This window comes from Pseudomonas sp. GW822-FHT02G04, from assembly GCF_058802085.1.
On the sequence record NZ_JBXANU010000032.1, the window covers coordinates 1 to 56,782 of the forward strand.

Annotated in this window: 58 protein-coding genes (1 of these 58 cut by a window edge); 11 read left to right on the forward strand and 47 right to left on the reverse strand. The window is 59.7% G+C overall.

Annotation, left to right across the window (positions count from 1 at the left end; all coding sequences use genetic code 11):
* Nucleotides 1–172 precede the first annotated feature (172 nt).
* The 6 genes from araH to AC1RO5_RS27195 form a co-directional block, all read right to left on the reverse strand.
* Nucleotides 173–1,141 (reverse strand): L-arabinose ABC transporter permease AraH, encoded by a 969-nt coding sequence (gene araH / locus AC1RO5_RS27170; protein WP_018926203.1) that lies wholly within the window; start codon nt 1,139–1,141, stop codon nt 173–175.
* 9 nt (nt 1,142–1,150) lie between these two features.
* Entirely contained in the window at nt 1,151–2,695 is a 1,545-nt protein-coding gene (gene araG / locus AC1RO5_RS27175; RefSeq protein WP_493178684.1) for an L-arabinose ABC transporter ATP-binding protein AraG, read from the reverse strand.
* Nucleotides 2,696–2,760: 65 nt separating this feature from the next.
* Nucleotides 2,761–3,765: a substrate-binding domain-containing protein gene (locus AC1RO5_RS27180; protein WP_493178686.1), complete on the reverse strand. Its 1,005-nt coding sequence runs from the start codon at nt 3,763–3,765 to the stop codon at nt 2,761–2,763.
* A 130-nt stretch (nt 3,766–3,895) separates the two neighbouring features.
* On the reverse strand, nt 3,896–4,714 hold the full coding sequence (locus tag AC1RO5_RS27185) for an SDR family oxidoreductase (protein ID WP_493178687.1): 819 nt from the start codon (nt 4,712–4,714) through the stop codon (nt 3,896–3,898).
* Between the two features lie 273 nt (nt 4,715–4,987).
* The gene (locus AC1RO5_RS27190) at nt 4,988–5,863 is read right to left on the reverse strand and encodes an SMP-30/gluconolactonase/LRE family protein (protein WP_493178688.1); all 876 of its coding nucleotides are present in this window, start codon (nt 5,861–5,863) and stop codon (nt 4,988–4,990) included.
* 132 nt (nt 5,864–5,995) lie between these two features.
* Nucleotides 5,996–6,712 carry a FadR/GntR family transcriptional regulator gene (locus AC1RO5_RS27195; protein ID WP_493178689.1) on the reverse strand — a complete coding sequence of 239 codons (717 nt, stop codon included), beginning with the start codon at nt 6,710–6,712 and terminating at the stop codon, nt 5,996–5,998.
* Between the two features lie 234 nt (nt 6,713–6,946).
* Between AC1RO5_RS27195 and AC1RO5_RS27200 the strand changes: the two genes are divergently transcribed.
* A complete protein-coding gene (locus AC1RO5_RS27200; RefSeq protein WP_493178763.1) occupies nt 6,947–7,819 on the forward strand; it encodes an esterase/lipase family protein in 873 nt (290 codons plus the stop codon).
* Between the two features lie 59 nt (nt 7,820–7,878).
* Here the strand turns inward: AC1RO5_RS27200 and AC1RO5_RS27205 are convergent, their stop codons facing one another.
* From AC1RO5_RS27205 to AC1RO5_RS27285, 17 genes are all read right to left on the reverse strand, one after another.
* Nucleotides 7,879–8,439: a DUF1285 domain-containing protein gene (locus AC1RO5_RS27205; protein ID WP_493178691.1), complete on the reverse strand. Its 561-nt coding sequence runs from the start codon at nt 8,437–8,439 to the stop codon at nt 7,879–7,881.
* A 16-nt stretch (nt 8,440–8,455) separates the two neighbouring features.
* Nucleotides 8,456–9,061 carry a DUF4823 domain-containing protein gene (locus tag AC1RO5_RS27210; RefSeq protein ID WP_493178693.1) on the reverse strand — a complete coding sequence of 202 codons (606 nt, stop codon included), beginning with the start codon at nt 9,059–9,061 and terminating at the stop codon, nt 8,456–8,458.
* A 251-nt stretch (nt 9,062–9,312) separates the two neighbouring features.
* The gene (locus tag AC1RO5_RS27215) at nt 9,313–10,281 is read right to left on the reverse strand and encodes a GTP 3',8-cyclase MoaA (protein WP_018926212.1); all 969 of its coding nucleotides are present in this window, start codon (nt 10,279–10,281) and stop codon (nt 9,313–9,315) included.
* A 146-nt stretch (nt 10,282–10,427) separates the two neighbouring features.
* Complete coding sequence (locus AC1RO5_RS27220; protein WP_007942012.1) at nt 10,428–11,066, reverse strand: TetR/AcrR family transcriptional regulator; 639 nt, start codon at nt 11,064–11,066, stop codon at nt 10,428–10,430.
* A gap of 383 nt (nt 11,067–11,449) precedes the next feature.
* Nucleotides 11,450–12,241, reverse strand: a complete 792-nt coding sequence (locus tag AC1RO5_RS27225) for a TatD family hydrolase (protein ID WP_493178695.1) — start codon at nt 12,239–12,241, stop codon at nt 11,450–11,452.
* Nucleotides 12,242–12,255: 14 nt separating this feature from the next.
* Nucleotides 12,256–12,612 (reverse strand): PilZ domain-containing protein, encoded by a 357-nt coding sequence (locus tag AC1RO5_RS27230; protein ID WP_493178696.1) that lies wholly within the window; start codon nt 12,610–12,612, stop codon nt 12,256–12,258.
* A gap of 196 nt (nt 12,613–12,808) precedes the next feature.
* Nucleotides 12,809–13,795 carry a DNA polymerase III subunit delta' gene (locus AC1RO5_RS27235; protein ID WP_493178697.1) on the reverse strand — a complete coding sequence of 329 codons (987 nt, stop codon included), beginning with the start codon at nt 13,793–13,795 and terminating at the stop codon, nt 12,809–12,811.
* Nucleotides 13,788–14,420, reverse strand: a complete 633-nt coding sequence (gene tmk, locus AC1RO5_RS27240) for a dTMP kinase (RefSeq protein WP_007942008.1) — start codon at nt 14,418–14,420, stop codon at nt 13,788–13,790. Before tmk ends, AC1RO5_RS27235 begins: the two co-directional genes overlap by 8 nt.
* Nucleotides 14,421–14,439: 19 nt before the next feature.
* On the reverse strand, nt 14,440–15,615 hold the full coding sequence (gene mltG, locus AC1RO5_RS27245; protein ID WP_493178699.1) for an endolytic transglycosylase MltG: 1,176 nt from the start codon (nt 15,613–15,615) through the stop codon (nt 14,440–14,442).
* Between the two features lie 3 nt (nt 15,616–15,618).
* Entirely contained in the window at nt 15,619–16,434 is an 816-nt protein-coding gene (pabC, locus tag AC1RO5_RS27250) for an aminodeoxychorismate lyase (RefSeq protein WP_493178701.1), read from the reverse strand.
* Nucleotides 16,434–17,678 (reverse strand): beta-ketoacyl-ACP synthase II, encoded by a 1,245-nt coding sequence (gene fabF / locus AC1RO5_RS27255; RefSeq protein ID WP_007942005.1) that lies wholly within the window; start codon nt 17,676–17,678, stop codon nt 16,434–16,436. The genes pabC and fabF overlap by 1 nt, the downstream gene beginning before the upstream one ends.
* Before the next feature lie 109 nt (nt 17,679–17,787).
* A complete protein-coding gene (gene acpP / locus AC1RO5_RS27260; protein ID WP_003175607.1) occupies nt 17,788–18,024 on the reverse strand; it encodes an acyl carrier protein in 237 nt (78 codons plus the stop codon).
* 192 nt (nt 18,025–18,216) lie between these two features.
* Nucleotides 18,217–18,960: a 3-oxoacyl-ACP reductase FabG gene (gene fabG / locus AC1RO5_RS27265; protein ID WP_007942004.1), complete on the reverse strand. Its 744-nt coding sequence runs from the start codon at nt 18,958–18,960 to the stop codon at nt 18,217–18,219.
* 16 nt (nt 18,961–18,976) lie between these two features.
* Entirely contained in the window at nt 18,977–19,915 is a 939-nt protein-coding gene (gene fabD / locus AC1RO5_RS27270) for an ACP S-malonyltransferase (RefSeq protein WP_007942003.1), read from the reverse strand.
* Between the two features lie 125 nt (nt 19,916–20,040).
* Entirely contained in the window at nt 20,041–21,051 is a 1,011-nt protein-coding gene (gene plsX, locus AC1RO5_RS27275) for a phosphate acyltransferase PlsX (RefSeq protein WP_493178702.1), read from the reverse strand.
* Between the two features lie 3 nt (nt 21,052–21,054).
* Nucleotides 21,055–21,237: a 50S ribosomal protein L32 gene (rpmF, locus tag AC1RO5_RS27280; protein ID WP_003179396.1), complete on the reverse strand. Its 183-nt coding sequence runs from the start codon at nt 21,235–21,237 to the stop codon at nt 21,055–21,057.
* Nucleotides 21,238–21,250: 13 nt separating this feature from the next.
* A complete protein-coding gene (locus AC1RO5_RS27285) occupies nt 21,251–21,778 on the reverse strand; it encodes a YceD family protein (protein ID WP_007942001.1) in 528 nt (175 codons plus the stop codon).
* Nucleotides 21,779–21,883: 105 nt separating this feature from the next.
* Here AC1RO5_RS27285 and AC1RO5_RS27290 point away from each other — a divergent pair, with 105 nt between their 5' ends.
* Nucleotides 21,884–22,462: a Maf family protein gene (locus AC1RO5_RS27290; RefSeq protein ID WP_493178703.1), complete on the forward strand. Its 579-nt coding sequence runs from the start codon at nt 21,884–21,886 to the stop codon at nt 22,460–22,462.
* A gap of 61 nt (nt 22,463–22,523) precedes the next feature.
* On the opposite strand, the gene sppA is transcribed toward AC1RO5_RS27290, so the two are convergent.
* The 3 genes from sppA to rluC are packed head-to-tail and all read right to left on the reverse strand — an operon-like array spanning nt 22,524 to nt 25,149.
* Complete coding sequence (gene sppA / locus AC1RO5_RS27295; protein WP_493178705.1) at nt 22,524–23,513, reverse strand: signal peptide peptidase SppA; 990 nt, start codon at nt 23,511–23,513, stop codon at nt 22,524–22,526.
* A gap of 24 nt (nt 23,514–23,537) precedes the next feature.
* Nucleotides 23,538–24,200 carry an HAD-IA family hydrolase gene (locus AC1RO5_RS27300; protein ID WP_493178707.1) on the reverse strand — a complete coding sequence of 221 codons (663 nt, stop codon included), beginning with the start codon at nt 24,198–24,200 and terminating at the stop codon, nt 23,538–23,540.
* Nucleotides 24,187–25,149 (reverse strand): 23S rRNA pseudouridine(955/2504/2580) synthase RluC, encoded by a 963-nt coding sequence (rluC, locus tag AC1RO5_RS27305; protein WP_493178709.1) that lies wholly within the window; start codon nt 25,147–25,149, stop codon nt 24,187–24,189. Before rluC ends, AC1RO5_RS27300 begins: the two co-directional genes overlap by 14 nt.
* A 700-nt stretch (nt 25,150–25,849) precedes the next feature.
* Between rluC and rne the strand changes: the two genes are divergently transcribed.
* Nucleotides 25,850–29,050, forward strand: coding sequence for a ribonuclease E (gene rne, locus AC1RO5_RS27310; RefSeq protein WP_493178710.1), 3,201 nt, complete (start codon nt 25,850–25,852; stop codon nt 29,048–29,050).
* A 260-nt stretch (nt 29,051–29,310) separates the two neighbouring features.
* A complete protein-coding gene (locus tag AC1RO5_RS27315) occupies nt 29,311–30,198 on the forward strand; it encodes a LysR family transcriptional regulator (RefSeq protein ID WP_493178712.1) in 888 nt (295 codons plus the stop codon).
* Nucleotides 30,199–30,212: 14 nt separating this feature from the next.
* Here AC1RO5_RS27315 and AC1RO5_RS27320 read toward each other — a convergent pair whose 3' ends face one another.
* From AC1RO5_RS27320 to AC1RO5_RS27395, 16 genes are all read right to left on the reverse strand, one after another.
* The gene (locus AC1RO5_RS27320; protein ID WP_493178714.1) at nt 30,213–31,109 is read right to left on the reverse strand and encodes a hypothetical protein; all 897 of its coding nucleotides are present in this window, start codon (nt 31,107–31,109) and stop codon (nt 30,213–30,215) included.
* Entirely contained in the window at nt 31,109–32,026 is a 918-nt protein-coding gene (locus AC1RO5_RS27325) for a DMT family transporter (protein WP_493178716.1), read from the reverse strand. Before AC1RO5_RS27325 ends, AC1RO5_RS27320 begins: the two co-directional genes overlap by 1 nt.
* 11 nt (nt 32,027–32,037) lie before the next feature.
* Nucleotides 32,038–33,180 carry an acyltransferase gene (locus AC1RO5_RS27330; protein ID WP_493178717.1) on the reverse strand — a complete coding sequence of 381 codons (1,143 nt, stop codon included), beginning with the start codon at nt 33,178–33,180 and terminating at the stop codon, nt 32,038–32,040.
* 72 nt (nt 33,181–33,252) lie between these two features.
* Entirely contained in the window at nt 33,253–33,399 is a 147-nt protein-coding gene (locus AC1RO5_RS27335) for a hypothetical protein (RefSeq protein ID WP_493178719.1), read from the reverse strand.
* Between the two features lie 195 nt (nt 33,400–33,594).
* Entirely contained in the window at nt 33,595–34,188 is a 594-nt protein-coding gene (locus AC1RO5_RS27340; protein WP_493178720.1) for a nucleotidyltransferase family protein, read from the reverse strand.
* Nucleotides 34,185–35,168 carry an XdhC family protein gene (locus AC1RO5_RS27345; RefSeq protein WP_493178721.1) on the reverse strand — a complete coding sequence of 328 codons (984 nt, stop codon included), beginning with the start codon at nt 35,166–35,168 and terminating at the stop codon, nt 34,185–34,187. The genes AC1RO5_RS27340 and AC1RO5_RS27345 overlap by 4 nt, the downstream gene beginning before the upstream one ends.
* Nucleotides 35,168–37,498 (reverse strand): xanthine dehydrogenase family protein molybdopterin-binding subunit, encoded by a 2,331-nt coding sequence (locus AC1RO5_RS27350; protein WP_493178722.1) that lies wholly within the window; start codon nt 37,496–37,498, stop codon nt 35,168–35,170. Before AC1RO5_RS27350 ends, AC1RO5_RS27345 begins: the two co-directional genes overlap by 1 nt.
* Entirely contained in the window at nt 37,495–37,965 is a 471-nt protein-coding gene (locus tag AC1RO5_RS27355) for a (2Fe-2S)-binding protein (protein ID WP_007941956.1), read from the reverse strand. Before AC1RO5_RS27355 ends, AC1RO5_RS27350 begins: the two co-directional genes overlap by 4 nt.
* 243 nt (nt 37,966–38,208) lie before the next feature.
* Nucleotides 38,209–39,228 carry a UDP-N-acetylmuramate dehydrogenase gene (gene murB, locus AC1RO5_RS27360; RefSeq protein ID WP_493178723.1) on the reverse strand — a complete coding sequence of 340 codons (1,020 nt, stop codon included), beginning with the start codon at nt 39,226–39,228 and terminating at the stop codon, nt 38,209–38,211.
* On the reverse strand, nt 39,225–39,689 hold the full coding sequence (locus AC1RO5_RS27365) for a low molecular weight protein-tyrosine-phosphatase (protein ID WP_493178725.1): 465 nt from the start codon (nt 39,687–39,689) through the stop codon (nt 39,225–39,227). The genes murB and AC1RO5_RS27365 overlap by 4 nt, the downstream gene beginning before the upstream one ends.
* The gene (kdsB, locus tag AC1RO5_RS27370) at nt 39,689–40,453 is read right to left on the reverse strand and encodes a 3-deoxy-manno-octulosonate cytidylyltransferase (RefSeq protein ID WP_253416268.1); all 765 of its coding nucleotides are present in this window, start codon (nt 40,451–40,453) and stop codon (nt 39,689–39,691) included. Before kdsB ends, AC1RO5_RS27365 begins: the two co-directional genes overlap by 1 nt.
* The gene (locus AC1RO5_RS27375) at nt 40,450–40,635 is read right to left on the reverse strand and encodes a Trm112 family protein (protein ID WP_003179363.1); all 186 of its coding nucleotides are present in this window, start codon (nt 40,633–40,635) and stop codon (nt 40,450–40,452) included. Before AC1RO5_RS27375 ends, kdsB begins: the two co-directional genes overlap by 4 nt.
* Before the next feature lie 25 nt (nt 40,636–40,660).
* A complete protein-coding gene (gene lpxK, locus AC1RO5_RS27380) occupies nt 40,661–41,671 on the reverse strand; it encodes a tetraacyldisaccharide 4'-kinase (protein WP_493178727.1) in 1,011 nt (336 codons plus the stop codon).
* Entirely contained in the window at nt 41,671–42,099 is a 429-nt protein-coding gene (locus tag AC1RO5_RS27385; RefSeq protein ID WP_018926235.1) for an ExbD/TolR family protein, read from the reverse strand. Before AC1RO5_RS27385 ends, lpxK begins: the two co-directional genes overlap by 1 nt.
* Nucleotides 42,096–42,731 (reverse strand): MotA/TolQ/ExbB proton channel family protein, encoded by a 636-nt coding sequence (locus tag AC1RO5_RS27390; RefSeq protein ID WP_007941964.1) that lies wholly within the window; start codon nt 42,729–42,731, stop codon nt 42,096–42,098. Before AC1RO5_RS27390 ends, AC1RO5_RS27385 begins: the two co-directional genes overlap by 4 nt.
* Before the next feature lie 97 nt (nt 42,732–42,828).
* Nucleotides 42,829–45,063 carry a DNA internalization-related competence protein ComEC/Rec2 gene (locus AC1RO5_RS27395; protein ID WP_493178728.1) on the reverse strand — a complete coding sequence of 745 codons (2,235 nt, stop codon included), beginning with the start codon at nt 45,061–45,063 and terminating at the stop codon, nt 42,829–42,831.
* A 136-nt stretch (nt 45,064–45,199) separates the two neighbouring features.
* Between AC1RO5_RS27395 and AC1RO5_RS27400 the strand changes: the two genes are divergently transcribed.
* Entirely contained in the window at nt 45,200–45,721 is a 522-nt protein-coding gene (locus tag AC1RO5_RS27400) for a DUF2062 domain-containing protein (RefSeq protein ID WP_493178729.1), read from the forward strand.
* Nucleotides 45,722–46,472: 751 nt separating this feature from the next.
* On the opposite strand, the gene AC1RO5_RS27405 is transcribed toward AC1RO5_RS27400, so the two are convergent.
* The 4 genes from AC1RO5_RS27405 to AC1RO5_RS27420 form a co-directional block, all read right to left on the reverse strand.
* Entirely contained in the window at nt 46,473–47,252 is a 780-nt protein-coding gene (locus AC1RO5_RS27405) for an ABC transporter permease (protein ID WP_007938676.1), read from the reverse strand.
* Nucleotides 47,249–48,181, reverse strand: coding sequence for an ABC transporter ATP-binding protein (locus AC1RO5_RS27410; RefSeq protein WP_493178731.1), 933 nt, complete (start codon nt 48,179–48,181; stop codon nt 47,249–47,251). The genes AC1RO5_RS27405 and AC1RO5_RS27410 overlap by 4 nt, the downstream gene beginning before the upstream one ends.
* A 133-nt stretch (nt 48,182–48,314) precedes the next feature.
* Nucleotides 48,315–48,938, reverse strand: a complete 624-nt coding sequence (locus tag AC1RO5_RS27415; RefSeq protein WP_493178732.1) for a glutathione S-transferase family protein — start codon at nt 48,936–48,938, stop codon at nt 48,315–48,317.
* 43 nt (nt 48,939–48,981) lie between these two features.
* Complete coding sequence (locus AC1RO5_RS27420) at nt 48,982–49,641, reverse strand: transglutaminase-like domain-containing protein (protein ID WP_493178733.1); 660 nt, start codon at nt 49,639–49,641, stop codon at nt 48,982–48,984.
* A gap of 237 nt (nt 49,642–49,878) precedes the next feature.
* On the opposite strand from AC1RO5_RS27420, the gene AC1RO5_RS27425 reads away from it, so the two are divergent.
* Entirely contained in the window at nt 49,879–52,335 is a 2,457-nt protein-coding gene (locus AC1RO5_RS27425) for an acyl-CoA dehydrogenase (RefSeq protein WP_493178735.1), read from the forward strand.
* 88 nt (nt 52,336–52,423) lie between these two features.
* Nucleotides 52,424–52,831 (forward strand): PA2817 family protein, encoded by a 408-nt coding sequence (locus tag AC1RO5_RS27430; RefSeq protein WP_007938686.1) that lies wholly within the window; start codon nt 52,424–52,426, stop codon nt 52,829–52,831.
* 153 nt (nt 52,832–52,984) lie between these two features.
* Here AC1RO5_RS27430 and AC1RO5_RS27435 read toward each other — a convergent pair whose 3' ends face one another.
* Nucleotides 52,985–53,983, reverse strand: coding sequence for a LysR family transcriptional regulator (locus AC1RO5_RS27435; RefSeq protein ID WP_493178736.1), 999 nt, complete (start codon nt 53,981–53,983; stop codon nt 52,985–52,987).
* A 90-nt stretch (nt 53,984–54,073) separates the two neighbouring features.
* On the opposite strand from AC1RO5_RS27435, the gene AC1RO5_RS27440 reads away from it, so the two are divergent.
* The 4 genes from AC1RO5_RS27440 to AC1RO5_RS27455 all read left to right on the forward strand — a co-directional run.
* A complete protein-coding gene (locus AC1RO5_RS27440; RefSeq protein WP_493178737.1) occupies nt 54,074–54,700 on the forward strand; it encodes an alanyl-tRNA editing protein in 627 nt (208 codons plus the stop codon).
* A 92-nt stretch (nt 54,701–54,792) separates the two neighbouring features.
* Nucleotides 54,793–55,563 (forward strand): 2OG-Fe(II) oxygenase, encoded by a 771-nt coding sequence (locus AC1RO5_RS27445; RefSeq protein ID WP_192379515.1) that lies wholly within the window; start codon nt 54,793–54,795, stop codon nt 55,561–55,563.
* A gap of 1 nt (nt 55,564) precedes the next feature.
* Entirely contained in the window at nt 55,565–56,203 is a 639-nt protein-coding gene (locus AC1RO5_RS27450; RefSeq protein ID WP_493178739.1) for a LysE family translocator, read from the forward strand.
* A gap of 571 nt (nt 56,204–56,774) precedes the next feature.
* Nucleotides 56,775–56,782: the start of a type II and III secretion system protein family protein gene (locus AC1RO5_RS27455; RefSeq protein WP_493178741.1), read on the forward strand. Its footprint extends 1,222 nt past the window's final position; the window shows 8 of its 1,230 coding nt (coding positions 1–8); the start codon lies at nt 56,775–56,777; the stop codon falls past the right edge of the window.

Below are 56,782 nucleotides of genomic sequence, written 5' to 3' on the forward strand. Positions count from 1 at the left end.
AGCTGAAGGCTGCCCAAGGCAGCCTTCAGCTCTGAAAAGGTTTTACCGGACACTAGTGATGCTCCGCGTGGGAATGCCTCATTGGACGCTCTGCGTCCGCTTCTGGGAGGCGGAGCGTCCCGGGCTGCGTTCCCCCACGCAGAGCGTAGGAACGATCGGTGAAGGGGGGGCGTCAGCGTTGCTTCAGTCGGTCGATCACAACCGCCAGCAACAGGATCGAACCGCGAATCACGTACTGGTAGAAGGTATCGATGTTCTTCAGATTCATCGCATTCTCGATGATCGCCAGAATCAGCACCCCGGCGATCACATGCCGAATCATCCCGATCCCGCCGCTCAGCGACACCCCGCCCAACACGCAAGCCGAGATCACTGTCAGCTCGAAACCCTGGCCAATCATCGGCTGACCCGAGGTCATGCGCGACGCCAGAATCACCCCGGCCAATGCACCAATCACCCCGTGCACGGCGAAGATGATGATCTTGGTCCGGTCAACGTTGACCCCGGCCAGCAACGCCGCTTCCTGATTGCCGCCGATGGCCATGGTGTTGCGCCCGTAGGTGGTGTAATTCAGCAGCCAGCCGAAAAACAGGAAGCAAACGATGGTGATCAGAATCGGCACCGGCACACCGAATAACTGGCCGTTACCGAAGACGAAGAACGACTCCTGGGAAACGCCCACCGCTTTGCCGTTGGCAAAAATGTAAGCCAGGCCACGAACGATCTGCATGGTCGCCAGCGTGGTGATCAACGCATTGACCCGCAGCTTGGCGATCACGATCCCGTTGATCAGCCCGACAATCAGCCCCATCACCAGCGCCGCACTGACGCCAAGGAACACGCTGTTGGTGTCGCGCATCACCACCGCCGCGACCACGCCGGCACAGGCAATCACCGAGCCCACCGACAAGTCGAAGTGCCCCGACGCCAGGCAATACAACATGGTGCAGGCGGCAATTCCGGTGGTGGAAATCGCCAGGCCCAGACCGCGCATGTTCAGCGGCGACAGGAAGTTGTCGATCAGCAAGGTGCAGAGCACGAAGATCCCGACGGCCGCCAACAGCATTACCCAGTCATCGAGAAAGCGTCGTAGGTCCAGCGGTTTGCGCGGGGTTGGCAGAGCATTGTTTTGGATGGTCATAGTCACCTCTCAGTTCGCCACGTCGGCAGCGCGTTGGCGTGGCAAAGCCAGTTGCAGCAGGTTGGATTCATTGGCTTGTTCGCGAGTCAGTTCGCCGCGCATCGTGCCTTCGCAGAGCACCAGGATGCGGTCGGAAATGCCCATGACTTCCATCAGGTCGCTGGACACCACAATCACCGCGATGCCGCTGGCGGCCAGGTTATGAATGATCTGGTAGATCTCGGCTTTAGCGCCGATGTCGATGCCACGGGTGGGCTCATCGAGCAGCAGGATTTTCATCGGCATCGACAGCCAGCGACCGAGAATCGCCTTCTGCTGATTGCCGCCGGACAGGTACATGATTTTCTGCGCCGCGTTGGGCGTCTTCACCTTCAGCGCCTTGATCTGCTTGTCGGCGTTGCCCTTTTCCCACAGCCCGCGCAGCAGGCACCCGAAGGTGGAATGAGCACCGCGGGCGCTGATGTTGATGTTCTCGGCGACGCTGGCCAGCGGCAGGATGCCCTCCTTCTTGCGGTCCTCGGGGCACAGCAGAATCCCCGCCGCAATGGCATCGCGCGGTGAACGCAACTTCAGTTCATGGCCACGCAATTCCAGGCGTCCGGCCGTGTTGCGGGTAAGTCCGCTGAGCATGCGCAGCAGCTCGGTGCGACCCGCACCAACCAGGCCGAACAGACCCAGAATCTCGCCCTTGTGCACCTCGAAACTCACCGGTTCACGCAAACCCGGCCCCAGTAAACCGTCAACCTTGAGCGCCACCGCGCCACGCGGGCGGCTGCGGTAATCGTAGATATCCTGAATGTCGCGACCGACCATGCACGTCACCAACTGGTCATGGCTCAGCGCGCTCATGTCCTCGAAGGTGCGCACGAAGCGACCGTCCTTGAACACCGTCACCGCATTGCAGATGCGGAACACTTCTTCCATGCGATGGGAAACGTAAAGCACCACTTTGCCTTCGTCCCGTAAGCGACCGATGATCGCCATCAAGCGATCGATCTCCCGCGCCGACAGGCTGCTGGTGGGTTCGTCGAACGCAATCACATGCGCGCCACGGGACAACGCCTTGGCGATTTCCACCAGTTGCCGCTGGCCGAGGGACAAGCGCCCGACTTTCTCTTGCGGATCGATTTCATCGGCCAGGCCTTTGAGGCAGGCCAGTGCCTGTTGCCGCAAAACGCTGCGATTGATCAGGCCGAAATTCGCCGGCAGATGCCCGAGAAACAGGTTCTCGGCCACAGTCATTTCCGGCACCAGGTGCAGCTCCTGATGGATCACCGCAACCCCGCTGCCAATGCTGTCGGCAGTGGATTTGAAGACCCTCGTCTGTTCGCCGATCCGCAGGTCACCGCTGCTCGGCGTGTAAGCACCGCCGAGGATTTTCAGCAACGTGGATTTACCGGCGCCGTTCTCGCCCATCAAGGCATGAACCTGCCCCGGATGCGCGACGAAACTGATGCCGTCCAGCGCCTTCACCCCGGGAAAGGTTTTGCCGATCCCGTTGAAGCGCAGGCTGCCGCCAATGCGCTGTTCATCTGTTTGTACGTGTGCGTGCATAACCCACCTCATCACACCGATCAGGCGGCCCCGTCGCCGGGGCCGCCAATGAAATCAACCGCCCCTCAATTCCACAGGCCGATCTTTTCCAGTTCCTGCTTGAAGTTGTCGCGCGTGATCAGCGTCACGTCGTCCATGGCGGTGTATTTCGGCGGCTCTTTGCCGGTGGTGACCCACTCGTGCATCATGCTGGCGGTGTTGTAGCCCTCGATGTGCGGGCTCGGCAGCATCGAGCCGAAGAAGCCGCTGTTGGCTTTCTTCAATTCGCCGATGGCATCGGTGCCGTTGATGCCGATGCCGATTACGTTAGCCGCAGCAAAACCGGCGCTTTCGGTGGCGCGCACGCCGCCCAGCACGGTGTTGTCGTTCATCCCGCCGATGATCAGGTTTTTCGCCGCACCCGGCAGTTTCACCAGCGCCGAGTTGGTGGCGTCCATGCTGCCCGGTACGTCAAGGGTTTTCAGGGCCGAGAACAGAATGTGGTCTTTCGGCATCCCGGCGTCTTCCAGGGCTTTAACCGAACCGTCAGTGCGTTTCTTGCCGGTGTCGAGTTCGTTGAAGGTGTTGATCACCGCATAGGTTTGTTTCCAGTCCCAGCCGCGTTTCTTCGCTTCGGCAGCCATCGCGGCGCCTTGCTTCTGGCCGACTTCGAAGGCCGCCATGCCGAGGTACGGCACGTCCTCCATGAACTTGCCGCCGGCATCGACGAAACGGTCATCGACAGCGATCACTTTCAAACCATTGAGCTTGGCCTTGGCCATGATCGCAGGGCCCAGGGATACGTCCGGCGGACAGATCACGAAGCCCTTGGCGCCGTTCGCCGCCAGGCTGTCGATGGCCGAGAGGGTTTTCTCGCCATCAGGCACAGCGATCTTGATGACGGTGAAGCCCTTGTCCTTGCCGGCCTTTTCGGCGAATGCCCACTCGGTCTGGAACCAGGGCTCTTCGGCTTGCTTGACCAGAAAACCGATCTTCACTTCCTCGGCCGCCAGCAACGTACTGCTCAGGCTGACCGCGGTGACCGCCAAAGCGGCACAGCACAGGGAACGGATCCCACGACGACGTTTCATAAGCTGACTCCTTGTTATTTTTTTTGAGCGTTAGTTGAAAGCCAATACAGCGGTCGAAGCATGTAGCCAATAGTCATATCGTATGATGATTGAATTTCAGACGTAGTTTTGCGTCTGAAACCCAAGTTATTCAGTCGTGGTACATGACCGAACGACCACCATCGATGGTGATGCACGAAGCGTTGATGAATGGCGCCTCATCGCTGGCCAGGAACACGGCGGTCATCGCCACTTCAATCGGCTGACCGATGCGTCGCGGTGGATGCAGATCGAAGGCGCGCTGACGTTCGGCCTGGGGGTCGGCAAAACCGTTCCAGTAATCGACGTTCAGTTGGGTTTCGATGTAGCCCGGCGCGATAGCGTTGACCCGAATGCCCTTGGGGGCGTATTCGATGCCCAAGGCGCGGGTCAGCCCGAGCAAACCATGCTTGGCCACCGGGTACGGGAAGCAGCCGGGAATGATGTGAGAGGAATGGGTCGAGGCGATGTTGATGATGCTGCCGATGCCCTGCTCGATCATCTGCGGCAACACGGCTTTGCAGCCATACCAGGCGCCGTCCAGGTCGATGGCGAAGCAGCGACGCCAGTCTTCTTCAGTCATTTGCAGCGGATCGCGGAACACGTTGACCCCGGCGCAGTTGACCAGCACGTCGATGCGGCCGTGAAGCTCGATGGCCAACTTGGCCATGGCGTGCAGGTCTTGCTGGCGCGATACGTCGGCCTTGATCGCCACGACATCCGCGCCTTGTTCACGCCAATGCGCCGCGACCTTTTCGACTTTCTCGGCCTGGATATCGCTGATGATCAGCTTGGCCTGCTGGGATGCAAAGGTCGCGACAATCGCTTCGCCGATCCCCTGAGCGGCGCCGGTCAACAGCACGACCTTGTTTTTCAGGCGCTCACCCTTGGGCGGTTCGGGCACCGGTGGCAAGGAAAGGGGCTCAGCCATGGATCAACACTCCTGTTTTAAGACACGACGAAAACCAGACATCTGTCGATGTCCGGTCAAAAGGCTTTTTGGAATAGGCAGGCAGGCGCGACAACGCCCGGGCGCCGGGGCGGCCTGAAGCACTGTCGCCCCAAGGGAGGACGGTGGAATATCGCTGCATCACTTCACCTGTTTTGTTTTTTTAAGTGTGAGTGCGTGTAACTGATGGGGCCGACTATAAACCTGGCCACCAACAAATCTCAATATATAATTTTACATCCCATATTTTGGGATTTAGCCCGCAAACCTCTGACAAGACTTTCCGGGCACATCGACTCGAACCGACAACAACGCGCCATCCAATGGATGGTTGAGCGGGCTCGCCGCACTGGTGATGTACAGGGTTTTGAAGTCTTCGCCACCAAACACGCAACTGGTGGGGCGACTGACAGGCAGTTCGATCACCCGATCGACATGACCGTCCGGGGTCAGCCTGAGCAGGCAACTGCCGTCCCAGCGGGCGTTCCAGATATAGCCCTCGGCATCCATCGCCGAGCCGTCGGGGCCACCCCGTTCGTGGGGGCCAAACCAGACGCAGGCGGTGTCGAGGTTGCCGTCGGTATGGATGAAATGTTGGTACAACGTGCCGTCGAGGCTGTCGGCGAAATACAGGGTCGTGCCGTCATCGCTCCACAGCAACGTGTTGGGGATGCCCAGCCCTCGCAGCAGCGGCGTGACCCGAGCATCGCGGTCGATGCGAAACAGGCCACCGGAGCGGCGCACGATGGGCAAATCTTCGCCCTGCTCACCGATGTTGTTTTGCATGGTGCCCAGCCAGAGCCGGCCCAAGGCATCGCAGCGGGCTTCGTTGGCGCGGTTGCCGGGTTGTGGATCGGCCACGCAGAGCAAAGTCAGCCGAGGTTCCAGGCCGGGAGAGTTCAAGTCCAGCCGATAAACCCCACTGCTCAATGTCACCAGGGCATCGCCGCTTTCGCAGGGGATGAACGCGGACACGTGTTCCGGCATCTGCCAGATTTCCACATTGGCGCCGATCAGTCGCAGCGCCTGTTGGCCGGCGATATCAACCCAATACAGTGCCTGGGTCGGTGCATCCCAGAACGGGCCTTCACCGAGTCGCGCACGGTGTCCTGTAACCGCAGTCCACGTCATGAAACCTCCTTTTGTTTGCACCGTAGACCTGTAGGAGCGTGGCTTGCCCGCGAAGAACGATGACGCGTAATACCTGAAAAATCGCGGTGCATTCTTCGCGGGCAAGCCTCGCTCCTACAGGGTTCTTTATTGTTAGCTAGCCTTCTTGTCGGCCATGACTTGGGGGTAGAAGCGCTTGATAGCCAGGTCGGCGTTATCGATCAGAGTCATGCAGGCCCACACACCCCGCGCGGCATCCCGGGCGGCGATGGCGTCGGCCATGTCTTTGTGAATCGGCAAGGTACGGCGCAGTTCATCCGGGTCAGCGGCAGACACTTCGAAAGACACCGCCAGCAGCGCGCCGAGGGCCGGGACCATTTGTTCGATGAATTGATTGTGGCTGGCGGCGAGGATGCATTCGTGGAAGAACTGGTCGGCGCGGTTGTAATCAACTCCGCTGTCCACCGCTCGTTCCAGCGCGTTGTAGGCCTGAAGCACCGCTTGCACTTGTTCCACTGTTGCGCGCTCGCAGGCCCAACGCACCGCCATCGGTTCGATGGTCCGGCGCAGGTCGAGCAGGTCATCGACGAAGTTTTCCGGCAAACCGTTGCGCGACAACCAGCCGACGACTTGCGGATCGAAGAGGTTCCAGCGCCGTACCGGCAACACCCGCGTGCCGACCTTCGGCCCGACTTCGAGCATGCCTTTGGCGACCAGGGTCTTGATCGCTTCACGGATAACCGTACGGCTGACCCCAAGCTGCTCGCCCAGGTCAGCTTCAACCTTGATGGTTTGACCGGGTTTCACCTGGCCAGCGGCAATCCAGCACCCTAGCCAATCAACCGTCGACGCGTGAAAACTGCTGGACATGGGTACCTCATCGCCCCGGTGACAAAAAGCGAAACGACACAAAAGCCGTTCGCGATGGATACTCACGCTAATCATCATACGATTGGCTGTCAAATGGATTTTCAGAAGCCCAATAAATACAGGCATGACAGTTCGTCAGAATCCCGCCCAAGCACTTTGAACCCACTCGCTTTGTCAACTACGGTTAGCCCGCAACAAATCAAGCAGTCTCACTAGAATCCAATAGGTATGAACATGGACATGGATGCGTCTACGAAATACCCCATTGTGTTGGTTCACGGTCTTTTCGGCTTTGACAGAATCGCCGGTTATCCGTACTTCTTCGAAATCGAGGAAGCCTTGGAGCGTGCTGGCGCCCAAGTGTTTGCCGTGAATATTCCAACCGTTAACGGCAATGAAGAACGCGGTGAAAAACTGCTTGAACACGTTGACCGTATTTTGCGGGAAACGGGAGCCGCCAAGGTCAATCTGATCGGCCATAGCCAAGGCCCGCTGGCCGCACGCTACGTCGCAGCCCTGCACCCGGAAAAGGTCGCCTCGGTCACCTCGGTCAGTTGCCCCAATCACGGCTCCGAGATTGCCGACCAATTGCACAAGGCGCTGACACCCGGAGAGTTGCCCGAAGCGTTGGTACTGGCCCTGTTGGGCGCAGTCGGCACCTTCATTTCGTTGATCAGCGGCCACCCGGAAAACCCCGTCGACCCTCAAGCGGCGTTCGAATCGCTGACCAGCGCAGGCCTGGCCGCCTTCAACCGCAAATACCCGCAAGGGCTGCCAAAGGTTTGGGGTGGTGAAGGCAAAGAAATTGAAAACGGCGTGCATTACTACTCCTGGAGCGGGATCGTGCAGAACTTTCAAAGCCTGCAACTCCTCGACCCGACCCATTTGAACTGTAAAGTGCTGTCGCAGTTATTTTATAAAGAGAAGCACGCCAACGATGGGCTGGTTGGCCGCTACAGCTCGCACCTGGGCAAAGTGATCCGCTCGGATTACCCCATGGACCATTTCGACGCAGTCAATCAGATGGCCGGGATCAACAGCTGGAACGTGAGCCCGGTCATGCTCTACCTTGAACATGCCGCCCGGCTCAAGAGCAAGGGTTTGTAAGCCCATAAAAAAACGGCCCGTTGCAATAACGGGCCGTTTGGTTTCCAGCGCTCAGCGCGTTACGGCTCAAGCCCGATCGGGAAGAACTCGCCACCGCTCCAGACGCCGAGCCAGCTCTGGCCGTCAATCTCACAGCTCACCGCCAGCTCCACCAATTGGTAGAACACATTGCGGTGAATCAGCGCTTCAAGGTTGCTGCGTACATGCACATACGGCGCCGGTTCCTGAGTCACCGGGTCGATCACCACGCGCATCGGGTGCTCGGCGCCGGCATCGGCCGTTTCGTCGACGTTGGTGGTAAAGCGCAAGACCTGAGCCTCACCCTCGCCTTCGACCTCCACGGCAATTGCCACGAACGGTGCGTCGTCGACCTTGATGCCGACCTTTTCGACTGGAGTAATCAGAAAGTAATCATCGCCGTCGCGGCGAATGATGGTGGAGAACAGCTTGACCATCGGCTTGCGCCCGATCGGCGTGCCCAGGTAATACCAGGTGCCGTCGCGGGCGATGCGCATGTCGATGTCGCCGCAGAAGTCGGGGTTCCACAAGTGGACCGGCGGCAAGCCCTTGGTTTTGGGGATTTGCCCCAACAGGTCGTTGGCTTTTTGCGGGCCACTCATGGCGTTCTCCTTTGAATTACTGGTCGCTGAGCCCCAACAGGCTACGAGCGTATTGCTCCAGCGGCGGGCCCAGCAGATCTTCTGGCTTGTTATCGTGGAACGTCAGTAAACCGCCACGACTTTTGATACGTGCAGTATCAATCAAATACTGGGTGCTGGTCTCGATCAACATGATCTGAATGACGCCACTGTCGATCCCGAGGCGATCCGAGCGTTCCTGGTCGATCAATTCGTCCGTGTTGCCGATGCGGTCGTCGGCCTTGGCAAAACGTGTATAGAGCAGGTAGTGAGCACCGGCGGTACGGGCTTCACCCATGGCGGCGTCGAGGCCTTCCGGCGCGCGGGCGCGGCGGACCATCGGGAAATATTCGATAAAGCCGTTGAAGGCTTCTTCGGCCACCACGTTAGGTCGCGGATAGGCAGTGCCCGGCGGCGCGAAGGCGCCTTGGGCGATGTAGATGAAGGAGTCCGGCTGAATGCGGATGTTATTCACGCGACGGCTGTCGCTGTGGTCCAGCAGCCCCGCGTCGCTCATGTGGTAGCGAGTCCCTTCGGCCATATCGCTGACATTCATGCAGCCGCCAAGCGCCAAAACGGCCAGCAGCAAAACCAGGCTACGCATCCTATCCCTCCAGAAGCCGGTGACGGAAAACCGGCGAATGGCCATGGGATGCAGCTTCCGCGCCAGCTCAGGTTATGTGCATTTTCAGGCTGAAAATACAGACCTGTGGCGATGGAGCTTGCTCCCGTTCGGCTGCGCAGCGGTCGTAAGCTCCAGGGAACGCGGGGCGTTTGATAATTTTAGGGCCGCTTCGCGCCCCAGCGGGAGCAAGCTCCCTCGCCACAGCAAGCGCCCTTCACCGCAAGGCCCGATCAGCCGCCGATGATTTTCATGATGGTCGCGCCACCGGAGAACGCCACTTCCTGCTTGTCCCCCAGAGCCTTCACCAGCAGTCGCTGCAACGCCGGCAATGCCTGGTGACGAGGTTTGTCCAGCAGATCGCCGACATAGTGGCGATTGCTCGACGACAGGCAGCCATGCAGCCAGCCAGTGGACGACAAGCGCAGACGCGAGCAGGTACGGCAGAACGGGACGCTTTCGTTGGCGATCACGCCAAAGTGGCCCTGCCCCGGAATCTCGTAGCGCACCGCCGTGGCATCGACCGGCGCGTCGGCCTGAAGGTATTCGTAGTGTTCACCGATCAGGCTCAGCAACTGCTGCAGGCTGACGAACTGTTGCAGGAAGGCGTTGGAATCGCTGGCCAGGTGGCCCATGCGCATCAACTCGATGAAGCGCAGCTCGTAGCCGCGCTCCAGGCAGTAATCGAGCAGTGGCATCACCTGATCGAGGTTCTGCCCACGCAGCGGCACCATATTGACCTTGATCTTCATGCCGGCTGCCGCGGCCTGGGCCATGCCGTCGAGCACGGTCGCCAGATCGCCGCCGCGGGCAATGCTGCGGAAAGCGCCGGCGTCCAGGGTATCGAGGGAAACGTTGATGCGCCGAATGCCGGCATCCACCAGCAGCGGCAGCTTCTTCGCCAACAGTTGGCCATTGGTGGTCAGGCTGATGTCCGCCAGGCCCATCTGCCCGACGGCGGTCATGAAGGCTTCGAGTTTGGGGCTGACCAGTGGCTCGCCACCGGTAATGCGCAAGCGCTCGATGCCCGCCGCTTCAATCAGATAGGCCACGCCGCGTGCCATCGCCTCGGCCGACAACTCATCCTGCGCAGCCACCAGTCGCTTGCCGTTGGGCACGCAGTAGGTACAGGCGTAGTTGCAGGCGGAGGTCAGACTGATCCGCAAATTGCGAAAACGCCTGCCTTGACGGTCAACGATCATGGATCACTCCGGCGAAAGAAGATTCGAACGCGCAAAACTTGACTCACAAATCAAGTTTTAGCAAGCCCTATGCCTGAGTATATTCCTGCGGTACTGCGCCACGTAGCTAAATCATGGCTCATGGCGCAATTAGACAACTGGATGGCTCAGCTGCTCGGAGTGTCGGTATCGCGCTTGCGCTTGTTGCCCATGCGCACGCCGATGTCCATCAGGAACTGGAAGAAACCTTCCTGATCTTCCAGCACATTGCTCCAGAACGGCGAGTGATACAGCGCCACGGCGCCGTGCACCAGCGCCCAGGCTGCGCAGTAATGGAAGTAAGGCGGCACGTCTTCGAGCTTGCCTTCGCTGATTCGGCCCTTGATCAGCAGGGTCAGGCGTTCGAAGTTCGAGGCGCGGATTTTGTGCAGCTCCTCGACCATCTCCGGCACCTGATTGCCCTTGACCACCTTTTCTTCCAGGCGATCGAACAACCGATAGCGTTGCGGATCGCGCATGCGGAATTCGAAGTAGGCCCGGGACAGGGCTTCCTTGTCCTTATCGACATCGGCGGAATGCAACAGCTCGTTCAAATCGCGCTCGTAATCGAGCATCAGGCGCAGGTAGATCTCCGCCTTGGATTTGAAGTGCTTGTAGATCGTGCCTTTGCCGATACCTACGGCATCAGCAATCATCTCGACGGTGACACTGTCTTCACCTTGTTCGAGGAACAGCTTGAGCGCGGTATCGAGAATTTCTTGCTCGCGGCGACGAAACTCACGGACCTTACGAGGTTCTTTATGCATAAGAAAAGGTCTGTAGGGGTCAAAATTCGAAGCCGCGTATTATGCCTAACTTACGCCAAAATGCACGGATCATCCGACCATATATGTGTTTCTTGATGAATTCACGCTACCTCGCCGGTTGATGAGAACTCAACCGAAGCGCACGTATTCCAAATTTGTTTAAAAACCCGACCAACCAAACTGGACTCGGCGCGATACTGATCAATACTTCAACTGTCGGCGAGGCATCTCCCCCAAGTGTCGCGCCGATGAAGGTACCAAAGGATTGCGTGCCTTTGTTTTACTCCTAATGGTCTTAACCCGGATTCACCCCCCAGAACCCGGGTTTTTTTTGCCTGCAATTTGAGAGCAAAGCCCGCCACAGGTTGCGACTTTTTCCAACGCTACGCCGATGCCCTGACGTGCGCCAACGGAAATAACCGCTTGAAATTCTCGGTAGTCTGCTCGGCAAATCGCTCGTAGGGCTCGCCTCGCAACATTGCCAGAAATTCCGCTACCTCACGCACGTACTGCGGCAGGTTCGGTTTGCCGCGATACGGGATCGGCGCCAGGTACGGCGAGTCGGTTTCCACCAGCAACCGGTCGGCCGGCACCTTGCTGGCCACATCGCGCAAGGCATCGGCATTGCGAAAAGTGACAATACCGGACAAGGAAATGTAATAACCCATATCCAGCGCGGCCTTGGCCATCTCCCAGTCTTCGGTGAAGCAATGCAGCACGCCTGCTTGGGGCAGCGCCGCCTCGCGCAGCAGCTCGAGGGTGTCGGCCCGGGCGCCACGGGTGTGGATGATGACCGGTTTGCCGGTCTGTTGCGCCGCTTGCAGGTGCAGGCGGAACGACTCCTGCTGCAACTCTGCCGCTTCCGGTTCGTAGTGGTAATCCAGGCCGGTTTCACCGATCGCCACCACCCGCGGATGATTGAGTTCGCGCAACAGCCAATCCAGCGCCGGTGCGGCACCCGGCTGCACGTCCAGCGGATGCACGCCGACCGAACAATCGACATCGTCGTAGCGTTCGGCCAGGGCTTTGACGTCGGCGGCGTTGTCGACGCTGACGCCAATGCACAGAAAGTGCCCTACTCCCCTCTGACGGGCCGCGTCGAGCGCGGCATCCAGGGAGCCGTCGTGGGCGGTGAGGTCGAGGCGATCAAGGTGGCAATGGGAATCTACAAGCATAAAAGGGCTGCAACTTACATCGTATGAGTGGGACGGTCGGACTTCAGGGCTCCGGCCAGATGGGTTTCGATTCGACTGCGCGCGGTGTCATCGCCTTCGTTGAATTGCACGCCGACTCCAGCGGCGCGGTTGCCTTGGGCACCTTTAGGGGTAATCCAGGTGACCTTGCCGGCGACCGGGATCTTTTCCGGTTCGTCCATCAGGTGCAGCAGCATGAAGACTTCATCGCCCAACTTGTAGCTCTTGTTGGTCGGGATAAACAAGCCACCGTTCTCGATGAATGGCATGTAGGCCGCGTAGAGCACGGACCTGTCCTTGATGGTCAAGGATAAAATGCCATTGCGCGGCCCCGGACTGATGGGTTCGTTCATGCTGACCTCCACTGTCTGATGATCAGAGTTTAGTGTCCTGCCTCACAAATACGTTCCTTTTTTGACGAGTGTCTGTTGTCGTCAAGCAAGGCGCCGCGACGAGTCATAGCCCGCTATGGCGAGGAGCGGCAACGCAGCATGACGGCAACAGACGCCGTCAAAAAGGAACAGTATTTGCGAGACAGGATACTCAAAGTCACCTCTGGGCAGGCAAGGATACCCATTGCACCAACAGTGCCTCCAGCAACAGCGCCGGATTGAGGTTGGCCTTGCTCATCACTTTCTGCCGCTGGGCGAGAATCCAGTCCTGGATATTCAGGACTTTATCCTGAGCGGCTTTTTGCGCCAGGTATTGAATCACCTTGCGCATGTCCGCCAATCCCAGCCCTGCTTCATCCTGAGTCAACTGATACCGCAGGATCAGGCTCGACCAGTCACAGAACCAGTCGAACAGCAGCAACATCGGAATGGCTTTCCATTCCTCGGCCAGTTGCGTCGGCGATTGCTGCTGCTTGAGCAACTTCTTCACACTCTCGACCACCAGCGCCCGCTGTTCACGCACGCCCTGGGCCTGCAACTTGACCGCGGCCAACGGCGAACCGGCAGCAAGGGTCAGCAGTTCAATGCGCTCGTCTTCCGAGCAGTCCGGCAACGTCTTGGCCAGCCACGCCAGGCTCATGGCTTCGCTCGGCAATGGACAGGCCTGCTGTACGCAACGGCTCTTGATGGTCGGCAGCAGACGACTGGTCTGGTGGCTGACCAGCAGCAGCACGGTGTCGCCGGACGGCTCTTCAAGGCTTTTGAGCAAGGCGTTGGCGGCGTTGATATTCATCGACTCGACCGGCTCGATCAGCACCACTTTGCGACCGCCCATCTGCGAGGTCTGAACCACGAAGCTGACCAGGTCACGCACCTGATCGACCTTGATCGCCTTGTCCGCTTCTTCCGGCTCCAGAATGTAGTTGTCGGGATGACTACCGGCCTTCAGCAGCAAACAGGATTTGCACTCACCGCAGGCGCCCTGGGCGGTCGGACGCTGGCACAACAAACTGGCCATCAATCGCTCGGCCAGCGCCCGCTTGCCGATCCCGGCCGGGCCATGCAGCAAATAGGCATGGGCATGCTGGGCACGACCAGCCAATTGCTGCCAGAGACTGTCCTGCCATGGATAGGCTTCAGCCACGGGTCAACTCCAGCAAGCGTGGCAACAAGGCATCCAGAGACTGCTGAACCTGCGCCAGCGGTTGAGCGGCATCCACCAGGACATAACGCGCAGGATCCGCTTTGGCGCGCTCGAGGAAGGCACTGCGCACGGCATCGAAGAACGTGCGGCCTTCAAGCTCGAAGCGGTCCAGGCGACCGCGGGCACTGGCGCGGGCCAGGCCCACTTCCACCGGCAGATCGAAGATCAGCGTCAAGTCCGGGCGCAGATCGCCCTGGACAAACGTTTCGAGGGTCGCGATGCGCTCCAGCGACAAACCGCGACCACCGCCCTGATAGGCATAGGTCGAATCGGTAAAACGATCACACAAAACCACCGCGCCACGGGCCAGCGCCGGGCGGATCACCTCAGCCAGGTGCTGGGCCCGCGCGGCGAACACCAACAGCAGCTCGGTGTCGGGGTTCATGACCTCATCGACCGGCGCCAACAGCACGTCGCGGATTCGCTCGGCCAGGGGCGTGCCGCCCGGCTCCCGGGTCAACACCACCTCGATCCCGGCTGCGCGCAGACGCTCGGCCAGGTATTCGCGATTGGTGCTCTTGCCGGCACCTTCCGGGCCTTCCAGGGTAATAAACAAGCCAGTCACAGGCAGTCCTTAATCAGAGTCATTGCGGGCTTTGCGGCGCGGGCGCTGGCGCAGACTCTTGTGCAGAGTCTTGCGGCGCTACTTGTGGCACGTCTTCGGCCGCCGTATCGGGTGAAGCCGCCGGGATTGGCGCCTGGGCATCCTCCGCCTGCGGCGCGGTAGTCGGTGCCGGGCTGGAACGGTAATCGGCACGGCGATTGAGCTGGAACTCCCGCACCGCATTGTTATGGGCGTCCAGATCATCGGAGAACACGTGACTGCCATCACCGCGCGCAACAAAATACAGGCTGTTGCCGTCCGCCGGATTCAACGCCGCATGGATCGCCTCGCGGCCGACCATCGCAATCGGTGTCGGCGGCAGGCCAGCGATCAGGTAAGTGTTATACGGCGTCGGCTCCTTGAGGTGGGCGCGGGTCAACTTGCCGTTATAGCGATCGCCCAAACCGTAGATCACCGTCGGATCGGTCTGCAGCAACATGCCCATCTCCATGCGCCGCACGAACACGCCGGCGATTTGCCCGCGCTCCTGCGGCACACCGGTTTCCTTTTCCACCAGCGAGGCCATGATCAGCGCCTGATAGGGTTCGGTATAGGGCACGTCGGCAGCACGCTGGCTCCATTCCTTGGCGAGGACTTCGTCGAGGCGGTCGTAAGCTTTCTTGAGCAGATCGACGTCGGTCATGCCACGCACGAAACGGTACGTGTCGGGGAAGAAGCGCCCTTCCGGGAAAATCCCGCCGTGCCCGAGCTTGTCCATTACCTGGCTGTCGCTTAATCCATTAAGGGTCTGTTCGAGTTTTTCATCCTTGGCCAGGGCGGCGCGAACCTGATGGAAATTCCAGCCTTCGACCAGCGTCAGGCTGTACTGAACCATTTCCCCGCGCTTCCACAGGTCGATCAGCCCTTCGACTGTCATGCCGGGAACCATGCGGTATTCGCCACTGTGCAGCGGTTGACCCGCCAGGTTGAAGCGCCAGTACACGCGCAGCCAGAAAGCGTCCTTGATGACGCCATCGGCTTCAAGTCGAATGAAAGTGCGGTTCGGCGTAGTGCCTTTGGGCACTTCCAACAGCTGTTCCTGGGCGATATTCAGCGGCTGTTCCAGCGCCGAATGGATTTTCCAGGCGCAAGCGCCCGCCAACAGCCCCGCCAGAACCAGTCCGGTTTCCAGCAGCAGCAATAATTTACGTCTCACGAATCAAGCATCCAGTAGCGCACGGGCAATGGTTTGGAGTTTACGGGTGAGCGGCCCAACCGGCCAGCTCAGTGCGGCATAGGCGCGCACCGGCCAAACGCCATAAACGCTGTTGCAGACAAAGACCTCATCAGCCCATTGCAGCTGTTCGAGGGTAATGTCGGTGATTTGTGTGGGGATCCCCAATGACTCGGCTTGAAACAATAATTCGGCACGCATCACGCCTGCCACGCCACAACGTTTGAGATCGGCGGTCACCAGCACGCCATCGCGCACCAGGAACAGATTACTGAACACACCTTCGATCACCCGCCCGGCCTGATCCAGCATCAACCCTTCGGCATGCTCGGTGTCCTGCCACTCGGAACGGGCGATAACCTGCTCCAGACGATTCAGGTGCTTGAGGCCGGCGAGCAAGGGCTGCCTGGAAAGCCGTGTCGTACAAGGGAACAGGCGCACGCCCTGCTTTGCATGCGCAGCCGGATAGGCAGCGGGAGGATTGCCTTGCAGAATGCGCCGGGCCTGGGCCGAGGGATCGGGGGCGTAACCGCGCAGGCTGTCGCCGCGGGTGAGGATGAGTTTGAGCACGCCCTCGCCCAGAGCGGTGGCATAGGCCAGCAGCTCCGCGCGGATCAAATCATGATCAGTGGTAATCGCCAGGCGCGAACAGCCTTCGGCCAGACGCGACAAATGTCGATCCAGCAACAACGGCTGCCCGCCCTTGACGACGATGGTCTCGAACAGACCATCGCCGTAAGCCAGGCCGCGATCTTTCAGCGACAAAGCGTCAGCCGGTTGACCGTCGACCCAGCTGTCCATCAGTCAGCGAACCGGCGGAACACCAGCGAGCCATTGGTACCGCCAAATCCGAAGGAGTTGGACAGCACCACATCGATATCCATACCGCGCGCGGTGTGGGGTACGAAGTCGAGGTCGCAGCCTTCGTCCGGCTCATCGAGGTTGATGGTCGGCGGGGCTACCTGACTGTTGATGGCCAGTACGCTGAAAATCGCCTCGACCGCGCCTGCCGCACCCAGCAGGTGACCGGTCATGGACTTGGTCGAACTGACAGCCAGTTTGTAGGCGTGATCGCCGAACACGGATTTGATCGCACACGCTTCGGCGAGATCGCCGGCTGAGGTCGAGGTGCCGTGGGCGTTGATGTACTGAACCTGATCGCCATTGATCTTCGCATCGCGCAAGGCATTGGTGATGCAACGCGCAGCACCCGCGCCATCGGCCGGTGGCGAGGTCATGTGGTAGGCATCGCCACTGGTGCCAAAACCGATCAGCTCGGCGTAAATGGTCGCGCCACGGGCCTTGGCGTGCTCCAGCTCTTCGAGAACCAGTGCGCCGGCACCGTCGGACAGCACGAAGCCATCACGACCCTTGTCCCATGGACGGCTGGCGCGGGTCGGCTCATCGTTGCGGGTCGACAGTGCGCGGGAGGCACCAAAGCCGCCCATGCCCAGACCACACGCGGCCATCTCGGCGCCACCGGCGATCATTACGTCGGCTTCGTCGTACATGATGTTACGTGCCGCCATGCCGATGCAGTGCGTACCGGTGGTACACGCCGTGGCGATGGCGTAGTTAGGTCCCTGTGCACCCAAGTGAATGGACAGGAAACCGGAAATCATATTGATGATCGAGCCAGGCACGAAAAACGGAGAAATCCGTCGTGGGCCGGAATCATGCAGTGTGCGGCTGGTGTCTTCGATATTGGTCAGACCGCCAATACCCGACCCCATGGCCACGCCGATACGCTCGCGATTGGCGTCGGTAACCTCAAGACCTGCGTTACGCACGGCTTGAAAACCTGCAGCCAGACCGTATTGAATGAACAGGTCGAGTTTGCGGGCTTCCTTGACCGACAGGTATTCCTCGACATTGAAGCCCTTTACCGAGCCGCCAAAACGGGTGGAATAGGCAGAAAGGTCGGTGTGTTCGATCAGACCAATGCCACTGCGGCCAGCCAGAATGCCCTGCCAGCTGCTCGGCACATCCGTGCCCAGTGGCGACAACATACCCATACCGGTGACTACGACGCGTCTACGCGACACAGCACTCTCCTTTTTTCAAATGACGACTTCGCACAAGGCCTAAAGAAAAAACCGCACGCCATGATGGCAGTGCGGTTTTTCCATGACAGCGAGCGACGACTAAAAACTATTACGCCTGATGGCTGGTAACGTAGTCGATTGCTGCTTGTACAGTAGTGATCTTTTCAGCTTCTTCGTCAGGGATTTCGGTCTCGAATTCCTCTTCCAGAGCCATCACCAGCTCAACGGTGTCAAGGGAGTCGGCACCCAGGTCTTCAACGAAGGAAGCGGTGTTGACTACTTCTTCTTCTTTAACGCCCAGTTGCTCAGCAACGATTTTCTTGACGCGCTCTTCGATGGTGCTCATACCTTGTTTTCACTCCTAATGGACAAATTCAGGCAGCTGGCCAGTGGGTAAGTGTATAGAAAGACTTTTCAGCTTTTCAACTGAAAGCTTCACTCCTCAAACCCTGCGGCCCTCTGCCGATAAAATAGATTGCAGCTTTATAACGGATTTTAGACAGCTCGTATGACATTTTTTTGAAGCAATCCGTCACATTTAACTCATGTACATCCCGCCGTTCACCGGGATTGTAGCCCCAGTAACGTAAGCCGCACCGTCGGACGCAAGAAAAGCGACCACAGACGCGATCTCTTGAGCTTGCCCCAGACGACCCAGCGGAATTTGCGTCTGCAAGGCTTCACGCTGCGCCTCGGGCAGTTCGCGGGTCATATCGGTGTCGATGAACCCTGGGGCCACCGAGTTTACCGTAATCGAACGCGAACCGACTTCACGCGCCAGCGCACGGCTGAAACCTTCCAGACCGGCCTTGGCGGCTGCGTAGTTTACTTGGCCTGCGTTGCCCATGGCACCCACAACCGAGCCAATACTGATAATTCGTCCCCAACGGGCTTTGGTCATACCGCGCAAAACGCCCTTGGACAGGCGGAACAGACTGTTCAAGTTGGTGTCGACAACGTCATGCCATTCGTCATCTTTCATGCGCATCATCAGGTTATCGCGGGTGATACCGGCATTATTGACCAGGATCGCCGGCGCACCGAACTGCTCCTGAATGCTCGCCAGCACGGCCGCTACGGACTCGTCGCTGGTGACATTGAGTTCCAGCCCAGTACCCTGAATACCGTTTTCTTTCAGAGTGGCGGCGATACGCTCAGCACCCGATGCGGAGGTCGCGGTGCCGACAACGATGGCACCCTGACGACCCAGCTCCAGAGCGATAGCCTGGCCGATACCACGGCTGGCACCGGTGACCAGTGCAACTTTACCTTGCAGACTCATGCAAGCTTCTCCTTGATCAGACCAGCGCTGCACGGGCGGCAGCGAAAGCATCTGGGGTATTGAGGTTAGAGGTCGACACGCCTTCGGCGCAACGTTTGTTCAGACCGGCCAGGACCTTGCCCGGACCGCACTCGACCAGTTGGGTCGCACCCTTGGCAGCCAGTGCCTGGACCGATTCGACCCAGCGTACAGGCTTGTAAAGCTGTTCAAGCAGATCGCGCTTGAGGGTTTCCAGATCGGCCGGTACATCGGCACTGACGTTCTGCACTACCGGAATCTGCGGCGCCTGCCAGTCGATCGCTGCGATCGACTCGGCGAATCGCTCGGCGGCCGGACGCATCAACTCGCAGTGGGACGGCACGCTGACCGGCAACGGCATGGCGCGCTTGGCACCACGCGCCTTGCAGCCTTCGATGGCGCGCTCGACCGCAGCCTTGGCGCCGGCAATCACTACCTGGCCCGGCGAGTTGAAGTTGACCGCGCTGACCACTTCACCTTGCGCCGCTTCGGCGCAGGCTGCCAGCACGTCGGCATCGTCCAGACCGAGGATAGCGGCCATGCCGCCCTGCCCGGCCGGAACGGCTTCCTGCATCAATTGACCGCGACGCTCTACCAGCTTCACCGCGTCGCCCAGGCTCAGGCTGCCCGCAGCCACCAGAGCGCTGTATTCGCCCAGGCTGTGACCGGCAACGTAAGCCGGACGCGCGCCGCCTTCAGCCAGCCACAGACGCCACAAGGCGATCGAGGCGGTCAGAATGGCCGGTTGGGTTTTATCGGTTTGATTGAGTTGTTCTTCCGGCCCTTGCTGGGTCAGCGCCCACAGGTCGTAACCCAGAGCATCGGAAGCTTCTTTGAATGTTTCGAGGACCACCGGGTGTTGCGCGCCCAACTCGGCCAGCATGCCGAGGGACTGCGAACCCTGTCCTGGAAAGACGAATGCGAGGGAAGCAGACATGTAACAAGCCCCTAATGATCTTGTCGTCGGAGAATTGACGTCCCGCCAGGGGAACGCAAGAAACTGACAGTTGGATGGCTCTTTGAACTGAGCGGTCACATTTAAGCATTGTCTGACGAAAACGCCTAAGGCAACAAATCTTCCAGGCGCCCGTGGAGACGCTCCGGCAAGTTTTCCTGGATCTCGATCAAGGCGCGCTGAATCGCACTCTGGAAGCCCTGAACCCCCGCCGAACCGTGACTTTTCACGACAATTCCCTGCAAACCGAGGAAACTTGCGCCGTTATGGCGTGCCGGCACCAACTCGGCCTGCAAGCGCTTCATCAGCGGCAGCGCCAACGCGCCTACCAGTTTCGACGCGAAATTTTTCTTGAACTGAGCCTCGATGCGCCCGGCGATCATGGTCGCCAGGCCTTCGCTGGACTTGAGCAGGATATTACCGACAAAGCCGTCACACACCACCACATCCGCCTCGCCACGGTACAAGCCATCGCCCTCGACAAACCCGATGTAGTTCAGGCCACGCGCATTTTGCAGCAGGGTCGCCGCCAGCTTGACCTGCTGATTGCCCTTGATGTCTTCGGTGCCGATATTCAGCAACGCGACCCGTGGACGAACGACACCCAAGGCTTGCGCCGCCACAGACCCCATCACCGCAAACTGCAACAGATGCTCGGCACTGCAATCGACATTGGCGCCCAGATCGAGCAACTGACAGAAACCTTTCTCGGTCGGAATGGCGGCAACCATGGCCGGCCGATCGATCCCCGGCAAGGTTTTGAGCACAAACCGCGACAACGCCATCAGCGCACCGGTATTGCCGGCACTGACGCACGCCTGGACCTTGCCATCACGCAACAACTCCAGCGCCACGCGCATCGACGAATCAGGCTTGCCGCGCAGGGCCTGGGCAGGCTTTTCGTCCATGGTGATGACTTCGGACGCCGGCACAATCGACAGGCGCGAGCGATCCACAGCCGATTGGCCAGCGATCAATTCTTCAAGGAGGGAGGGTTGACCGACAAGGGTCAGGTGCAGCGAGGGCGTAGCTGACAGACAAGCAAGGCTGGCCTGAACAATGCTGCGGGGACCGAAGTCCCCGCCCATTGCGTCAATCGCGATGACTTGAGCGGACAAGGATTACTCGTCAGCGCCCTTGTCGATCACTTTACGGCCACGGTATACGCCTTCTGGCGATACGTGGTGACGCAGGTGAACTTCACCGGTGGTTTTTTCTACAGACAGGGTGCTAGCCTCGAGAGCATCGTGCGAACGACGCATGTCACGGGCAGAGCGGGATTTTTTGTTCTGCTGAACAGCCATAATTGATTAACTCCTAAACGTTTGGGTCACGCTTTAACTGCGCCAATACACTGAACGGGTTGGACCGCGTTACCTCGTCCTCGCTCGGTTCGGGCTCATCTGCTCCCGCCGGCTGCTGGCATTCTTCCGGATGATGAGCAGGCACAATGGGCAAGGCGAGCAGAAGCTCCTCCTCGATCAGTGACTGCAGATCCAATGGATCTTCGCCCAGTTCCAGCACGTCATAACCTTTCGGCAACGACTGGGTATTCGCACCCTCCTTCACCACAGCATAACTGCATTCGCTATGGATCGGCAGGGTGACCAGCTCAAGACAACGCTGGCAAACCATTTTGACTTCGGTGTCGATAAAGCTGTGGATTACCACAGACTTACGTTCATCTCGTTCAAAAACGAATTTAGCCTGCACCGTACCGACATTGTCGGAAAGCGGGTCGCAGAGTCTCTCCAAATCGGCCAGCAGCATTTCACCTTGAAGGGTGGTGCCACGGTCAGCCAATTTGCGCGGGTCAACGTGAGGTGGAATCGGGTCATTCAACATAGGCGCAGCATTATAGGGATGCCCCCAGCCATGTCAAAGGAAATTCAGCCCTGTCCGTCACTTGAGCCTGCGCTAGAATTCGCCCCTTGCCCTTTGGAGATGCGCATGCTGCCTTTATTACTCGCTTCAAGCTCGGTTTATCGCCGGGAATTGTTGGCCCGCCTGCAGCTGCCGTTTACTTGCAGCTCGCCGGATATCGACGAAAGTCATCGCCCGGACGAGTCAGCCATCGAACTGGTAAAGCGCCTCGCCGAAGAAAAAGCCCGCGCACTTGCCGCCAGTCACCCCGCCCACCTGATCATCGGCTCGGACCAGGTCGCGGTATTGGGCGGGCGAATTATCGGCAAGCCACACAACTTCGAAAAGGCCCGCGAACAACTGCTGGCATCGAGCGGTGCCAGCGTGACGTTCCTCACCGGCCTGGCATTGCTCAACAGTCAGACCGGCCACTGCCAGGTCGACTGCGTGCCGTTTACCGTGCACATGCGCGAACTCGACGCAACACGCATCGAACGCTACCTGCACGCGGAACAGCCCTACGACTGCGCTGGCAGCTTCAAGGCTGAAGGATTGGGGGTGAGCCTGTTTCAAAGCACCGAAGGCCCTGACGCCACCAGCCTGATCGGCCTGCCACTGATTCGCCTGGTCGACATGTTGCTGGCTGAAGGCGCGCAAATACCCTGAACCGACTGCACACGCACAAAAAAAACCGGCCAAGCAGGCCGGTTTCTTATGCAGCCAACGATCAGCGCAATGCTGGCCCCTGAAAGCCCATCCACATCGCCAAATGCTCAGCCACGCTAGCACCGAGCTTTTTCGAGAAGCGATCAAACGGCGACTCCTCGATAGTAAAGTCCACCATCTCTTTCTCACCAATCACGTCACGCGCCACCGAACTGGCATTGCCCAGACCATCAATCAAGCCCAGCGGCAGCGCCTGCTCACCGGACCAGACCAGCCCGGAGAACAGCTCCGGATGCTCTTTGTCCTTGAGACGATCGCCACGCCCCTTCTTGACGCTACTGATGAACTGCTGATGAGTGGTATCGAGCACACCCTGCCAGAACTGAGTTTCCTCAGGCTTCTGCGGCTGGAACGGATCGAGGAATGATTTGTGCTCGCCAGAGGTATAGGTACGACGCTCGACACCCAACTTCTCCATGGTGCCGACAAAACCGTAACCGGCCGCGGTCACACCAATGGAGCCCACCAGACTCGCCTTGTCGGCATAGATCTGATCTGCGGCGCTAGCAATGTAATAGGCACCGGAAGCCCCCAGATCCGAGATCACCGCGTAAACCTTGGTATCCGGATGCAGGCCACGCAAACGACGGATCTCGTCGTAGACATAACCCGACTGCACCGGGCTGCCGCCCGGGCTGTTGATCCGCAGGATCACACCCTTGACCTTGTTGTCCTCGAAGGCTTTACGCAGACTGCCGACGATATTGTCAGCACTGGCCGGCTCTTTCTCGGCGATCATGCCGGTTATATCGATCAGTGCCGTGTAACCGGAACCGCGAGTGGCGCTTTTTTCCACATCCATCAGCGGCGAGAACAAGAACAACGCAAGCAACAGATATGCAAAGGTCAGCAGCTTGAAGAAAATCCCCCAGCGGCGGGACCGGCGATGCTCCTGCACGCTGGCCAGCAGAGTCGTTTCCAGCAACTTCCAGCTTTTCTCGTCACCGCTCTCTGCGCTCGCCTTGGCGGGTGCTTTCCATTCGTCGGTCATGACATTTACCCCTGCAAAAACCCGTTAAGCCCGCTGATTCAGCCAGGCGCGCAATTCTGAAAAACGATTAATGGACAGTCGTGGCTCGAACTGCTGCAACGCCTCGATCGATTGAGCGCCATAGCTGACCGCCACCGAATCCATACCGGCGTTGCGCGCCATCTGCAGATCGAAGGACGAATCCCCGACCATCAGCGCCTGCTCCGGGCGAACCTCGCAATGGGCGAGAATTTGCTCGAGCATCAATGGATGGGGCTTACTGGCCGTTTCATCGGCCGCACGAGTGACATCAAAATAATCTTCCCAACCGTGGGCTTTCAGCACCCGGTCCAGCCCGCGCCGAGCCTTGCCGGTGGCAACCGCCAGGTGATAGCCGTCAGCACGAAACGCTTCCATCGACTCGAGCACGCCCTCGAACAACGGCGAAGGAACAGCCTCCGCCGCAATGTAGTGCTCCGCGTAATAATCACGGAACGCTACCAGTTCGCCATCACTGATCTCGGGATACAAGGTGCGAATCGCTTCCGGCAGCCCGAGACCGATGATGCCTTTGACCGCAAAATCATCACGCAACGGGAAGCCGGAGCGCCTGGACGCCACGTGCATCGCCTCGACAATCCGACCAATGGAGTCTGCGAGCGTACCGTCCCAATCGAAAATCAGCAGCTTGTAATCAGATGGGCGCACTCAATCGCTCCACGGTTTTGGCCCACATTTCGTCGACCGGTGCCTGCAACTTCAGCTCGCCGCCATCAGGCAGCGGCACGGTCAGCATGTAGGCATGCAGGAATAGACGCTTGCCGCCCAGGTCACGAATTTCTTTGCTGAAATCTTCATCGCCGTACTTGGTGTCGCCGGCGATGCAATGCCCGGCATGCAAAGTATGGACGCGAATCTGGTGAGTGCGACCGGTGATCGGCTTGGCTTCGACCATGGTGGCAAAGTCACCGAAGCGGCGCAGGACCTTGAATACGGTCACGGACTCCTTGCCCTCCTCCTCGTCGACCTCAACCATACGCTCGCCGGAGCGCAGATTGCTCTTGCCCAGCGACGCCCGGACTTGCTTGATCGAGGCCGCCCAGTTGCCGCGAACCAGCGCCATATAGCGCTTATCGACGCCATCGCCGCGCAATGCCGTGTGCAAGTGACGCAGCATGCTGCGCTTCTTGGCGATCATCAGCAGGCCGGAGGTGTCACGGTCGAGACGGTGAACCAGCTCGAGCTCCTTGCAATCGGGACGCAACTGACGAAAGGCTTCGATCACCCCGTAAGTCAAGCCGCTGCCACCGTGAACCGCGATGCCGCAAGGCTTGTTGATCACGATCAACGCCTTGTCTTCGTAGACAATCGAGGCCTCGAGGCGCTGCAGCAGCCCCTGAGCCAGCGGCACGGGCTCGTCGCGCTCAGGCACGCGAACCGGCGGCACGCGCACGATATCGCCCGCCTGCAGCTTGTATTCGGGCTTGATCCGACCTTTATTCACTCGCACTTCGCCTTTGCGCAAAATGCGGTAAATCAAGGTCTTGGGCACGCCTTTGAGCCGAGCGAGTAGGAAGTTATCAATTCGTTGGCCGGCATATTCCGGCGAGACCTCCAGCAGTTGTACGGCTGGGGTCGAAGGGGCAGTAGTCGTCATGGCGCGGATGATAACAATTTTTTATGGAATTGAAGCACTTAATCATTGCTGCTATAGTCGCGAACGCCGCCAAAAGTGGCCTGGACAGCGGACTAACGGTCAAAAACCGGCCCTGACCAACGCAATTCACGAGGACGAGAGGCCGTCCTACGGGGCTTTCGCTACGTAACGGCAGAGTTTGCAGTTGTAACAAGCGCAGGTGACATAAGGCCTGAATCATGCCGCAAAGCAGAGTTTTCACTCGCCTTCCGAGCAAATATTCACGGCCAGTTCACAAAGTGCAGTCAGCTGCAAACAACCCCGAGCGAACGCTTCGGAAACAACGCCTAAATTAGCCATGATGCGTGACCTCCCCTTTCGGAGCTCACGGTAAATGCCAACCCGCTGCGGATTCTGCGCGCGGCAGCACCCGAATTATCAGGGATACGTGTAGGGTGGAGATGCACAACCGCTGGACTGTGTAGCAATAGGCTTTATCAAGACGCTTCATCTCGTCCACAGCCGCCGGTTGATTCCTCCTCCTGACTGAGTGCTTAAGTAGCCACAGCAAGCAGGACGCGTACGTCGCGACACCGGCCCAATTGACCGGGGTTCGCTAGACACTGGAGTGGCCAACCACTCCTGACGCACCTGACACCGACCGTGAGAAGTCGTGTGTGCCGAACGCCGTTTCCGGCAGCCCGGAAACCGACGGTACTACATGAAAAGAATGCTGATTAACGCGACTCAACCCGAAGAGTTGCGTGTTGCACTGGTAGATGGCCAACGCCTCTACGACCTGGACATCGAATCCGGTGCACGCGAGCAGAAGAAGGCCAACATCTATAAAGGCCGGATTACTCGCATCGAACCAAGCCTTGAGGCTGCCTTTGTCGATTTCGGCTCTGAGCGCCACGGCTTCCTGCCCCTCAAAGAAATCTCCCGCGAATACTTCAAGAAAACCCCCGAAGGTCGCGTCAACATCAAGGACGTCCTGAGCGAAGGCCAGGAAGTCATCGTTCAGGTCGAAAAAGAAGAACGTGGCAACAAGGGCGCTGCCCTGACCACCTTCATCAGCCTGGCCGGTCGTTACCTGGTTCTGATGCCGAACAACCCGCGTGCCGGCGGTATCTCCCGTCGTATCGAAGGTGAAGAGCGCAACGAACTGCGTGAAGCCCTGAATGGTCTGGTTGCCCCGGCCGACATGGGCCTGATCGTTCGCACTGCCGGCCTTGGCCGCAGCAGCGAAGAAATGCAGTGGGACCTCGACTACCTGCTGCAACTCTGGACCGCCATCAAAGAAGCCTCGCTGGACCGCGCCGCGCCGTTCCTGATCTACCAGGAAAGCAACGTGATCATCCGCGCCATCCGCGATTACCTGCGCCAGGACATCGGCGAAGTGCTGATCGACAGCGTTGAAGCCCAGGACGAAGCCCTGACCTTCATTCGCCAGGTGATGCCGCAGTACGCCAGCAAGATCAAGCTGTACGAAGACAGCGTTCCGCTGTTCAACCGCTTCCAGATCGAAAGCCAGATCGAAACCGCCTTCCAGCGCGTCGTCGAACTGCCTTCCGGCGGCTCCATCGTCATCGATCCGACCGAAGCCCTGGTGTCCATCGACATCAACTCGGCGCGCGCCACCAAAGGCAGCGACATCGAAGAAACCGCGCTGCAGACCAACCTTGAAGCCGCCGAAGAAATCGCCCGTCAGTTGCGCTTGCGCGACATCGGCGGACTGATTGTCATCGACTTCATCGACATGACCCCTGCCAAGAACCAGCGCGCCGTGGAAGAGAAAGTCCGCGAATGCCTGGAAGCCGACCGCGCCCGCGTGCAAGTCGGTCGCATCTCGCGCTTCGGCCTGCTGGAAATGTCCCGTCAGCGCCTGCGTCCATCGCTGGGCGAAAGCAGCGGCATCGTTTGCCCGCGTTGCAACGGCACCGGCATCATCCGTGACGTTGAATCGCTGTCGCTGGCGATCCTGCGCCTGATCGAAGAAGAAGCCCTGAAAGACCGTACCGCCGAAGTTCGCGCCCAAGTGCCGATCCCGGTGGCTGCGTTCCTGCTCAACGAAAAACGCAACTCGATCACCAAGATCGAACTGCGCACCCGTGCCCGCATCGTCATTCTGCCGAACGATCACCTCGAAACGCCGCACTTCGAAGTTCAGCGTCTGCGCGATGACAGCCCGGAAGCCAGCATCAATCAGTCCAGCTATGAAATCGCTGCTGCCGCTGCCGAAGTCGAAGAAGTCCAGCCAGCCGCCGCGACCCGCACTCTGGTTCGCCAGGAAGCCGCGGTCAAGACTGCACCGGCCCGCGCCAACGCTCCGGTTCCGACCGAAGTCGTCGCCGCTCCAGTGGCGGCACCGGTCGCCGCGCCAGAGCCAAGCCTGTTCAAGGGCCTGGTGAAGTCGCTGATCAGCCTGTTCGCGACCAAGGAAGAGCCTGTTGCTCCGGTTGTGGTTGAAAAACCAGCGACCACCGAGCGCCCTGCCCGCAACGAAGAACGTCGCAACGGTCGTCAGCAGAGCCGCAACCGTAACGGTCGCCGCGATGAAGAGCGCAAGCCTCGTGAGGAACGTGCACCGCGTGAAGAGCGCGCACCACGCGAAGAGCGTCAACCACGCGAAGCCCGTGAAGAAACGCCAGCAGTAGCCCGCGAAGAACGCGCTCCACGTGCCCCTCGTGAAGAACGTGCACCGCGCGCACCGCGTGAAGATCGCAAGCCACGTGGCGAGCGTGAAGAACGTCCGGTTCGTGAACTGCGCGAGCCTCTGGATGCCGCTCCGGCCGCCGCTGCCACCGCTGAAGAGCGTCCGGCCCGTCAGCCACGCGAAGAACGCGCTCCACGCCCACCGCGTGAAGAACGTCAGCCACGCACCGAGCAAGCTGCTGCCGCCGTAGCCGAAGAAGAGTTGCCAACCAACGAAGAGCAACTGCAGGAAGACGGTCAGGAAGTCGCCGAAGGCGATCGTCCACGCCGCCGCTCCCGTGGCCAGCGTCGTCGCAGCAACCGTCGTGAGCGTCAGCGCGATGCCAACGGCAACGTGATCGAAGGCTCGGAAGAATCCGAAACCGCTGAAAACGCCGAAGCACCAAGCGCTGCCGATCTGGCCGCCGGCCTGGCTGTTACCGCAGCCGTTGCCAGCACCGTGATCAGCGCACCTGCTGAAGCACAAGCCAACGAGCAAGCCGAACGCGCCACTGCCGCCACTCTGGAAACCGCTCCGGTTGAAGCGCCAGTGGTTGAAGCGACCACGCCGGTAGAAGTCATCGCCGCTCCGGAAATCGAAGTGGCACCGGTGCGTGAAGCACAGCCGGAAGTTGAAGCTGCCGCTGAACCAGTGGTTGCTGCAGAACCTGTAGTTGAAGCGCCAGTGGCTGAACCGGCACGTGAAGTTCGCGAAGTTCGTGAAGAACAAACCACGTTCAACTGGGTTGCCGAGCCGCCTGTAGCCGTCGAAGCGCCAGCGCCAGTCGCTGAAGCCCCGGTTGCTGAAGCCCCAGCTGTTGAGACCATAGTCTCCGAACCAGTGGTTGCTGCTGCCGAACCTGCTCCAGCGGTGGTTGAAGCGCCAGTTGTTGCCGAAGAGGCTGCACCGGTGGCTGAAGCCGCTCCTGTCAGCGCTCTGACCCCAAGTGGCCGTGCGCCGAACGACCCGCGTGAAGTGCGTCGTCGCAAGCGTGAAGCCGAGCGTCTGCAGAAGGAAGCCGAACTGGCTGCCGCTGCTGCTCCGGCCGCTGTCGAGCCAGCACCGGTTGTTGCTGAAGTCGTCGAGGCAGCCCCTGCCCCGGCCGCTGAAGTCCCTGCCGAGCCGGTTGAATCCGCGATCGACGAAGCACCGCGCTCCGTTCAGGAAGCGGCACAGCAACACGAGCAAGCCCTGGAAAAAGAGCACGAGCCTAAACCCCTCGCCTGATTCCATCGGCCACTAAAAAGCCCCGCCTGGTGATCCCAGGCGGGGCTTTTTTTTGTCATAGAAACTGAAGCCTGTCGCTACCTGGCAACGCTTTATTGCCGAGGCGATTGCGTTCCTCGCTAAACATCCGCTTAAGTATTTGTAAGCAAGTATTACGAAAGAGCTGTGCAACGTGCAGAATAGAGCGGTGCAGGGCTCAAACCAGGTCCTGCCACGGCCCGAAAGCCTTCGGCCCGTTATGGAGCAAAGAGTGCGAGACTATGGAAATTGCTGAACTGGACGCTTTCAAAGCGATTGTTGACTACGGCAGCGTCACACAAGCTGCGATCAGGTTAAACCGAGCTCAATCCAGTATTTCCTTCCGCATCAAGACACTCGAATCACGGCTCGATACCAAGCTGTTCGAACGCTCCGGTCGCGGTATCACGATGACGGCGCCGGGCAAGGAGCTCTATGCCTACGCCTCACAAATCCTCGAACTGGTTGCTCGCGCCCAAGCCAGCCTGAGCCAGACAAAAACCGAAACACGGGTGCGCTTGGGGGTCATCGAAAACCTCACTATTACTCGCCAGAACCTGTTGCAAAGCATCGTTGCCAATCCCGACGGGTTGGCAGTGGATGTCAGCATTGGTAATACACAGTCGCTGCTCAAGGATCTTGAGGCCGGCAAGCTCGACGCAGTGATTGTCGGCGCAGGCTTTGCACCTTCGCATTATCGCCGGGTAACGCTGTTCAACGATCCGCTGGCCTTGATCTACAGCGCAGCACACCCCGCCATCCAGGACCTGAAAGCGTTCAGCGGCCAAGTGTTCCTGGTCAACAGCCGGCGCAGCGCTTCGCAACGTAATCTCGACGAACTATTCATTATGGGTAACATCACCCCGGAAAAAATCATCGAGTGTGGCTCTTATCCGCTGTTGTTTTCTAATGTGATCAACGGCGTGGGCGTTGCCCTGGTGCCGTTGTCACTGGTCGATTCGTGCTGCCGCAGTGAACAGGTGCAAACGTATTTCCTGAGTGGTTCATATGCCTCGCTGACCACCGAATTCGTGTTTTTCGATCACCCTGGCAAACCAGCCCCCAGAGCGCTGGCGCAATGGGTGCTGGACTTCGAAAAACCGGCCCGCTTACCGCTGACGGAAGGGTAACGGGCCGGCCCCCCTCAGCAGTTACACGATTGCCGCACCACCTCGTCCTCGAAGAGATTGGACAGTTGCAGTCCATCCTCCTGACTGCTAGCCCGAATGACGTCACCGTGCTGCAACTCAAAGGCATCCTTGTCGGTGCTTAATGAGGCACCGAGCAAAACATAGTGAACCGTACCGGGCTCGCAAAGCTCTTCATGCTGGAACAACAGGGTTTCGAGTTCACGTTTGGCAAACATCAACTGATCCAGCCCCAATAGCGACTGTTTGTCCCACACGGATTCACCACGCCGGACAATCGAACTCCTCACCACTGAGTAGCGCGGTGGTTCTGCGATCACCAGTTCGTGGCACAACGCGGTATTGCGCAACTTGGAGAGACCGGCCAGCCCGGGTTGAGTGTGACGCAGCACCGGGTCAGAAAAATCCACCGCCAAGGTGTAACCGATATAGCGGGGGTTTCGGCAGTCATCGATGAGGTACACACAGGCATACTCGATCTCGATTCCCGCGCCACTGGCATGACACGGTGATTTGATCGCCCGGGAAGCGGCCACCAACCCTTTGCCGTTGCCTTTGTAGTACCAGTCCGGCGAGGACCGCTGAGGCATGGGCAGACCATTGACCGACCGATGCGTGTAACCAAAACCGCTCACCATGCACACGGCATCCCGTACGGGCCGCAGCGGCACATTAAAGGTCATCAATGAAAGCGCTTCAAGCGGCACCGCTACCAAGGACAAGTTGCTTTTGAAGTGCTCCCAGGATTGCTTGCTACGCATGAATCGCACAGCCAGCGCCTGAGAACTTTCGGCATCTTCGACCTGCCAGACCGTAGCCGATACCCCCTTGCCCTGCACAATCCCCACCCACCGCACACCGTGACGGTCAACCGAATCGATGATTCTGTCCATCAAGCCGCCTCCGTGCGCAATATCACCGGTGTCCGCCTTTTAATGGAACAGAGGATCACCCCAAATACGATCAGCACCAGACTGACCAGGTGATAGGCGTGCAGTTGCACGTCGAGGAACACGATACTGAACAGCCCACCGGACAGTGGCACCAAGTGAGTGAAGATCTCACCACGGGTGGCACCGATTTCACCGATGCCTTTGCTCCAGAACAAGTACGACAGCCAGGACGGGAAGATCACCAGATACGCCAGGCCCAGCCACGGTGCAGCGCCCTGCCCCAGGTTGAACGTCAGATCAGGGTGCAACGCCCAAATACCCAGGCTGAACGGAATCAGGCACAGCGCCCCCACCACCGCGCAATACGTCACGAACGCATTGCCGGCGATGGTTTTTGGCTTTGTCCGCAAAAAGGAGCAATAGACAGCCCAACTGGCAGCCGAGGCCATGGTCCAGAAATCGCCTTTGTTGAAGCCTTCCAGGAAGCTCAAATCGGACAGATGCCCCATCGTCACCAGCCAGAACACACCCACCGTACTGATGACCACCCCAAGCATGTTTGACCTGGAGATGAAATCACCGAAAACGAAACGGTTGAGGGCTAGTACCAGACACGGCGTGGCCGACAGGTAAATCGCCGCATTCAACGAACTGGTGTATTGCAATCCGATATACAAGGTCAGCGGAAATATAACTTGGCCACAGACCGCCAACATAACCAGGGTCAACCATGACTTACGGGCGTCCGGCAAACTGGCGATCACGGCTTTATAGTTAATCAGCAGTAGTAAACCGCTGGTAATCAGCCATCGAAGTTGCGACAGCAGCACCGGATCAACATCCACAACCATCAACTTTCCGACGACATAGTTACCGCCCCAGAACACGGCAGCGAGTGAAAGTAATAAGTACGGCATTGACGCCTCCGTTAGATCTTCTTCATTAACATGAAAGAGGCACCGTCGAACTCGACTTCCCCTTGCAGATGGAACAAGTCTTGATACACAGACAGTTGCGCCTGCAACACATCCGTAATGGGCACCAACAACAGTGCCTGCGTCGCCAGCACCCGAGCCAGTTCATTGACATAGACTCGGCAAGGCTCGGCCTCGACAGGCGAAATGTTGGCGACAATCAGTGAGTAACCCAATCGACGGCGATAGTGAAAGTCGCCGGCCGAGGCGAATGGCAACCTCGAAAAATCCAGATCGGCGCGCAATCTGAGCTGCTTATGGCCGTAGTCCTGAGCCCACTGCAAGTGGTGGGCAAACGGCTGCCTGGAACTGGAAATGACATCCAGGCTGTGCTGACCGAACGCTTGAAGCTGAGCGTTATCGGATGGGGCAATCAGCAATACGGACTTTTTGCCCGGCGTGTCGAGATACTCCGCCAGTGGCGCTGGCAATATCGGCGTCTCGCGCTTCGGGCTGTCACGGTAGATCATCAACCAGTCCGAATTGATCGCGGCCCAATTGCTGACTTGCAGCGTCTGCTCGATCGACGGCTGGTAGGTTTCCATGAGGTGAGCCTTGAACGGCAGGTATTGCAGGACCTTTCCCTGATCGCCAACGATGGAATAGTCGCCGACCCATGTATTGAGGAAGGAACGGATTCCGACGATGCTTGCCTTGCCCAGATAATCCGCGTTCCAGCCCACAATCGCTTCACGCCCCACCCATGCGTAATCGCACAGTCGCACCGGTGGCAGGCGCGTCATCGCGACAGTCCGCGAGCCGATGGAGAGCCGGCCATACGGGTCATGGTCCTGACGCAGTAACTGACTTCCCGGCGATAGCCAGACACCATCGCCTATATCCACATCGCCGCCGGCATTGACCGCGGCGTTACGACCAAAACGCACATACTGTCCAATCTTGATCGAAGGCAACTCCTGTGCCGAGTGATCGAGTTGATGATCGGCATGGGGGTGGCTGAAATACGCACCGTTTTCAAAGTGAGTGGGCGAAATCAGGTGTTCTCCGACCTGCTCCTTGACGAGCAGCGGTGAGCCACTGGTGTTGACCGAAAAGTGCTCCGGGGACAAACCGAAGTCGTCACCCAGTTCTTTCAAACGTTCTCCAAAAGTGACCCCGAACTTGATCTCGTCGCGATGACAACTAATTGTTTGCGACGCCTTTCTAAGTTACCGAAGTGTTTTGACATAACGCGGAACAGGTTGAAAAACATCTGCAGAACTTAATGCCCGCTCCAATGCTCCCAACTCCTGAATATCACCGTCCAGCTCCAAAGGGCTGACACTGACCGACGCATCCATATAGTGCTTTATCATGTAGGCTCTTTTTTCTAATGAGTACTGACCGGATGTTCACCCCAACTGTGAACACCACACGCCACATGATCGTATGTCGGACAGAACCCGCTGAATAACGAGTTTTATATCTGGCACCCATCGATAAATACGAATGGGCGAAAGGAAGAGCCGATTATTCCGAGGAAAGTGCGAATGCAATCCCGCTGACAACCGTTATTGAAAAACCAGCGCCTCAGGAACATCCACATCCCACAACACCCCGCGATCCTCCACCGCCACCTCGACCACCCTCGCCTGCGCGAACAGTGACTTGGCGCCCTGATCGCCGGTCAACGCCATCAATCCCGGACCGAAGCTTCGCCCGAACCCCACCGGATGCCCATATTGCCCTTCATGCACCGGCACGCTGATAGCGTCATCCGCAATGGCCGCGACGACCTGCTCAATGCTCGACGGCAGAATAAACGGCATATCACCCAGCATGATCAGCCAGCCGCCGAGTTGCGAACAGGCCGCCACACCCGCCGCAATGCTGTCGCCCAGGCCGGTCGACTCGATCCGCACAATCTCGCAACCATAGGCCTGCGCCATGCGAATCACTTGCGGGCGGTCCGCGGTGGTGACCAGCACACGCTTCTCGAGTGCGGCCGGCAGATTCACCAGCACCTGCTCGATCACCGAATGCACGGTGATGCCATCACGGGCGGTGCAGTCCACCAGCAACTTGTCCTTATCGTCACCCGCTACCTGTCGAAACCGGCTGCCCTGCCCGGCGGCCAGAACGATAACGCCAATGGAGTCACTCATACGCCCTCCTGCAACGGCCTCTTCTGCTTGAGCTCGATGCCGTTCTTGATCGCCACAATCTCGGCCAGCAGCGACAAGGCGATTTCCGCCGGAGTATGGCTGCCGATGTGCAAGCCGATCGGGCCGTGCAAACGCTCGATGGCCTGTTGTGACAAGCCTAGCTGAGCCAGGTTGTCCCGGCGCTTCTGACTGTTGACTTGCGAGCCCAGCGCACCGACATAAAATGCCCTGGAATCCAGGGCCGTGAGCAACGCCATGTCATCCAGACGCGGATCGTGGGTGAGTGCGACGATGGCGGTGCGTTCGTCGGTCTGGATGCTCAGCACTGCTTCGTCGGGCATGCCCGGGACGAAGCGACCGTGTTGCTCTTCCCAACCGTAGACGAACTCGGTGCGCGGATCGCAGATCAGCACTTCGAAATCCAGCAGCCGCGCCATCTCGGCGACATACCGCGATAGCTGCCCCGCGCCGATCAGCAACAATCGCCAACGCGGACCGTAAATGGCGCGCAGTGTGTTGCCGTCAAAACTCAGCACATCGCGCTTGTTCGCCGGCTGCAATACCACTTCACCGGTCGCAATATCCAGCGAGCGCGCAACGATTTCATGCGCCTCGCAGCGCGCCAGCAACTGGGCAACCCACGCCGGATCGCCGACGCGCTCCTCGGTCAGACGCAACGTGCCACCGCAGGGCAAACCAAACCGTGCGGCCTCCTCACGAGTGACGCCATAAGTAATCAACTGCACCGGCGGCCCATCGGCCGGGATACGGCCATCGTGCAGCCGGGCAATCAGGTCATCCTCGACACAACCACCGGACACCGAGCCAATCACCACGCCATCGCCACGCAAGGCCAGCATCGCACCCGGTGCCCGGGGCGCAGTGCCCCAGGTCTGGACCACGCTGTACAACATCACCCGCTGACCGGCGCGGCGCCATTCCAGCACGCTGCGCAGGACGTTCAGATCGACGCTGTCCATCAGGCTTCAGCCTTCTGCCAGCCTTGCAGCTGATAGCGAACCGGCAAGTTACGGATGCGCTTGCCGGTGGCGGCGAAGATCGCGTTGCACAGCGCAGGCGCAATCGGCGGCACGCCCGGCTCACCGACCCCGCCCAACGGCACATTGCCCGGTGGCGTGACCAGGTGCACGGCGACTTCTTTCGGTGCCAGGGACATGCGCGCCACCTCGTACATGTGGAAGTTGTCCTGCTGGACCTTGCCGTCCTTGAAGCTGATTTCCCCCAGCACCGCGTTGCCCAGGCCCATGACGCAGGCGCCTTCGAACTGCGAGCGAATTCGCTCGGGGTTGATCTGCGGGCCGCAATCCACGGCGATGTCGGCCTTGTGCACGATCAGCGTGCCATCGTCTTTGACTTCGACTTCGATCACCGCCGCCACATAAGTCACGAAGCTGTAATGCACCGCCAGGCCCAGGCCTCGGCCCTTGGGCAACTTACGCCCCCAACCGGCGGCTTTGGCGGCGGTTTCCAGCACCGTGCGCATCCGTGCAGTATCGATAGGATAGCGCTCGGGGGATTCGCCGTAGTTCCATTCCTCACTCAAGGTACGCGGATCAATCTGACGGTCCGGGCCGAGCAGTTTGATCTGATATTTGAGCGGATCTTCGCCCGCCTTGTGCGCCAGTTCATCGACAAAGCTCTGAATCGCAAAGCCGTGGGGAATGTTCGACACCGAGCGATACCAGCCAACCCGCGTGTGGACCGTCGCCTCAGGGTTTTCCAGACGCACGTTGGGGATCGCATACGCCATGTTGGTAAAGCCCATGCCCAGCTCGAAAGCCGCTTCATGGTTCATCCCCGGCGCGAACAGCGCGGTGATACTTGGCGCCACCGTGCGGTGCAGCCAGCCGGACGGCAGGCCGTCTTTGTTCAGACTGGCCTTCAGGTACTCGGCAGACACGGTGTGGAAATACGAGTTGTGGATGTCGTCTTCACGGGTCCATTGCACCCGCACGGCCTTGCCTGGGAACTCCTTGGCCAGCAGCGCCGCTTCAACGACGAAGTCCGGCTTGGACTTGCGACCGAAACCGCCGCCGAGCAAGGTGACATTGAGCGTGACGTTATCGAATGGAATGCCCAGGCGCTCGCCGATCCGTTCGCGGGTGACTTGCGGCGCCTGGCTTGGCGCCCAGGCCTCACACACACCGTCCTTGAAACGGGCGATGGCGACCATTGGTTCCATCGGCGATTGCGCCAGGTGCGGTAGATAGTAAGAAGCTTCGAGGGTGCTGTCGGCAGCGCTCATGGCCTGGTCGATGTTGCCAGTATTGCGCACCACTTTGCCGGACTTGAGCGATGCGGCTTCGAGTTCCTTACGATAGGCGATCGAGTCGTAACTGGCGTTGGGGCCGTCATCCCACTCGATCTTCAGCGCTTCGCGCCCCTTGATCGCCGCCCAGGTGTTGCTGGCCACCACGGCCACACCGCCAAGAGGCTGGAACTCGGACGGCAATGGACGGTTTTCGATTTGCAGAACCTTGATCACCCCCGGGACTTTCATCGCAGCGCCGGCATCGAAGGATTTGACCTTGCCGCCGTAGACCGCCGGACGGGCGATGGTGGCGAAGAGCATGCCGTCGAAATGCACATCGGCGCCGTAGACCGCGCGACCATTGACGATGTCCGCACCGTCGATGGCCTTGGTGCCTTCCTTGCCAATGTAGCGAAACTCCGACGGCTGCTTGAGTCGCAGGCTGTCGCGCGCAGGTACCGTGAGCGCACTGGCGGCAGCGGCCAACGCGCCGTAGTCCAGTTCACGGCCAGTCGGTTTATGGATGACTTTGTGCAATTGCGCATGGCATTCGCCGGCCGGCACTTTCCATTGCTCGGCAGCGGCTTGCTCAAGCATGGTCCGCGCGGCCGCACCGCAACGGCGCATCGGCTCGTACCAGTGACGCATGCTGCGCGAACCGTCGGTGTCCTGATTGCCGAAACGCACTTCGTCGCCCGGCGCCTGTTGCACTTTGACCTGCGCCCAGTCGGCGTCCAGTTCATCGGCCACCACCATGGTCAGGCTGGTGCGCACGCCCTGGCCCATTTCCGAGCGGTTGCAGATCACGGTCACGCTGCCATCGGCGGCAATGCTGATGTAAACCTTGGGGTCATCGATCCAGCCGTTGGGCATGCCATCGGCGCCGAACTGTTTTTCTTTTTCGGCCGCCAATGCGTCTTGCCAGCCCCAACTGGCAGCCAGCACCAGCGCACTGGTGGCACCCACGCCTTTGAGGAAACCGCGGCGGCTGAGGTTGCTCAGATTGCTCAGCGCAAAATCATTCGGTAGCTGGCTCATGCCTTGGCCTCCTTCAGGTGAGTGGATGCCTGGCGGATGGCGGTCTTGATCCGGTTGTAGGTGCCGCACCGGCAAATGTTGCCGACCATCGCCTCCTCAATCTGCTCGTCACTGGGATTCGGGTTGGTTTTCAGCAGCGCGGTGGCCGACATGATCTGCCCGCCCTGACAGTAACCGCACTGAGCCACGGCGCTATCGAGCCAGGCTTGCTGGACGACTTTGCCAACCGGGTCGGCATGCAGATTGTCGATGGTGCTGACGTTCTGGCCGACCACCGAGCCGATCGGCGTGATGCAACTGCGCGCAGGCGCGCCGTCGATATGAATGGTGCAGGCGCCACACAGGCCCATGCCACAGCCGAATTTGGTGCCGTTGTAGCCAGCCACGTCACGGATCGCCCAGAGCAGCGGCATGTCCTCGGTGACATCGAGTTGATGATCTTGACCATTGAGTTTCAGGGTAATCATGGGCACGCCCGCATAGTTATAGAGGTTATGGGGTCGAGCAATCTGCCGCTTGGGGTTCGCGGTTCACTACACGCAGATCGACTCAGGCTAATCGGCTCTCTTATGCGGACGCGACGTCTGCACCGGGCCTTTGATGGAGCAAATGCTGGCATCGTTAGCTGGCTAAGTTAACTGAGCATTAACAAAAAAGCCCTGCACATCTGAAAATGTGCAGGGCTTTTTAATCAGCCTGTAAGCGTAGCCTCAATACTGGTTGGGTTCCATTTCCAGGTCGACCTTGAAACGCTCTGCAATGTCTTTCTGGATGCGCTGCGCCAGGTTCAGCAATTGCAGGCCCGTGGCGGCGCCGTAGTTAACCAGCACCAGCGCCTGTAACTTATGAACACCAGCATCGCCGTCGCGAAAGCCTTTCCAGCCGGCGCGTTCGATCAGCCAGCCCGCCGCCAGCTTCATTTGCCCGTCGGGCTGCGCATACGCCACCAGATCCGGGTATTCACCCTTGAGTTGTGCCACAAGTGCGGCTGGCACCAACGGATTCTTGAAGAAGCTGCCGGCATTGCCGAGCACCGCCGGGTCCGGGAGTTTTTCGCTGCGGATGCTGCAAATGGCCTGGCTGACATCGGTCGGCGTCGGGTGATCAATACCCTGCTCGGTCAGGCGCTGACGCACCGGGCCGTATTCCAGGTGCAGGTGCGCGGTGCGCGTGAGGGTGAAACGCACCCGCAGGATCAACCAGCGCCCCGGCTCCTGTTTGAACAGGCTGTCGCGGTAAGCGAAGTTGCACTCGGCCAGTGTGAAGTCCCGCAGCTCGCCGGTCTGGCGATCGAGGGCCGTCAGGCCGGCGAATACGTCTTTTATCTCGACGCCGTAAGCGCCGATGTTCTGCATCGGTGCCGCGCCGACGGTGCCGGGGATCAGGCTGAGGTTTTCCAGCCCCGACCATCCTTGCGCCAGGGTGTGTTGCACAAATGGATGCCACGGCTCGCCGGCCTCGGCTTCGATCACCACCTGGTTACCGTCATCGCTCAGCAGGCGAATCCCTCGTGTGGCCATGCGCAGCACCAGTGCCGGCACATCAGCGGTCAGCAACAAATTGCTGCCACCACCGATCACCAGCACCGGCACTTCGTGTTCGACCGCATAGGCCAGGGCTTCGCGCACGTCGGCATCGCTATGGGCTTCGGCAAACAGCCGCGCCTGAACGTCCACGCCAAAGCTGTTGTACGGTTTGAGCGAAACCCGGGGTTGAACCTGCAAACTCATAACCGTCCCTTCAATTCGATCACCAGCAGATCGCTGGCGCGCTCGATCAGGTCCAAAACCTGTTCGAAGCCTTGGTCGCCGTCGTAATAAGGATCCGGCACTTCATCGATTTCCGACTGGTAGCGACGCAGGAACAGGTCCAGCTCGGCCTTGCCCTTGGCCGGTTGCATGGCCTTGAGGTGGCGCAGGTTGCTGTTGTCCATCGCCAGAATCAGGTCATAAGTGGCGAAATCGGCGCGGGTCACTTGCTGGGCGCGCTGGGCGGACAGGTCGTAGCCGCGCAGTTTCGCCGCGGCCTGGCTGCGCTTGTCCGGGGCCTTGCCGACGTGCCAGTCACCGGTGCCGGCGGAAGCCACTTCGACTTGATCGGCCAATCCCGCTTTACGCAGTTTGTGCCGCAAGACGCCCTCAGCCGTGGGGGACCGGCAGATGTTGCCCAGGCAGACGAACAGAACCCGCATCAGGCCTCCAGCAGGCGACGAACGCGCTCGAGGTCTTCAATGGTGTCGACGCCGGTGGGCGGTGCGATCAGCGCATCGGCGACGTGAATCCGCACGCCGTGCCACAGGGCACGCAGTTGCTCCAGAGACTCGGTATTTTCCAGCCAGCAGGGGCCCCAGGTGACGAAGTCCTGCAGGAAACCGGCGCGGTAAGCATAAATGCCGATGTGGCGGCGATACGGCACGCCTTCCGGCAATTGCTCGCGACTTTTGGCAAACGCGTCCCGAGCCCACGGCAAGGTGGCACGACTGAAGGTCAGCGCCAGGCCATTGAGGTCGCTGACCACTTTGACCACATTGGGGTTGAACAGGGTTTCGACGTCTTCGATCGGCTCGGCCAGGGTGGCCATGCGTGCTTCGGTGTGAGCGGCCAGGTTGGCGGCGACCTGATCGATCACGCTTGGCGGAATCAGCGGCTCGTCGCCCTGAACATTGACCACGATCGCGTCCGGGGCCAGGCCCAGTTTCGCTGCCACTTCGGCCAGACGGTCAGTGCCGGAATTGTGATCTTCGCGGGTCAGCACCACTTCGGCGCCAAAGCCCTTGCAGGCCTCGACGATGCGCGCATCGTCAGTGGCGACCACCACGCGCTGGGCGCTGCTTTTGCTCGCCTGTTCCCAGACGTGCTGGATCATCGGCTTGCCGGCGATCAGCAACAGCGGTTTGCCCGGCAGACGGGTGGAGGCATAACGCGATGGAATGACAACGGTAAAGGCTGTGGTCATTTATCCAGACGCTCGTCGGTGGTCAGGGTGCGCGCTTCGCTTTCGAGCATCACCGGGATGCCGTCGCGAATCGGGTACGCGAGGCCGGCGCCCTTGCTGATCAGCTCGGTTTTGTCGGCGCTGAGCTTGAGCGGGCCTTTGCAGACCGGGCAAGCGAGGATATCGAGCAATTTGGTGTCCATGTACATTCCCTGGATAGAAACGGAGTTAAGGCAAAAGACGAGCCGGCAACAGGCGCATCAGCTGCGTATCGAACCAGGCCACGAAGGCCGGCGATGGCGCAGCATCGACCGCCAGGTACCACCAATCGGCGGCGGCGAAGGCACGGCACTTCACCGCGTCCTTTTCTGTCATCACCACTGGCAATGACGGTGTGAAATTCAAGGCCTGCACGCTGTGCTCGGCGTGGTCGGCAAATGCATGGGGCACTGGCCGCCAGTGTAGCGTTTCGAGGGTCGTGAAGAAACGCCGGGGATTGCCGATCCCGGCCACGGCGTGCAGGGCCTGACCTGCGGGAAAGTGGTCGAGAGGCCGCCGTTCGCCGCTGTGCAGGTTGACCAGTTCGGTGGGTTGCAACTGAAAGGCAAAACCGTCTTCGCGATCATTGGCGGCGCCGTTGTACAACACCGCATCGACGCTTTGCAGACGCTCGACCGGTTCGCGCAAGGGTCCGGCGGGCAGACAACGGCGGTTGCCCAAGCCGCGAGCGGCATCGATCAGCACCAGTTCCAGGTCACGAGCCAGCCGGTAATGCTGCATGCCATCGTCGGAAAGGATCAGGTCCAGTGGCTCACTCGCCAGCAAGGCTTTGACCGCACGGCTGCGGTCCGGGTCGATCATCAGCGGCACGCCGGTGCGCTGGACGATCAACAGCGGCTCATCGCCCGCCACGTCCGCGCCTTGATCCCCCGCGACCCGCCACGGCAATTGCGGCGGTTTGGCGCCGTAACCACGGCTGACCACGCCGACCCGCAAACCACTGCGCTGACAGTGCTGGATCATCCACAGAATCAGCGGCGTCTTGCCCGTGCCGCCCACCGTGATGTTGCCGACCACGATCAGCGGCACCGGCGATTGGTAGATCTCGCCCTCGCCCGCCAAAAAACGCTCGCGCTTGCCGGTGACCACGCGCCGATACAGCCACTCAAGCGGCTGCAACAGCTTCAACGCCGGATGACCTTCGTACCACGCGGCGAGCAATCGATCGGACATGGCCATCAGGACGCCGGCGCCGCCTCGACAGTGGTCATGCGCAAGTGGCTGAAACCAAGCTTGCCGGCAGCGTCCATCGCGGTGATGACGGACTGATGGGGGGTTTTGCCATCGGCGCTGATGGACAGCGGCAGATTGGTGTCGCCATTGGATTCTTTCTGCAGCGCTTCCATCAGGCTGGTCAGGTCGTTCTTGGGCAACAGCTGGTTGTTGACCGAATACGCCCCATCGGCGCTGATGGCGATGTCCAGTTGCTTGAGCTGCTGGTCTTCGGCCGGGGAGCCGCTGACCGCTTCCGGCAGGTCGACGCGCAACTGGGTTTCACGGGTGAACGTGGTGGTCACGACGAAAAACAGCAACAGGATAAACACCACGTCGATCAGCGACGCGAGGTTGATGTCTACCGTTTCCCGTGGTTTACGACGGAATTTCACGCTTTACCCTCGGCCAGGTCCACGTCGCGATCGCCCTGTATAACCTCGACCAGTTTGATCGCCTCTTGCTCCATGCCCACCACCAGCTCATCGATCCGACGTTGCAGGAAGCGGTGGAAGAACACGGCCGGAATACCGACCATCAGGCCGGCGGCGGTGGTGATCAGTGCCTTGGAAATACCCCCGGCCAGCACCGCGGCGTTGGTGCCCATGCCCGTGCCCATGAACGCACTGAAAATATCGATCATGCCCAGCACCGTACCCAGCAGTCCCAGCAACGGGGCCATGGCGGCGATGGTGCCCAGGGCATTGATGTAGCGTTCGAGCTCGTGAATCACCCGCGCGGCGGCCTCTTCGATGCACTCTTTCATGATCTCGCGACCATGCTTGGAGTTGGCCAGACCGGCAGCCAGGATCTCGCCCAGCGGAGAGTTGGCGCGCAGTTCCTTGAGTTTTTCTTTATTGAGTTGCTTGTCCTTGATCCAGACCCAGACCTGCCCGAGCAAGTGCTCCGGGGTCACGCGGCTGGCGCGCAGGGTCCAGAGACGCTCGGCGACGATCGCCATGGCCGCGATGGAACTCAGAATGATCGGCAGCATCATCCAGCCGCCGGATTTGACCAATTCCCACACAGTGACAGTCCCCTCGAAAAAGTGCGCCACTCTAACATAGGGGGTGGGCGCACCGAAGACCGCGATGTCGCATCCGGTCGGGCTTTGATGACGCGGGTTACTGGCGCAATGCTGGCGGATCGCGCCAGAAACGCCGTTCCTGAAGCATCGTCCAAGGTGGTTTGAAGCGCCCCAGTTGTAGACGAATGGCGCCCTGCTCGGCGCTGTCGTAGATCGCCATGCCACGCTTTTGATAGCGCGCCACGACCGTGGGATGGGGATGGCCGAAAGAATTGCCGTTGCCACGGGAGATCAGCACCGCTTTGGGTTGCAAGGCGCTGAGCAACGCCATCGAAGATGAACTGCGACTGCCATGATGCGGAGCCTGCAGCCAATCCGTCGGCACCGCCAATGGACCGTCGAGCAGCGCCCGCTCGGCCGCGGTATCGATATCGCCGGTCAGCAGCAACCGCTCACCGTTGGCTTCGATCTGTAGCACGCAGGATTTCTGATTGCTATCGATGGCCGACGGCCACTGCCAGAGTTGGAACCGCACGCCGTCCCAAGTCCACTGTTGACCGCTCTCGCAGCCTTCGGCGTGTAGCTCGTCCGGCAGGGCCAGTGGATCGCCACTCAGTACCCGCGTCACCGGCACACCGCTGGCAATCGCTCGCGCACCGCCGGCGTGATCGGCGTCGGCGTGGCTGATCAGCATCAGATCGAGTCCGTTCACCCCCAGTTTGCGCAACGATGGCAACACCACCCGCGCCCCCAGGTCGATATCGCCGAAACGCGGCCCGGCGTCATACAGCAGAATGTGATGGCGGGTGCGCACCAGGATGGCCAACCCTTGGCCGACATCCAGTTGCCAGACCTCGGCGACGCCTTCAGGCAATGTGTGCCGGGGCGCAAAAACCAGCAACAGCAACATCGGCCAGCCCAACAGGCGCAACGGCACGCCACGTGGCAGTAACAGCAGAAATGCGCCCAGCGTGCCGAACGCCCAAACCCACAACGGAACCGCCACCGGCACCCACGCGGGCAATTGCCCGGCCATCAACGCCAGTCCCTTGAACAAAAGGTCGATCAGACCGCCAGCCAACCACAGCAACCCCTCGCCCACATAAGGAACGGGCAACAACAGTGTTCCGAGCAAGGCCGGTGGCAAGACCAGCAGACTGATCCAGGGCACCGCCAGCAGATTGGCCAGCGGCCCGCTGAGACTGATCGGCAACCCCAGCACCAACAGCAGCGGGCACAGCCCGATCGCGATCAGCCATTGGGCACGGGTCCAGGTTTGCCACCAACGCCACGGGCCCAATCGCCCGCCAAAGGTGAAAATCAGCACCGCTACCGCCGCAAAAGACAACCAGAAACCCGGTTGCAGACTTGCCAGCGGGTCCAGCAGCAAAACGCCGTCCAGCGCCAACAACAGCGGCCACCATGCACCGAGATGACGAAACCGTAGCCACCACAACAACAGCAGACCGATCATCAGGCAGGCCCGACGCACCGGCACCTCGAAACCGGCCAGCAGCCCATAACCGAGCGCCGCCGCGAACGCCAGCCCACACGCCCACGGTAGCCACGGCAAGCGCCTGGGCCATAAGCCATAACGCGCCAGCCCGGCGATCAGCAGATACACCAGTCCCGCCAGCAAACCAATGTGCTGCCCGGAAATCACCAACAGATGCACGGTGCCGGTGTCTTGCAGCACCTGCCAGTCCTCACGGCTCAACCCGGCGCCGTCCCCCAGCACCAACGCCGTCAGCGCCCCCGTTCGCCCCTGCGCATCGACGGCCTGCAAACGCTGACGAATGCCGTCGCGCCAGGCCCACTGCGCTTCCCCCAGTCGCTGACCGTCCTTGACCGTCCCGGTGGCGCCGATGCGTTGGGCCAGCAACCAGGCGTCGTAATCAAAACCATGGGGGTTGAGCAGCCCGGCAGGACGCTTCAATTTGACCGCCAGCCGCCACCGCTCGCCACTGTTGACGGGCGGCCCGCCATACCAGGCCAGGCGCAAGTGCCGAGGCAGTTGGGTGCGACGCGACTGACTGTCTGTCAGTTCGAAACGCACCACGCCCTCGGCCTGCTGCGGCAACCCGGTGACACGACCTTCGACCCAGCGAGTCTCGCCATCGAGCTTCAGCGCCAAGCGATCATCCAGCGCCCATTGCGCATTCGCACATGCCCAACTGAAGCCGAATAGAAAAAATGCCAGTGGAAAGGTTCGAAACGGCAGCAACATCAAACCCACTACCAGCAACAACAGCCACAACCCCGCCGGCGGCAATACCGGTAAAAAACGCAGGGCCAGCAGACCCAACGCCAGCGCCATCATCCCTGTGCGCATATGCCCGTCCTTGAGAGTCCCTTCCCTAGGCTTAGCCGTCGCGCCGCACAGGCGTCGTTAACAATTGTCACAAAGTCTGAATGGGCGGTTCGTAGAATCCAGACATACTTGCCGCCTTAACCGACCGAGAAGCCTTATGCCCCGGCGCTTATTCAAACGTTACATGCCAGACCCGACCAGCATCAGGGAACACAAATCCTTACGCTTTCTTGGCACCCTGCTGCATGACCCGAACCTCTGGCACCTCAATCGTCATTCCGTCGCGCGGGCCATGGCCGTTGGCCTGTTCGCGGCATTCCTGCCCATCCCGTTGCAAATGCTGCTGGCCGCCATCCTCTCCATCGTGGTGCGCGGCAACATGCCGATTGCCGTCAGCCTGGTCTGGCTGACCAACCCGATCACCATGCCGGCGGTGTTCTTCTGCACCTACCAGACCGGCGCCTGGCTGATGGACGTCCCCGCCAGGAGCTTGCCGGACGAGTTGACCTGGGCATGGATCAGCGGCGAACTCTCGACTTTGTGGCAACCGTTTTTACTGGGCTCGGTGGTAACGGGGCTGGTGCTTGGGGCGTTGGCTTATTGCCTGGTGATGATGTATTGGCGCTGGTGGGTGAGTCGGCAGTGGGCACGGCGTAAGCGCAACCGGATGCAGGAATGAAAAACGGCCTCCGCTTGGGAGGCCGTTTTTTTATATGGGGGACATATCCATTGCTGCGGTAACGGCTACTTATGGTTTCGCTCTTACAGCGAGTCACTTTCGAAAAGCGCGAAAGTAACCAAAGCGCTCTTGCCCCGCCATTCGGTGCCTCGCCTAGGCTCGGCATGCCCTCACTCCGGCATTGCTCCGGGGGCCCGCCGCCATCGGCCATCCATGGCCGGGGGCGGCTACCGCGGCATCCCTGCCGCGGTGCCCCCTACGCAACGCCTGCGTTCGGCCTCTGGGAAAAGGGGCAAGCAGATCAAGATCAAAAGCAAAGCAACGGCAACGGCAACGGCAAGATCAAAAGATCGCAGCCTTCGGCAGCTCCTACGGGGGGAACGCGTTCGCTTCAGATCAGGCCGGCCGGTAGGCCGCCTTGCTTTTGATTTTGACGCACCGCCCCCTCGAGAGGCCGAGTGGAGGTTCTGCGCAGTGGGCAACCCGGCATGGATGCCGGGTTAGCCGCCCCCGGCCATGGATGGCCGATGGCGGCGGGCCCACGGAGCAGGACCGGAGCGAGGGCATGCCGAGCCTGGGCGAGGCACCGAACAAAAGGGGCAAGAGCGCTTTGGTTACTTTCGCGCTTTTCGAAAGTGACTCGCTGTAAGAGCGAAACCGCCAATCGTCGTTACCGCAGAAACGGATATGCACACCAACCCACAGCCTAAGCGAGCAAGCCCGCTACCACAGTGGACCGCAGTGACCGCCGTCACGTACGCATCCCACGCCCACTCACCAGCAGCCGCGCACAACCGATGTACAGCACAACAGTCGCTACCAGCATGAAGGCGATCGCCACGCTGATCTTGATGTCCGACACGCCAAGGATGCCGTAACGGAAGGCGTTGACCATGTGCAGTACCGGGTTGGCCAGCGACACGGTCTGCCAGAATGGCGGCAGCAGGCTGATCGAGTAGAACACCCCGCCCAGATACGTCAGCGGTGTCAGCACGAAGGTCGGGATGATCGAGATGTCATCGAAGTTGCGCGCAAATACCGCGTTGATGAAGCCCAGCAGCGAGAAGATCGTCGCCGTCAGCAGCACCACCAGAACGGTCACGCCCAGGTGATGCACCTGTAGCGTGGTGAAGAACAGCGACAGCAACGTCACGATGATCCCGACCATCAACCCGCGCAGCACGCCGCCCAAGGTGTAGCCGATCAGAATCGTATGCGGTGACACCGGCGACACCATCAACTCTTCGATGGAGCGCTGGAACTTGCTGCCAAAGAAACTCGACACCACGTTGCCGTAGGAGTTGGTGATCACCGACATCATGATCAGCCCCGGCACGATGTACTCCATGTACGTGAAGCCACCCATGCCGCCGATCTGCCGACCGATCAGATTGCCGAAGATCACAAAATACAGAACCATGGTGATGGCTGGCGGCAGCAAGGTCTGCGGCCAGATCCGGGTGAAGCGCTTGACCTCACGGTAAACGATGGTATTGAGGGCGACGAGGTTGGGTTGCAGCTCGGAACTCATACCGCCACCTTCGACAGATTTTTCTCCACCAGGGACACGAACAACTCCTCAAGGCGATTGGTTTTGTTACGCAGGCTCAACACTTCGATGTTCTGCTGCGCCAATTGGGTGAACAGCGCGGTAATGCCCATGGCCTTGTCGACCTGGACTTCCAGGGTATGACTGTCGACCAGTTTGGCCGGGTAACCGAGCAACTGCGGCGCCACTTGCAAGGTGTTCTTCAGGTCCAGCAGGAACGTCTCGACATGCAGTTGGCTGAGCAACTGCTTCATGCTGGTGTTCTCGACAATGGTACCGTGGTCGATGATGCCGATGTTGCGGCACAACTGCTCAGCCTCTTCCAGGTAGTGCGTGGTGAGGATGATGGTGATGCCTTGCTTGTTCAGCTCGGTGAGGAAGGTCCACATCGAGCGACGCAATTCGATGTCCACCCCCGCCGTCGGTTCGTCGAGGATCAGCAGGCGTGGTTCGTGGACCAGCGCCCGGGCGATCATCAGTCGGCGCTTCATGCCGCCGGACAGGGAGCGTGACGGCACATCGCGCTTGTCCCACAAACCCAGTTGGGTCAGGTACCGCTCGGCGCGTTCCTTGGCGATTTTCGCCGGGATGCCATAGTAACCGGCCTGGGTCACGACAATGTCGAATGTCTTTTCGAACTGGTTGAAGTTGAACTCCTGGGGCACCACGCCGATCGAGCGTTTGAGCGCCGCAGGATTTTTGTCCAGGTCGTGACCGAAGATATTCACCGTACCGCTGGTCTTGTTCACCAGGGTCGAGAGAATGCCGATGGTCGTGGATTTGCCGGCGCCGTTCGGGCCGAGCAAGGCGAAAAAGTCACCTTCGGCGACGTCCAGATCGATACCACTCAAGGCCTGGAAACCGTTGCCGTAGGTTTTGGTTAGCTGCCGGATGGACAGAGCGGAACTCATATCGGATTTACGCACCAAGAAGGGAAGAAAGGAATAAATAAGGGCGGGCGGCGAGCAATGCAACCGCGGCGCACGAGCGCAATGGTGCTTGTCGCCGCCACACAAGTACAGTCAAGCGTGTCGATAGTGAGTATTAAGTCAACGCGGTCATGACGGCTTTGCGATAGGCCGGACGCTGTTTCAACCGTGCGTACCAAGCTTGGAGATGTGGCAGCGGCGCGCGTTCGATCGGCATCTCGAACCAGGCATAAATGAAGCTACCCAAGGGAATGTCGCCCATGCCGATCTCATCGCCCGACAGGTATGGTTTAGCCGCCAGCGCTTGATCGGCCATCGACAGCAGATCGTCGCATTCCTTGATCGCAGCCTTGATGGCCGACCAGTCCTGCTGCTCTTGCGGGGTGCGCAACACGCCCCAGAACACCGTGCGAAACGGCGCGGCAAAACTTGAGGTGGTCCAGTCCATCCACTTTTCCGCCGAGGCACGGGCTTGCAGGTCCGTCGGATACCAGGCAGTGCCGCTGGCGTGGCGGGCCATCAAGTAACGCACGATGGTGTTGGATTCCCACAGCACGAAGCCGTCGTCTTCGATCACCGGCACGCGACCGTTGGGATTCATCGCCCGGTACTCAGGCGTGTCGACCACGCCAAAGGCACCGCCGGCATCGATGGCTTCATAGGCCAGGCCCAGCTCTTCGGCGGCCCACAACGGCTTTCTGACATTCGACGAATTTTTCCGACCCCAGATCTTCAGCATGACCGCTCCTTGTTGGATGAATGCGCAGGCAGCATACGCCGGATCAGACGCGACTCAAATCGCCCTGCATATCACCCAGTTGCAGCGGCAGCCGCTCGCCGAACAGATGCGGATAGCACTTTTCCAGGTGCTCGAAAAAGAACGCTTCAGGCACATCGGTGAACTGGCCGTGATCGACCAGGTATTCCATCAGTTGCTCGCCGTCACGGTTGAAGGGATGGAACACGCTGTCGTTGATCCCGTCGAACTCCAGCGGCGCGACATTGAACAGCTCGCACAGTTGTTGATTGAAGGCCGGTGTGGCTTTGACCCAACGCTCGTTCAAATAAAGCTCGGTGTAGCCGTGCATGGCGAACACATCGCTCTTGAGCAGTTCGAGCAGACGCGGTGTCGACAGGTGATTACGCACATCCGCCAGACCGATACGCGCCGGGATCCCGCAATGCCGGGCGCAACCTGCCAACAGTGTGGCTTTGGGCACGCAATAACTCTCCCCCGCCGCCAGCGCATAGCTGCCGCGCAAGGTCTGCGGATCACGGCTGAAGGTGTAGGGGTTGTAGCGCACGGCCTCACGCACCGCGTAATAGAGATTGATCGCTTGCTCCAGCGGATCGCGCCGGGCGCCACGGTGTTTTTCGGCGAACTCCACCACCGAGGGATGGTCACTGTCGATGAAGCGGCCGGGGCTCAGATACGCGTGCATGGCAGCAATCTCCTGGGGGAAGCCACGAGTCTAGCGATACCTTCAGCACAGAGATAACGACGTTTCGGCCAAATATCAGCGCTTGCCCGCCCTGTTGACGAGCCCTCCATCGAAATAACTGACGAAGTCCGGCCGTTTGGTCCTACAAGCTCAACCCGATCGCTCCGACCACCCACTTTTATGGATGCCGTCTAAGCTCTGAGAGTGGTTTTGCACCTGGCTTCAGGAGAATTAATTATGCTGCTGTTGTGGATACTGGTTCTGGTGGTCGGGATTGCCTGGCTGGCACATCGCCGCACCGCGCCCCTGCCCGCTTTGGGTATCATCGCTGTCTATCTGCTGGCGATGGGCATCTTCAGACATGCGAGCCATGCACCCGTCTGGCTGCTGCTGATTTTCTGGGCGATGCTTGCGGCTGTAGCCGCCTTCCTGTTACTGCCGGACCTGCGACGAAAACTGTTCACGGCGCCCATTTTCAACTGGTTTCAAAAAAACCTGCCACCCATGTCGCAAACCGAGCGTGAAGCCATTGAGGCCGGCACGGTCTGGTGGGATGGCGAGCTGTTCAGCGGTCGTCCGGACTGGAACAAGCTGCTGGCCTATCCAAAAGCGCAGCTGAGCGAAGAGGAACAGGCGTTCATCGATGGCCCGACCGAAGAGCTCTGCGCGATGGTCACCGATTGGCAGATCAGTCAGTTGATGGACCTGCCGCCCCAAGCCTGGGATCACATCAAGCAGCATGGCTTTTTTGCCCTGATCATCCCCAAGGAATACGGCGGTAAAGGCTTCTCGGCTTATGCGCACTCCCAGATCGCGATGAAACTGGCGACCCGCAGCGGTGACCTGGCCTCCACCGTCATGGTGCCCAACTCCCTTGGCCCGGCGGAACTGCTGCTGCATTACGGCACCGACGAACAACGCAATCATTACCTGCCACGCCTGGCCCGCGGCGACGATATCCCCTGCTTTGCCCTGACAGGCCCGATGGCGGGCTCCAACGTCGGGGGGATGACCGACACCGGGGTGATTTGCAAAGGTGAATGGGAAGGCCAGGAAACCCTCGGCCTGCGCCTGAACTGGGAAAAACGCTACATCACCCTCGGTCCGGTGGCGACCTTGATCGGCCTGGCCTTCAAGGCCTATGACCCGGATCATCTATTGGGTGACAAAGTCGACCTGGGGATCAGTCTCGCATTGATTCCAACCCAGACCCCCGGTGTGGAAATCGGCCGCCGTCACCTGCCGCTGGGCGCCGCCTTCATGAACGGTCCCAACTCCGGCAAGGACGTGTTCGTACCGCTGGAATTCATCATCGGCGGTCAGGAGATGCTCGGCGAAGGCTGGATGATGCTGATGAACTGCCTGTCGGTCGGACGTTCCATTTCGCTGCCTGCCATCGGTACCGCCGCGGGTAAATTCAGCAGCCTGGTGACCGGCCAATATGCGCAGGTTCGCGAGCAATTCAACGCACCGCTGTCAGCCTTCGAAGGGATTCAGGAAGCACTGGCGCGGATCGGCGGCAGTACCTGGCTGATGGACAGCGCGCGGATGCTCACCGCCAACGCCGTCGACCTCGGCGAAAAACCGTCGGTGCCCTCGGCCATCATCAAATACCACCTCTCCGAGCGCGGTCGCGAGTGCGTCAGTCACGCCATGGATGTTCATGGCGGCAAGGCCATCATCATGGGCCCGAACAACTATCTGGCGCGAAGCTGGCAAGGTGCGCCCATTTCCGTCACGGTCGAAGGTGCGAACATCCTGACACGCAACCTGATGATCTTCGGCCAGGGCGCTATTCGCTGCCATCCATTCGTGCTCAAGGAAATGGCCCTTGTCCACCGCGAAGACAAACAACAGGCGCTGGTCGAGTTCGACGCGCTGCTGCTCAAACACATTGGTTTTGCCGTGAGCAACGCCGCCAGCACCCTGGTGCTGAACCTTGGCTTCGGGCATTTCGAACACATGCCCGGAGACAAGCTCAGCCAACGCTACGTGCGCGCCCTCAACCGCCAGGCCGCGGCTTTTGCCATGCTTGCAGACCAATGCATGATGCTGCTGGGCGGCGATCTGAAACGCCGCGAACGCTTGTCCGCGCGTCTGGGCGATGTGCTCAGCTACCTGTATCTGGCCTCCGCGGCGCTCAAGCGTTATCACGATCTCGACTCGCCGGAGCATATGCGTCCGCTGTTCGCCTGGGCCATGGAAGAGAGCCTCGGCCAGTCCGAACGTGCGCTGGACGAACTGCTGACCAATTTCCCGAACAAGGTACTCGGCTGCTTGCTGCGGGTGATGGTGTTCCCGTTCGGTCGCCGGCACAGAGGCCCGTCGGACAGGCTGGCGGCCAAAGTCGCCGCAGTCCTCGGTCGGGCCAAGGGCGATCCAACCCTCGAGGAGTTACTGGCGGGCTGCTATCGCCCGCAATCGACAGAGGATCCGGCCGGCGCCCTGCAGCACGCCTGCGACTTGCTGAACGCCGCCAAACCGCTACAGAAAAAACTCAACACGGCGCTGAGAAGTCGCCAGGTCAAACCCACTGTCGGGGAGTCTGTCATCGATGCCGCACTGGAGGCTGGCGTCTTGCAACCGGCTGAAGCCGAGACCTTGCGCGAGGTGGAGGTGGCGCGGCGCAAGGTGATCGACGTCGATGATTTCGACAAACAGGTGCTGGTGCTGGGCAAGGGCAAGGTTCGCTGATCCGGTCGACCATATGTCCTCTATCATGGGAAAATGGGCCCGGGAGCTTTATACTCCCGCGCCCGTTTTGCTCTTGAGGACTTATCTCGTGTCCAATGTCGTTGCCGATCATCTCGTCTTGCTCGACCACCTGCGCAGTATCCTGGTCGCCGTAGGTGAGGCCGAACAGGTTCCCGAAGAAAGCCATGCCTTGTTCCTGGAGCGCTTCGACGAACTGCGTGCGTTGCTGCCGGTCGACCCGATCGAAAGCCAATACCTGGGCCAGGACATCCTGTGCCAGATCATCACCCGCTATCCGCAAATCGCCCACCTGGTGCCGCGCGATCTGCTGTGGTACTTCGCCGGTGACTGCCTGCATTACATGCCCGATGATGAAATCGACCTGTACCAGGCGCTGGAAGAACGTCGCTTCGAAGCCGAACAGAACGATGAACCGTTCGACTGGAATCAGGAAAAACAGCTGCTGGCGATGTCGAACCAGGACAGCAAGCACTGATCTGCGATCAGTAACGCAAAAGGCCCGCATGGTTGAATATACGGGCCTTTTTTGTTGGCCGGGTAAAGATCAAAAGATCGCAGCCTTCGGCAGCTCCTACGCGCGTGTGGGCGCTTCCGAAGGCTGCGATCTTTTGATCTTGGCCTCAAGGCCTCAAAGCAACCCATCACTCTCCGGCAACTCATACGCTGCCGCGCCCTTGCCCAACGCGCTTGGCTTGCCCGGCTTGCTCAAGGTCGGCTCCTTCTCCAGGCATTCCACCAGATAGTCGATGAACACCCGTAACTTGGGCGGCAGATAGCGGGTGGGCGAATGCAGCAGCCAGGCGCCTCCGTGGTAGGACGCCAGAAAGGTCCAGTCCGGCAATACCTGCACAATCAGCCCCTGTTCCAGCGCATAACGAGCGGTGAAGTACGGCAGGCTACCGATCCCGATGTGTTGCAATACCGCGCCCAATCGCACGCCCGTGTGATTGGCGGCGTAACGTCCGCGCACGCCGACGGTCACGGCTTTACTGCCTTTCTTGAACTTCCAGCGCGCATCGCTCGGGGTTTCGCCCAGATAGATGCAGCTGTGATTGAGCAAGTCGTGAGGATGAGTCGGTGTGCCGTGCTCGGCCAGGTACTGCGGCGTGGCGCAGAGCAAATGGTCGATGGTCAGCAACTGGCGCCCCACCAGCCCCGCGGGGGGCCGATCGGTAATACGGATGGCCAGGTCGACGTTGTCGTCGATCAAATCCACCTGGCGGTCCTCGAGCAACAACTCCACATCCACTTTGGGATAACGCCGCAGAAATTCCGGCATATGCGGATGAATCACGAATCGCCCGACAGCCTTGGGCACGCTGACGCGCACCAGCCCTTCCGCCTCCTGGGTGAACTGACCGCTGATTTCCATCACCGACTTCGCCGCGCTGACCATCTCCTGGCAGCGCTTGAACACCTCTTCGCCTCCGTCACTCAGGCGTAGCTTGCGCGTGGTTCGTTGCAACAAACGCGTGGCAAGCGCCTTCTCCAGCCGCGAAATGCTGCGACTCACCGCCGAGGGTGAAGACCCCAACTGACGCGCCGCTTCGGAGAAGCTGCCGGTCTCGACAACCTTGACGAAAATCGCCATTTCACCGAGCAGTGGCAGAGGAAGATTTATGCTCACAGCGCAACAGTCCTTTGATGGTTGAACGGATTATCACGCAATTCCACGGTTCATATAATAAAAATAGAAATTTTAATAAGGGCATGGAATATGACGCTTCGCCTCTTTTTCCATAGTGATGACCTCAGGGCCAATGTGGAAGTCCTGGATTGCACGCCCTATGAGAACGAGTTCGCCGTGGTGCTGCGCGCCACTCTGTTTCACCCCCAGGGCGGCGGGCAACCCTGTGATACCGGCTGGATCGGCGAAAGCCAGGTGCTGCGCGTGGTGCAGGAAACGGAGCGGATCATCCATTTCGTCGACCACCCGGTAAAACTCGGCATGATCCAGATTCGGGTCGACGAGCAACGCCGCCAGTTCAATACGCGCATGCATTCGGCGGGGCACCTGATTGGTCACTTCATCCAGGCCATGGGCTGGATGCCGATCAAGGCTCATCACTGGCCAGATGAAGGACGTGTGCAATTCAAACCGGGCGATGGCGCGCAGGAAGTTGATGCCCAGACGATTCAGCACGGCATCAAGCAATGGATCGCCCACGATCTGCCGCGCTTGACGTCGTTGCGCGAAGGCACCCGTGAAATCGGTTTCGGTGAGCTGCCCGCCTACGGCTGCGGCGGCACCCATGTACGTAGCCTGAAGGATTTGGGCAGGGTCACGATCGCTTCCCTTTCGCAGAAAAAGGGAACGCTGTCAGTCCACTACCACGTGGATTGAGTCTTTGGGCGATGTCGACCCCGTCATCGCCTGACGCCGGAGGAGCCTGCGTTCGCGGGCTCTGTTGACTATCTGATAGATGGACCTAAGACATGATGCTTGACGTCGAGCGTCTCGATGAGACGTGCATAAAAAAACTGGCCAACGAAGAAGTCCTCGCCATCCGCGTCAGAGGCTTGTTGCCTCGGCCGCTGGCGATCCAGATCGGCGACAAGATCCTCGCCCCCGGCTTCGAAGGCTACATCAACGCACCGAGCATCGGTCGCATCGGCATGGCGTTTTATGAAGCGGAAAACCAGCCACTGCTGATCGAAGACTATTTCGAGCGCGCCACCAGCAACATCGCCGAATTGCGCAGCCGTTGCGCGCCCTACTCCTCACCTGTCGACACCCTGCGCTGCATGCTCGATGAGTCCTGGCCGGCGGGGGCGCACCTGGAGAATCTCTATGGCCGCAAGATGTATGTGGGGCTATCGCGCGTGGTCAAACCCGGGGTGTGCTTCCTCGCGCATCACGACATTTTCGCCAAGGACGCCCCGGACAGCTTCCAGGCCAGAAGCCTGGAAGCGCAGTTCGCCTGCAATGTTTACCTGAACATGCCGACCGAGGGCGGCGCGTTGCAGATGTGGGACCACGACATTTCCCCGGACCAGTTCGACGAGATGCGTGGCGACAGTTACGGCATCGATCCGGCCTTGCTCGGCCCTCCGACCCTGGAGATTCGCCCTGAGCCGGGTGATTTCATCATGTTCAATTCACGCCGCATGCACTCGGTGACGCCGGGTGTGGACGATCCGCGATTGAGCCTTTCTTTCTTTGTCGGCTATCGCGGCAATGCTTCCCCCCTGACTTTCTGGAGTTGAGATGTTTTCGAATTACCTGGGCGAGTTTCTGGCGCTGGCAACCATCCATTTTCTGGCCGTGGTAGCTCCCGGGCCGGACTTCGCCGTGACCATCCGCCAAAGCGTGCGTTTCGGGCGCTTAGTGGGCATCTGTACGGCGCTGGGCATCGGCGCGGGTATTTCCGTGCATGTGCTGTACACCTTGCTCGGCGTCGGCGCATTGATGCACACCACGCCTTGGCTACTGACGGTGGCCAAGGTGATCGGGGGGGCCTACATTTTGTACCTCGGTGTGAGCCTGTTGCGCAGCAAACCCAAAGCGGCGATTGAAGGCGACAACGGCGCGGCAGCGTCAACTGAGCAACAGACGTTGTTCAAGGCTTTCAGCACCGGGTTTCTGACCAACGCCACCAACCCCAAGGCAACGCTGTTCTTCCTGGCGATTTTCACCACCATCATCAGCGCTACGACACCGCTGCAGATTCAAGCGCTGTACGGGTTGTGGATGTGTTTCGTGAACGCCTTGTGGTTCGTGATCGTGGCCCTGTTCTTTTCCAGCGCCCGGGTGCGACTGCTGTTCATGCGCATGGGGCACTGGTTCGAACGAACCATGGGGGTGATCCTCATTCTGTTCGCCGGACGCCTGATTCTGTCCATGTAAGTCATGCGGCCTTAGTTGCCTCGTCGAACCGCATTTTTTACGGCTCCAACGCCAGCAACACGGCTATCTCCACACTCTGCCCTGAAAGTTTTGTTTTAAATCATGGCGCTTTGCTTTGTTTGAACTACCTTCAAACAAGAAGAAGTCATAACGGTTTGAATTTTGACGTTAGGTTCAGAGATCAGATAGCGAATTGGCAAAAGGAGTTACCTCACTATGATCCTGACAGGCGTTTACCGGCGCAGAGCTGTGATTGCCGGTTGCTTTTTAGGGGAGTCAGGTGGGCGGGAAGTGCCGCCTATAACCGCGATGGTTGTCGAGCCTGAGCCTGTTGCTCGGGTCGACAGCCCAGGTATCTGGATCACTAAAAGCCGTTTTAGAAGGTCGCTCGCTGTTCATTCGGATCAGCGTATTGCACCTGCTTGCGTGTAGCACCAAGGAATATTGCCGGGGGCATTAATCATTAGTGGTGAGTGCTCTGGCGAGGTTGAGGGTCGACTCAGGCCCCTTGTAGTGATCCGAGGCAACTTGGTTTGCCTTGTAGATGGCCTATTCAGCGAGGATGCACTTAATGAGCTA

Coding starts and splice junctions, on each gene's coding strand:
- araH (WP_018926203.1), bottom strand. CDS start 1,141: ATGACCATCCAAAACAATGCTCTGCCAACCCCGCGCAAACCGCTGGAC.
- araG (WP_493178684.1), bottom strand. CDS start 2,695: ATGCACGCACACGTACAAACAGATGAACAGCGCATTGGCGGCAGCCTG.
- AC1RO5_RS27180 (WP_493178686.1), bottom strand. CDS start 3,765: ATGAAACGTCGTCGTGGGATCCGTTCCCTGTGCTGTGCCGCTTTGGCG.
- AC1RO5_RS27185 (WP_493178687.1), bottom strand. CDS start 4,714: ATGGCTGAGCCCCTTTCCTTGCCACCGGTGCCCGAACCGCCCAAGGGT.
- AC1RO5_RS27190 (WP_493178688.1), bottom strand. CDS start 5,863: ATGACGTGGACTGCGGTTACAGGACACCGTGCGCGACTCGGTGAAGGC.
- AC1RO5_RS27195 (WP_493178689.1), bottom strand. CDS start 6,712: ATGTCCAGCAGTTTTCACGCGTCGACGGTTGATTGGCTAGGGTGCTGG.
- AC1RO5_RS27200 (WP_493178763.1), top strand. CDS start 6,947: ATGGACATGGATGCGTCTACGAAATACCCCATTGTGTTGGTTCACGGT.
- AC1RO5_RS27205 (WP_493178691.1), bottom strand. CDS start 8,439: ATGAGTGGCCCGCAAAAAGCCAACGACCTGTTGGGGCAAATCCCCAAA.
- AC1RO5_RS27210 (WP_493178693.1), bottom strand. CDS start 9,061: ATGCGTAGCCTGGTTTTGCTGCTGGCCGTTTTGGCGCTTGGCGGCTGC.
- AC1RO5_RS27215 (WP_018926212.1), bottom strand. CDS start 10,281: ATGATCGTTGACCGTCAAGGCAGGCGTTTTCGCAATTTGCGGATCAGT.
- AC1RO5_RS27220 (WP_007942012.1), bottom strand. CDS start 11,066: ATGCATAAAGAACCTCGTAAGGTCCGTGAGTTTCGTCGCCGCGAGCAA.
- AC1RO5_RS27225 (WP_493178695.1), bottom strand. CDS start 12,241: ATGCTTGTAGATTCCCATTGCCACCTTGATCGCCTCGACCTCACCGCC.
- AC1RO5_RS27230 (WP_493178696.1), bottom strand. CDS start 12,612: ATGAACGAACCCATCAGTCCGGGGCCGCGCAATGGCATTTTATCCTTG.
- pabC (WP_493178701.1), bottom strand. CDS start 16,434: ATGGACAGCTGGGTCGACGGTCAACCGGCTGACGCTTTGTCGCTGAAA.
- acpP (WP_003175607.1), bottom strand. CDS start 18,024: ATGAGCACCATCGAAGAGCGCGTCAAGAAAATCGTTGCTGAGCAACTG.
- fabG (WP_007942004.1), bottom strand. CDS start 18,960: ATGAGTCTGCAAGGTAAAGTTGCACTGGTCACCGGTGCCAGCCGTGGT.
- fabD (WP_007942003.1), bottom strand. CDS start 19,915: ATGTCTGCTTCCCTCGCATTCGTCTTTCCAGGACAGGGTTCGCAGTCC.
- rpmF (WP_003179396.1), bottom strand. CDS start 21,237: ATGGCTGTTCAGCAGAACAAAAAATCCCGCTCTGCCCGTGACATGCGT.
- AC1RO5_RS27285 (WP_007942001.1), bottom strand. CDS start 21,778: ATGTTGAATGACCCGATTCCACCTCACGTTGACCCGCGCAAATTGGCT.
- AC1RO5_RS27290 (WP_493178703.1), top strand. CDS start 21,884: ATGCTGCCTTTATTACTCGCTTCAAGCTCGGTTTATCGCCGGGAATTG.
- sppA (WP_493178705.1), bottom strand. CDS start 23,513: ATGACCGACGAATGGAAAGCACCCGCCAAGGCGAGCGCAGAGAGCGGT.
- rluC (WP_493178709.1), bottom strand. CDS start 25,149: ATGACGACTACTGCCCCTTCGACCCCAGCCGTACAACTGCTGGAGGTC.
- rne (WP_493178710.1), top strand. CDS start 25,850: ATGAAAAGAATGCTGATTAACGCGACTCAACCCGAAGAGTTGCGTGTT.
- AC1RO5_RS27315 (WP_493178712.1), top strand. CDS start 29,311: ATGGAAATTGCTGAACTGGACGCTTTCAAAGCGATTGTTGACTACGGC.
- AC1RO5_RS27320 (WP_493178714.1), bottom strand. CDS start 31,109: ATGGACAGAATCATCGATTCGGTTGACCGTCACGGTGTGCGGTGGGTG.
- AC1RO5_RS27325 (WP_493178716.1), bottom strand. CDS start 32,026: ATGCCGTACTTATTACTTTCACTCGCTGCCGTGTTCTGGGGCGGTAAC.
- AC1RO5_RS27335 (WP_493178719.1), bottom strand. CDS start 33,399: ATGATAAAGCACTATATGGATGCGTCGGTCAGTGTCAGCCCTTTGGAG.
- AC1RO5_RS27340 (WP_493178720.1), bottom strand. CDS start 34,188: ATGAGTGACTCCATTGGCGTTATCGTTCTGGCCGCCGGGCAGGGCAGC.
- AC1RO5_RS27345 (WP_493178721.1), bottom strand. CDS start 35,168: ATGGACAGCGTCGATCTGAACGTCCTGCGCAGCGTGCTGGAATGGCGC.
- AC1RO5_RS27350 (WP_493178722.1), bottom strand. CDS start 37,498: ATGAGCCAGCTACCGAATGATTTTGCGCTGAGCAATCTGAGCAACCTC.
- AC1RO5_RS27355 (WP_007941956.1), bottom strand. CDS start 37,965: ATGATTACCCTGAAACTCAATGGTCAAGATCATCAACTCGATGTCACC.
- murB (WP_493178723.1), bottom strand. CDS start 39,228: ATGAGTTTGCAGGTTCAACCCCGGGTTTCGCTCAAACCGTACAACAGC.
- AC1RO5_RS27365 (WP_493178725.1), bottom strand. CDS start 39,689: ATGCGGGTTCTGTTCGTCTGCCTGGGCAACATCTGCCGGTCCCCCACG.
- kdsB (WP_253416268.1), bottom strand. CDS start 40,453: ATGACCACAGCCTTTACCGTTGTCATTCCATCGCGTTATGCCTCCACC.
- AC1RO5_RS27375 (WP_003179363.1), bottom strand. CDS start 40,635: ATGGACACCAAATTGCTCGATATCCTCGCTTGCCCGGTCTGCAAAGGC.
- lpxK (WP_493178727.1), bottom strand. CDS start 41,671: ATGGCCATGTCCGATCGATTGCTCGCCGCGTGGTACGAAGGTCATCCG.
- AC1RO5_RS27395 (WP_493178728.1), bottom strand. CDS start 45,063: ATGCGCACAGGGATGATGGCGCTGGCGTTGGGTCTGCTGGCCCTGCGT.
- AC1RO5_RS27400 (WP_493178729.1), top strand. CDS start 45,200: ATGCCCCGGCGCTTATTCAAACGTTACATGCCAGACCCGACCAGCATC.
- AC1RO5_RS27405 (WP_007938676.1), bottom strand. CDS start 47,252: ATGAGTTCCGAGCTGCAACCCAACCTCGTCGCCCTCAATACCATCGTT.
- AC1RO5_RS27410 (WP_493178731.1), bottom strand. CDS start 48,181: ATGAGTTCCGCTCTGTCCATCCGGCAGCTAACCAAAACCTACGGCAAC.
- AC1RO5_RS27415 (WP_493178732.1), bottom strand. CDS start 48,938: ATGCTGAAGATCTGGGGTCGGAAAAATTCGTCGAATGTCAGAAAGCCG.
- AC1RO5_RS27420 (WP_493178733.1), bottom strand. CDS start 49,641: ATGCACGCGTATCTGAGCCCCGGCCGCTTCATCGACAGTGACCATCCC.
- AC1RO5_RS27425 (WP_493178735.1), top strand. CDS start 49,879: ATGCTGCTGTTGTGGATACTGGTTCTGGTGGTCGGGATTGCCTGGCTG.
- AC1RO5_RS27440 (WP_493178737.1), top strand. CDS start 54,074: ATGACGCTTCGCCTCTTTTTCCATAGTGATGACCTCAGGGCCAATGTG.
- AC1RO5_RS27445 (WP_192379515.1), top strand. CDS start 54,793: ATGATGCTTGACGTCGAGCGTCTCGATGAGACGTGCATAAAAAAACTG.
- AC1RO5_RS27450 (WP_493178739.1), top strand. CDS start 55,565: ATGTTTTCGAATTACCTGGGCGAGTTTCTGGCGCTGGCAACCATCCAT.